General features: G+C 35.3%; 42 protein-coding genes. 23 read left to right on the top strand and 19 right to left on the bottom strand.

Annotation, left to right across the window (positions count from 1 at the left end):
- Positions 1-112: 112 nt before the first annotated feature.
- Together AACZ49_RS16875 and AACZ49_RS16870 are read right to left on the bottom strand one after the other, a co-directional pair.
- Positions 113-1,099 (bottom strand): SDR family oxidoreductase, encoded by a 987-nt coding sequence (locus AACZ49_RS16875; protein WP_339657254.1) that lies wholly within the window; start codon positions 1,097-1,099, stop codon positions 113-115.
- A gap of 54 nt (positions 1,100-1,153) precedes the next feature.
- The gene (locus tag AACZ49_RS16870; protein WP_339657252.1) at positions 1,154-1,534 is read right to left on the bottom strand and encodes a glyoxalase superfamily protein; all 381 of its coding nucleotides are present in this window, start codon (positions 1,532-1,534) and stop codon (positions 1,154-1,156) included.
- A 138-nt stretch (positions 1,535-1,672) separates the two neighbouring features.
- Here AACZ49_RS16870 and AACZ49_RS16865 point away from each other — a divergent pair, with 138 nt between their 5' ends.
- The 4 genes from AACZ49_RS16865 to AACZ49_RS16850 all read left to right on the top strand — a co-directional run bounded on the left by AACZ49_RS16865 (position 1,673) and on the right by AACZ49_RS16850 (position 6,084).
- Positions 1,673-3,700, top strand: coding sequence for a S9 family peptidase (locus tag AACZ49_RS16865; protein ID WP_339657250.1), 2,028 nt, complete (start codon positions 1,673-1,675; stop codon positions 3,698-3,700).
- An 8-nt stretch (positions 3,701-3,708) separates the two neighbouring features.
- On the top strand, positions 3,709-4,557 hold the full coding sequence (locus tag AACZ49_RS16860) for an endonuclease/exonuclease/phosphatase family protein (RefSeq protein WP_339657248.1): 849 nt from the start codon (positions 3,709-3,711) through the stop codon (positions 4,555-4,557).
- A 45-nt stretch (positions 4,558-4,602) separates the two neighbouring features.
- Complete coding sequence (locus AACZ49_RS16855) at positions 4,603-5,241, top strand: FMN-binding negative transcriptional regulator (protein ID WP_339657247.1); 639 nt, start codon at positions 4,603-4,605, stop codon at positions 5,239-5,241.
- Between the two features lie 348 nt (positions 5,242-5,589).
- Positions 5,590-6,084, top strand: a complete 495-nt coding sequence (locus AACZ49_RS16850) for a CIA30 family protein (protein WP_339657245.1) — start codon at positions 5,590-5,592, stop codon at positions 6,082-6,084.
- 50 nt (positions 6,085-6,134) lie between these two features.
- Here AACZ49_RS16850 and AACZ49_RS16845 read toward each other — a convergent pair whose 3' ends face one another.
- Positions 6,135-7,187 carry an NAD(P)-dependent alcohol dehydrogenase gene (locus AACZ49_RS16845; protein ID WP_339657258.1) on the bottom strand — a complete coding sequence of 351 codons (1,053 nt, stop codon included), beginning with the start codon at positions 7,185-7,187 and terminating at the stop codon, positions 6,135-6,137.
- 278 nt (positions 7,188-7,465) lie between these two features.
- Between AACZ49_RS16845 and AACZ49_RS16840 the strand changes: the two genes are divergently transcribed.
- From AACZ49_RS16840 to AACZ49_RS16810, 7 genes are all read left to right on the top strand, one after another.
- The gene (locus tag AACZ49_RS16840) at positions 7,466-7,960 is read left to right on the top strand and encodes a DoxX family membrane protein (protein WP_339657243.1); all 495 of its coding nucleotides are present in this window, start codon (positions 7,466-7,468) and stop codon (positions 7,958-7,960) included.
- A gap of 149 nt (positions 7,961-8,109) precedes the next feature.
- A complete protein-coding gene (locus AACZ49_RS16835) occupies positions 8,110-8,529 on the top strand; it encodes a DUF2141 domain-containing protein (protein WP_339657242.1) in 420 nt (139 codons plus the stop codon).
- A gap of 180 nt (positions 8,530-8,709) precedes the next feature.
- Entirely contained in the window at positions 8,710-10,680 is a 1,971-nt protein-coding gene (locus AACZ49_RS16830) for an adenylate/guanylate cyclase domain-containing protein (RefSeq protein WP_339657241.1), read from the top strand.
- 215 nt (positions 10,681-10,895) lie between these two features.
- Positions 10,896-11,501, top strand: coding sequence for an HD domain-containing protein (locus tag AACZ49_RS16825; RefSeq protein WP_339657240.1), 606 nt, complete (start codon positions 10,896-10,898; stop codon positions 11,499-11,501).
- 262 nt (positions 11,502-11,763) lie between these two features.
- A complete protein-coding gene (locus AACZ49_RS16820; protein ID WP_339657239.1) occupies positions 11,764-16,953 on the top strand; it encodes an MBG domain-containing protein in 5,190 nt (1,729 codons plus the stop codon).
- A 396-nt stretch (positions 16,954-17,349) separates the two neighbouring features.
- Positions 17,350-17,739 carry a Pycsar system effector family protein gene (locus AACZ49_RS16815; RefSeq protein ID WP_339657238.1) on the top strand — a complete coding sequence of 130 codons (390 nt, stop codon included), beginning with the start codon at positions 17,350-17,352 and terminating at the stop codon, positions 17,737-17,739.
- 139 nt (positions 17,740-17,878) lie between these two features.
- Positions 17,879-18,814 carry a LysR substrate-binding domain-containing protein gene (locus AACZ49_RS16810; RefSeq protein WP_339657237.1) on the top strand — a complete coding sequence of 312 codons (936 nt, stop codon included), beginning with the start codon at positions 17,879-17,881 and terminating at the stop codon, positions 18,812-18,814.
- Positions 18,815-19,064: 250 nt separating this feature from the next.
- Here the strand turns inward: AACZ49_RS16810 and AACZ49_RS16805 are convergent, their stop codons facing one another.
- Positions 19,065-19,235 (bottom strand): hypothetical protein, encoded by a 171-nt coding sequence (locus AACZ49_RS16805; RefSeq protein WP_339657236.1) that lies wholly within the window; start codon positions 19,233-19,235, stop codon positions 19,065-19,067.
- A gap of 76 nt (positions 19,236-19,311) precedes the next feature.
- Positions 19,312-19,509 carry a hypothetical protein gene (locus tag AACZ49_RS16800; protein WP_339657235.1) on the bottom strand — a complete coding sequence of 66 codons (198 nt, stop codon included), beginning with the start codon at positions 19,507-19,509 and terminating at the stop codon, positions 19,312-19,314.
- 139 nt (positions 19,510-19,648) lie between these two features.
- Between AACZ49_RS16800 and AACZ49_RS16795 the strand changes: the two genes are divergently transcribed.
- Positions 19,649-20,917 (top strand): D-alanyl-D-alanine carboxypeptidase, encoded by a 1,269-nt coding sequence (locus tag AACZ49_RS16795; RefSeq protein ID WP_339657234.1) that lies wholly within the window; start codon positions 19,649-19,651, stop codon positions 20,915-20,917.
- On the opposite strand, the gene AACZ49_RS16790 is transcribed toward AACZ49_RS16795, so the two are convergent.
- Together AACZ49_RS16790 and nudK are read right to left on the bottom strand one after the other, a co-directional pair.
- Positions 20,918-21,409, bottom strand: coding sequence for a peptide-methionine (S)-S-oxide reductase (locus AACZ49_RS16790; RefSeq protein WP_339657232.1), 492 nt, complete (start codon positions 21,407-21,409; stop codon positions 20,918-20,920). It abuts the gene before it with no gap.
- 32 nt (positions 21,410-21,441) lie between these two features.
- Positions 21,442-22,023 (bottom strand): GDP-mannose pyrophosphatase NudK, encoded by a 582-nt coding sequence (gene nudK, locus AACZ49_RS16785; protein WP_339657231.1) that lies wholly within the window; start codon positions 22,021-22,023, stop codon positions 21,442-21,444.
- 258 nt (positions 22,024-22,281) lie between these two features.
- On the opposite strand from nudK, the gene AACZ49_RS16780 reads away from it, so the two are divergent.
- Positions 22,282-24,009, top strand: coding sequence for an amidohydrolase (locus tag AACZ49_RS16780; RefSeq protein WP_339657230.1), 1,728 nt, complete (start codon positions 22,282-22,284; stop codon positions 24,007-24,009).
- Positions 24,010-24,016: 7 nt separating this feature from the next.
- On the opposite strand, the gene AACZ49_RS16775 is transcribed toward AACZ49_RS16780, so the two are convergent.
- Positions 24,017-24,613 (bottom strand): gluconate 2-dehydrogenase subunit 3 family protein, encoded by a 597-nt coding sequence (locus AACZ49_RS16775; protein ID WP_339657228.1) that lies wholly within the window; start codon positions 24,611-24,613, stop codon positions 24,017-24,019.
- A gap of 3 nt (positions 24,614-24,616) precedes the next feature.
- Positions 24,617-26,317 carry a GMC family oxidoreductase gene (locus tag AACZ49_RS16770; protein ID WP_339657227.1) on the bottom strand — a complete coding sequence of 567 codons (1,701 nt, stop codon included), beginning with the start codon at positions 26,315-26,317 and terminating at the stop codon, positions 24,617-24,619.
- A gap of 321 nt (positions 26,318-26,638) precedes the next feature.
- Between AACZ49_RS16770 and AACZ49_RS16765 the strand changes: the two genes are divergently transcribed.
- Entirely contained in the window at positions 26,639-28,216 is a 1,578-nt protein-coding gene (locus AACZ49_RS16765) for a M81 family metallopeptidase (RefSeq protein ID WP_339657256.1), read from the top strand.
- A gap of 3 nt (positions 28,217-28,219) precedes the next feature.
- On the opposite strand, the gene AACZ49_RS16760 is transcribed toward AACZ49_RS16765, so the two are convergent.
- From AACZ49_RS16760 to AACZ49_RS16750, 3 genes are all read right to left on the bottom strand, one after another.
- Positions 28,220-28,873 (bottom strand): DUF2461 domain-containing protein, encoded by a 654-nt coding sequence (locus tag AACZ49_RS16760; protein ID WP_339657226.1) that lies wholly within the window; start codon positions 28,871-28,873, stop codon positions 28,220-28,222.
- 103 nt (positions 28,874-28,976) lie between these two features.
- The gene (locus tag AACZ49_RS16755) at positions 28,977-29,774 is read right to left on the bottom strand and encodes a TIGR00266 family protein (protein WP_339657225.1); all 798 of its coding nucleotides are present in this window, start codon (positions 29,772-29,774) and stop codon (positions 28,977-28,979) included.
- Positions 29,775-29,939: 165 nt separating this feature from the next.
- The gene (locus tag AACZ49_RS16750) at positions 29,940-30,395 is read right to left on the bottom strand and encodes a DUF4442 domain-containing protein (RefSeq protein WP_339657224.1); all 456 of its coding nucleotides are present in this window, start codon (positions 30,393-30,395) and stop codon (positions 29,940-29,942) included.
- Between the two features lie 194 nt (positions 30,396-30,589).
- Between AACZ49_RS16750 and AACZ49_RS16745 the strand changes: the two genes are divergently transcribed.
- The 8 genes from AACZ49_RS16745 to AACZ49_RS16710 all read left to right on the top strand — a co-directional run bounded on the left by AACZ49_RS16745 (position 30,590) and on the right by AACZ49_RS16710 (position 37,353).
- A complete protein-coding gene (locus AACZ49_RS16745; RefSeq protein ID WP_339657222.1) occupies positions 30,590-31,072 on the top strand; it encodes a DUF4870 domain-containing protein in 483 nt (160 codons plus the stop codon).
- Positions 31,072-31,524, top strand: coding sequence for a nuclear transport factor 2 family protein (locus AACZ49_RS16740; RefSeq protein ID WP_339657220.1), 453 nt, complete (start codon positions 31,072-31,074; stop codon positions 31,522-31,524). Before AACZ49_RS16745 ends, AACZ49_RS16740 begins: the two co-directional genes overlap by 1 nt.
- Before the next feature lie 164 nt (positions 31,525-31,688).
- The gene (locus AACZ49_RS16735) at positions 31,689-32,024 is read left to right on the top strand and encodes a PadR family transcriptional regulator (protein ID WP_068484071.1); all 336 of its coding nucleotides are present in this window, start codon (positions 31,689-31,691) and stop codon (positions 32,022-32,024) included.
- A gap of 2 nt (positions 32,025-32,026) precedes the next feature.
- Positions 32,027-33,814: a PspC domain-containing protein gene (locus AACZ49_RS16730; protein WP_339657219.1), complete on the top strand. Its 1,788-nt coding sequence runs from the start codon at positions 32,027-32,029 to the stop codon at positions 33,812-33,814.
- Positions 33,815-33,911: 97 nt separating this feature from the next.
- The gene (locus tag AACZ49_RS16725; RefSeq protein WP_339657218.1) at positions 33,912-34,643 is read left to right on the top strand and encodes a head GIN domain-containing protein; all 732 of its coding nucleotides are present in this window, start codon (positions 33,912-33,914) and stop codon (positions 34,641-34,643) included.
- Between the two features lie 89 nt (positions 34,644-34,732).
- Positions 34,733-35,743 (top strand): dipeptide epimerase, encoded by a 1,011-nt coding sequence (locus tag AACZ49_RS16720; protein ID WP_339657217.1) that lies wholly within the window; start codon positions 34,733-34,735, stop codon positions 35,741-35,743.
- On the top strand, positions 35,743-36,786 hold the full coding sequence (locus tag AACZ49_RS16715) for an aminotransferase class I/II-fold pyridoxal phosphate-dependent enzyme (RefSeq protein ID WP_339657215.1): 1,044 nt from the start codon (positions 35,743-35,745) through the stop codon (positions 36,784-36,786). The genes AACZ49_RS16720 and AACZ49_RS16715 overlap by 1 nt, the downstream gene beginning before the upstream one ends.
- 120 nt (positions 36,787-36,906) lie before the next feature.
- On the top strand, positions 36,907-37,353 hold the full coding sequence (locus AACZ49_RS16710; RefSeq protein WP_339657213.1) for a hypothetical protein: 447 nt from the start codon (positions 36,907-36,909) through the stop codon (positions 37,351-37,353).
- An 82-nt stretch (positions 37,354-37,435) separates the two neighbouring features.
- On the opposite strand, the gene trxB is transcribed toward AACZ49_RS16710, so the two are convergent.
- Positions 37,436-38,407, bottom strand: coding sequence for a thioredoxin-disulfide reductase (trxB, locus tag AACZ49_RS16705; RefSeq protein WP_339657255.1), 972 nt, complete (start codon positions 38,405-38,407; stop codon positions 37,436-37,438).
- Positions 38,408-38,635: 228 nt separating this feature from the next.
- Between trxB and AACZ49_RS16700 the strand changes: the two genes are divergently transcribed.
- Positions 38,636-39,331: a LytTR family DNA-binding domain-containing protein gene (locus tag AACZ49_RS16700; RefSeq protein WP_339657211.1), complete on the top strand. Its 696-nt coding sequence runs from the start codon at positions 38,636-38,638 to the stop codon at positions 39,329-39,331.
- Positions 39,332-39,345: 14 nt separating this feature from the next.
- Here the strand turns inward: AACZ49_RS16700 and AACZ49_RS16695 are convergent, their stop codons facing one another.
- The 6 genes from AACZ49_RS16695 to AACZ49_RS16670 all read right to left on the bottom strand — a co-directional run bounded on the left by AACZ49_RS16695 (position 39,346) and on the right by AACZ49_RS16670 (position 49,032).
- Complete coding sequence (locus AACZ49_RS16695) at positions 39,346-40,479, bottom strand: formylglycine-generating enzyme family protein (RefSeq protein ID WP_339657210.1); 1,134 nt, start codon at positions 40,477-40,479, stop codon at positions 39,346-39,348.
- Positions 40,480-40,531: 52 nt separating this feature from the next.
- Positions 40,532-43,723, bottom strand: a complete 3,192-nt coding sequence (locus AACZ49_RS16690) for a glycoside hydrolase family 2 TIM barrel-domain containing protein (protein ID WP_339657208.1) — start codon at positions 43,721-43,723, stop codon at positions 40,532-40,534.
- 228 nt (positions 43,724-43,951) lie between these two features.
- Positions 43,952-45,514, bottom strand: a complete 1,563-nt coding sequence (locus tag AACZ49_RS16685; RefSeq protein WP_339657206.1) for an arylsulfatase — start codon at positions 45,512-45,514, stop codon at positions 43,952-43,954.
- Positions 45,515-45,617: 103 nt separating this feature from the next.
- Entirely contained in the window at positions 45,618-46,751 is a 1,134-nt protein-coding gene (locus AACZ49_RS16680; RefSeq protein WP_339657204.1) for an amidohydrolase, read from the bottom strand.
- A gap of 135 nt (positions 46,752-46,886) precedes the next feature.
- Positions 46,887-47,945, bottom strand: coding sequence for a fatty acid desaturase (locus tag AACZ49_RS16675; RefSeq protein WP_339657202.1), 1,059 nt, complete (start codon positions 47,943-47,945; stop codon positions 46,887-46,889).
- A complete protein-coding gene (locus AACZ49_RS16670; RefSeq protein WP_339657200.1) occupies positions 47,899-49,032 on the bottom strand; it encodes an acyl-CoA desaturase in 1,134 nt (377 codons plus the stop codon). The genes AACZ49_RS16675 and AACZ49_RS16670 overlap by 47 nt, the downstream gene beginning before the upstream one ends.
- Between the last annotated feature and the right edge of the window lie 828 nt (positions 49,033-49,860).

Genomic DNA, 49,860 nt, shown 5'->3' with positions numbered 1-49,860 from the left:
AACTAAAGTTAAGCAAAAACAGTATTTTTATCAAGGACTTGTGCAACAGGCACAAAGGCTAAAACTTATAGTAAACTTGATTAAAAAACTGCTTGTTTTAAATTCTTTAAAATTAATTTAGAGATTTATAAACCTTCAGCACATTCTCAATTTTCAACTCAGTTTCCTCGTCAATATTTTGGCGTTCGGGTTTTTCTTGTAGCCTTTTAATTGTTCTCTTAATTCCTTCTGAGAAAGGGATAGTTGCTTTAAAACCTGGTACAAAGGTTTTTATCTTGGTATTATCGAACAAAACACTTTCTGCTTTATCGGCTAAAAGTGTTCCGGTAAACGAAGGTTCAATTTTACAAATAAAGTCCGAAGCTATATGTACCACTTTAGCTTCTTTGCCTAAAGCATCTGCCAAAATCTTATAAATCATATTCCAGCTAAGCACCTCATCTGATGTAATATGAAAAGCATGCCCAATAGCAGGTGTATTGCCCAATAAGCCAACAAAGCCTTTAGCAAAATCATCGGAATGTGTAACCGTCCAAAGAGATGTACCATCGCCATGCACGATTATTTCTTTTCCATCTAAAATTCGCTGTGCAGTATTATATTTATTAAATCCACCAATGGCAATCGGTATTACAGTATCATACGTTAATGAAGGGCGAACAATCGTTATTGGAAAACCTTCTTCACGATAGGCTTTTTGCAAACGATCTTCACAGAGTATTTTTCCTTGAGAGTAATCCCATAAATTATTGCAAAGCGGAGTAGATTCGGTAATCACAGGATAACTCAACGGCGTCTGATAACACGAAGCTGAGCTAATAAAAATATATTGCTTGGTCTTTCCCCTAAACAGATCAATATCGCGCTCAATATCATCGGGTGTAAAGGCTATCCAGTTAACAACAACATCCCAGTCGTGCTCTCTAAGCTCAGCCAATTCTTCAGGTTTGTTGATATCCCCAATAATAGAATGTGCACCTTCAATATCAACTTTGGCTTTTCCCCTATTCAATACATACAAATCCATTCCCTTGGCTATTGCCAATCTACTACTAGGTGTACTAATGTTTCCTGTCCCTCCTATAAATAATACTTTCATTCTATATTTTAATTATTTAATTACCTTAATACCAATTAATTACAATAAACTACTTTAGACATCCCTATAAAATGTCAACCCATTTTTAAAAGGATCATAAAAGGCAAATTCTTTGGTTCCCCAGGCGGTTTCCCGCAACAAGGTATGCGGATTAAAAAATATCTTTTCTGCATATTCTTGATATATAGATTCTATATTTTGGGTAACGATACCCAGCATTGGGCGGTCAATTTCTACCTCCCATTCCTTGGCATCGTGCCATTGTAAATGTATTTCTACGGCATCTTTAATTACTCCCGCGTACTTGGTTTTTTTAGCATCATCTGCAAAGGCTATTCTAAAACCCAATCGGTTTACATAAAAATCCAAAGCTTCTACCACATCCCAAACGGGAAGCACCCGATGTATTTGATGTAGATACCCTTTTTGTTCCATATCGTGAAAATACGAAAAGCAATAAAATTTGAGTGTTAAGAATTGTTATATCCTAAAAACAATTAGTACCGGGCGAGGCAATAATTTTTATGGGTAATTAGTATCTTCATAGAATCATTTCAAACCAAATTCAACACTATGAAAATTATTATTAAAACGTTGTTTTTTCTATTGTTTTCGGTTTCTACCATTGCACAGGTTTCTTCGAACCTTGAGCTTACCGATATTTTTAACATGGAATATGTATCTGACCCTCAGATATCACCAGATGGAAGTAAAATCATCTATGTTCGGAATTTTAAAGACATTATGACCGACAAAAATTTATCGAACCTTTGGATAGTAAATTATGATGGTTCACAAAACAGGCCATTGACCACCGGTAACCAAAACGACTACTACCCACGTTGGTCTCATAGTGGTGAAAAAATCATCTTTAAATCGAACAAAGAAGATGAAAAAATGAAGTTGTATTTAATGTGGATCGATACTAAGGAAATTGCTCCGTTAACAAATACACCAAAAGCACCGGGCGCCGTAAGCTGGTCTACTGACGATCGCTATTTGGCATTTACCATGTTCGTACCAGAAGTAGAAGAGTCGATTGTTAAGCTACCCACCAAACCTGAAGGGGCAAAATGGAATACTCCTCCTACTTACATCGACAAATTGAATTATAGAGGTGACGGACAAGGCTATATTAAAGGCGGTCATGACCAAATTTTTACACTTTCTATTGATGGTGGTACTCCAAAACAATTGACTTCTACAAAATTTGACCACGGAGCTCCTGTTTGGGCTAAAAACGATAGAACATTATACTTCTCAGCTAATTTTAATCCTGATGAGGCTTTTGAACCAGCAAATAGCGAAGTGTATGCCCTGAATATTTCAACAGCTGAAGTTTCACCGTTAACTACTAGATATGGTCCTGATGCTTCGCCAGGGGTTTCTCCAGACGGTAAAATGATTGCCTACTCAGGATATGACGATACTTTACAAGGATATCAGATTACAGAACTATATGTTATGAATACCGATGGTAGTAATTCTAAATTATTATCAGGTAGTTTCGATAGGGACATTTCCAATGCCCATTGGGCCAATGACGGAAAAGGACTTTATTTTCAATATGATGACAAAGGCGCAACCAAAATAGGCCATATCAGCTTAGACGGTAAAGTGACTACACTTGTTGAAAGTCTTGGCGGATTATCGTTAGGCAGACCTTATAATGCAGGTGATTTTACAGTTTCAAAAAACTCAAGGTTTGCATATACTTTGGGCAACACACAACACCCGTCTGATTTAGGCGTAGCAGATAAAAAAGGTTCTAAGCGTTTAACCTTTGTAAATGATGACCTTTTCTCGTTTAGAGATTTGGGTAAAACCGAAGAAATTTGGTGGAAATCCTCATTTGACCAAAAAGATATTCAAGGTTGGGTGGTTACCCCTCCTAATTTTGACCCAACTAAAAAATATCCGTTCATTCTAGAAATTCACGGTGGGCCATTTACAAGTTACGGTTCTGTATATAGTGCTGAAATTCAAGCTTACGCAGCATCAGGTTATGTAGTATTATATAGTAACCCCAGAGGTAGCACCAGCTACGGAGCGGAATTCGGGAATTTAATTCACCATGACTACCCAAACCATGATTATGAGGACTTAATGAGCGGTGTGGATGCCGTTATTGAAAAAGGTTTTATAGATACAGATAATCTTTTTGTAACCGGTGGTAGTGGCGGCGGAGTGCTTACTGCTTGGATTGTTGGAAAAACCGATAGATTTAAAGCTGCCGTAGTTGCAAAACCAGTAATTAACTGGACGAGCTTTGTCCTATATGCAGATGGCGCCGCATTTTTCTCTAAATATTGGTTCGGTAAAAAACCATGGGAAGACCCAGAAAACTATTTTAGACGCTCTCCACTTATGTATGTCGCCAATGTGACTACACCGACTATGCTATTGACCGGTGAAGAAGATTATAGAACTCCTATTGGGGAATCGGAACAATTTTATACCGCTTTAAAATTGGAAGGCGTAGAAACAGCTATGGTTCGCATACCCGGTGCAGGACATGGCATTGCGAATAGACCTAGTAATTTGATCGCTAAAATTGCCTCGGTTTTGGCGTGGTTCGATAAGTATAAGACCAAAAAATAAACAAGATTATGAGATTTTTCAAACTAGTAGGTATTGTAATAGTATTCCTTATAGCCAACAAAGGTTTTGGTCAAGACCTATCGGTAATGACCTATAATATTAAATGGGACAATACCAACGATACCGTTAACAATTGGAAAGATAGAAAATCTGCTATGGTTAGTTTACTAAAACATTACCAACCCAGTATTATCGGTATGCAAGAAGTAGTAAACGGGCAGTTGAATTATTTGGTTGCGAATTTGCCAAATTTTGCTTCAATTGGTGTAGGCCGTGAAGATGGAAAAGAAAAAGGTGAGTACTCCCCTATTCTTTATGACACTAAGCTATTAAAGCTACTTAAGAGTTCAACATTTTGGTTATCCGATACTCCCGATAAAATTTCTGTGGGTTGGGATGCAGCATTGGAACGTATCTGTACCTATGCCCTTTTTAAAGACCTTAAAACAAATAAACAATTTTGGGTTTTCAATACTCATTTTGACCACATAGGTGTTGTGGCCCGTGAAAAATCTACATTACTAATTGTTTCTAAAATCAAAGAATTAAATACAGAAAATCTGCCTGTTGTACTTATGGGCGATTTAAATTTAAGTCCCGAAGAAACTCCTATTCAATATTTAAGTCAAGAATTAATTGATGGTCAGCTAATTACTCAAAAAACTTTTTACGGTCCAACGGGAACCTTTAATGGTTTTGACCAAGACCGGATATTAAAAAACCGTATCGACTACATTTTTGTAGACAGTTTTTATGTTCTAGAGTATATACATATTGATGATCGCATGGAAAACAATAAACATATTTCTGACCATTTGCCGGTATTGGCTAAAATCAATATTGAAAATAAATTTTGAAACAATTAAACTAACAAATTAAATAAAGCATAAAAATTAAGCGACATGTTTATACCAGAACACTACAAAAACAACGACATACATGAAATACATAGCTTTTTAAAAAACAATAGTTTTGGTATATTAATCAATACAATAGTGGGAAAACCTTGGGGTACGCATATACCCTTAGAACTTGGGGAAAATATAAAAGGTAAAGATGTATTGGTTGGCCATATTGCCAAAGCGAATCTTCAAAGTAAAAATTTAAATGATGGTGACGAAGTCTTATGCATTTTTAATGGTCCGCATAGTTATATTTCCTCATCATGGTATCAAAAGGAGGAGGTTCCTACATGGAACTATGTTGCTGTTCATGTTTATGGAACGGTTAAAATTCAAACTGCCGAAGAATTAATGAAATCATTACACGAATTGGTTGATAAATATGAGCAAAACTCAGAACATCCTATTTCCATTAATGATATGTCTAAAAAGACCATGAGACAGATTACTGGTATAATTGGTTTTGAAATTATGATTAACGACATTCAAGCAGTTAACAAACTGTCTCAAGGTAGAAGTCATGACCATCCAAAAATAATTTCAGAATTAGAAAAACAAGGTTCAGCAGAAAAAGCGATTGCAAAAGAGATGAAAAAACTAAAAAAAATAAAAATTGACAGTAATTCTTATAAAAATTAGCATCGACCATCTGCATTCTAGTTTCATAATTAAATTCTAAAAAAGAACTCAAAAAATTATAAATCAAATAATTAGACAATACATTTAGGTTTTAGATGAACGGTAAAACCTACCTAAGTTTCTAACGTAAATAAGGTAACTTATAAACTCGATAAAGATGGTTTATATACTATTCTGTTTAAACATAGCCTTTGTTAGCGTTCTACTGGCAATTTCATATTTCGCTTATAAAAATTTACATAAAGAAATAAAGTAGATCAAGTCAAAATAATATCGTTTAAGATATCTTTTGATGAAAACAATCATTTAATTTTATCTTTTAAATATTACTACATTCCATAAAATACTATGACTGAAGCTAAAAGCATTTGTAACTTTTCTAAGTCTACTAAGATTGAAGAATGGCAAATTGTCAACGATGAAGTTATGGGAGGAATGTCAATGAGTATAATCCAAATAAACCCAGAAGGTAATGGAGTTTTTAGTGGCCATGTTTCATTAGATAATAATGGAGGATTTTGTTTAGTTCGGCACGATTTAGAGCGTATTAAAGTGGAGGGCTATTCTTCCTTTGAAATTCGAATGAAAGGTGATGGCAAAAAATATCAATTTCGATGTAAATCAAGTGACCAACAAAGACATTCGTATATATACCCGTTTATTTCTGTAAAAGATTGGAAAATAATGACGATTCCGTTTAAAAAAATGGAACCTTATTTTAGAGGCGACTCTTTAAAGATGCCAAATTATCATGGCGATTTTCTTGCACAAATAGCCATTTTAATAGGAAACAATAAAGAGGAGGATTTTAAACTTGAACTTGACTATATTAATATAAAATAAAAAAAGGAGCTCTTTAAAAATGGCTCTTTTTTTTATTCTAAAAGTTATTTTTAACTGTCTTTCAAAGATTTCATATCAATTACAAATCTATATTTCACATCAGATTTTTGAAGTCTGTCATAGGCTTCATTAATATTTTGAATATCTATCATTTCAATATCAGATACTATATTATGCTTACCACAGAAATCTAACATTTCTTGAGTTTCTTTAATACCACCAATTAATGAACCTGCAATACTCTTTCTGCCCATAATTAAACTTCCACCATGCAATGGGTCCAAAGGTTCAACCGCACCTACGATCACCATTGTTGAATCCCTTTTTAACAATGCCGCATAAGGATTCATATCATGACCAACAGGAATCGTGTTTAAAAGAAAATCGAAAGAATTAGCGTGCTTTTTCATCTGTTCTAGATCCTTCGATATTAAAACTTCGTCTGCACCCAATTTTTTAGCATCCTTACTTTTAGATGGAGATGTGGTAATCATAACCGTATATGCTCCCATGGCATGTGAAAATTTTATTCCCATATGGCCTAAGCCACCTAAGCCAATAACACCCACTTTATCGCCTTTTTTCACTCCCCAATGTGCTAATGGTGAATATGTAGTAATTCCTGCACATAATAACGGTGCTGCAGCCTTGGCATCTAAATTCTCAGGAACTTTTAATACAAATTCCTTATTTACGGTAATACTTTCAGAATATCCACCGAACGTATGTCCACCAGAATAATTGTCCTTGCTATTATAGGTAAATGTTGCTCCTTTTTCACAAAACTGCTCCAAATCATCTTTACATGCACTACAGGTTCGACACGAACCAACCAAACAACCAACACCTACTAAATCCCCTACTTTAAATTTCGACACCCCTTTTCCGACCTCTAAAACTCTTCCAATAATTTCATGCCCTGGTACAACAGGATATACAGAATTTTTCCAATCATTTTTTACTTGATGCAAATCGCTATGGCACACACCACAATAAAGTATATCAATTTTTACATCATCTTCTAAAGTTGCTCTACGTTCTATTTCGTATGGTTTTAAATCAGCATCCTTTGAATTTGCTGCGTATGCTTTAATTTTTTTCATAGATTTTTTCATAGATTTTTTCATAGATTTTCTCCTTTTAACTACATTAAAATTACAATAAAGAATAGCCTTGTTTTACTATTTTACTCCTTTAACCCAAATTTAACGAAGTCGAAAAGTATGTATCTATTAGAGCAAATAATAAACTTTAATAAGTTCATTTATCATAAAAATTTAATAACTGAATGTATTCTGAATATCAGAATTTGATTAAACATGATATTTATCATCTTCCAATATTTTTAAAAATTTTAAATTTATGATTACACAAAAAAACAATGAACCAAATTCTTCTACCTTTTAAAAAGCTAATAATTCCTTTTAGGGTAGATGAGTTAATGCCCAATATTTTAATTTTAATACCTAGAGTACTCACAGGCTATCTACTTTCTTTTGTATTTGCAGTAAATAAATTTGGCACACCTTGGACACCAAAATCGATGGAACTTCAATTATTCGAAGTCTCAGATTGGTTTGTTAAATTAGTAGAACAGTTTGGAACACCATTTTCTCTAATGCCAGAATTGTTTGCCTGGTCTGCCGGTTTTACTGAGGCTTTAGGCGGTATTCTTTTGATTTTAGGATTAAACACTAGAATTACCGCATTTTTTATAACTATTACGATGTTCATTACAATAGCTTTTAGACCCTGGGATGGATCATGGAATATTATACCCACATTCATCTTTTTCTGCATAGGTATCTTTTGTATGGGATTTGGCTCTGGCAAATTTGGCTTAGATTATCTTTTCACTAGAAGAAAACCATTTTAGTATTAATATATCATTGTTCTTTCCAATCAATTATTACTTTGCAAGAACACATTTCGGAAGCACATTTCAACAATTAAGCAACTACCTTTTAAAAACTAAGCAGATAAAAAGCATTTTTGAGGTAATCACTTATTTTGAAAACTTTTGAAATGAAAAAATTACTCTTTACAATTAGTGTATTTGTAATAGTTTTTACCGTAAAAGATCAAGAACACAAAGGTGTTACTTTAACCATAATCGTTGAAAATGTGTTCAATAATAATGGGCATACCTTAAGTGCGTTACACAATGAAAAATCATTTTTAAAAAGTTATGGACTTATTATAAACCGGGACAAAGTTGAAAAAGGAAAATTAATTCCAATATTCGAAAATGTGCAACCTTGGGAATACGCTGTTTCCGTATTACATGATGCCAATGGCAACCAACAAATGGATTTTGAAGCTAACGGTATGCCAACTGAAAATTATGCACTTAGCAATAATCCTAATCTTATGGGACCACCAAGGTTTGAAGATGTGAAGTTCATTGTTGGCCATGAAGATTTGGCGCTGAATATTAGATTTTAAAGCTCATTGGTGTAAATTTAAATTCTTGTGAAGCATATAAATTATTCAACTGATATAGGGATAAACTGCTACTATCTTTTTTTGATATATTTTTTATTCACGGCTTAAAATCAAGAGATTATATTTACTTTTAATTAAAAATATCCTTTTCATTGAATTTTAAAGGCTTATCTAATAAATATGGGATTAAGGAAATTTTACATTTTTAGCCTTTTGTCATTGTTCTTCTGCACGGTGGAAATAATTGCACAAGACCTGCAAATAGATAGTCTTAAATCTATAATAAAAGAGAACAAAAAGGATACCACGAACGTGAATGCCTTGTTGGATATTTCAAACATCCTTTCCAAATCGGACACTTTAGAATCAAAAAATTATGCCCTAAAGGCAATTGACCTGGCGGAAGAATTGGATTACAAAAAAGGGCAAGCTTATGGGTATAAAAATTTAGGCTTGCTACTATATGCCAAAGGTGAACTAAATAAAGAATTGGTTGATTATTGGAAAAAATCCTTAGAACTCTTTCAAGATATAGGTTTTAAAAATGGCATAAGCAACCTTCAAAATAATTTGGGCAGTGTGTATCAAACCAAGGGGGATGATCCTACTGCATTAGGGTATTTTTTAAAATCCGTTCGACTGGCGGAAGAAATAAAAGACTCCTTACGTATCAGCACGGCCTATCTTAATATTGGCAGTGTGTACTCCAATGAAAAAGCAACCTACGCGCAAGCTCTGGAAGCCTATAATAAAGCCAAAAAAATATTCGAGGAAATCAATTATAGGGATGGTGTGGCTTATGCAGCGATAAATATTGCGGAAATATACCTTAATACCAATAATCCAGAGGCAGCGCTTCAGGTTCTGGATGAATCCATGATTCTTTTTGATGAAAATGACGCTGATTTGGCCAACAGTATAATCATGGTAGGAAAAGCATATGAAGATATGGGTGAACTAAAAATTGCCGAAAAAAAATATTTGGCTGCAATTACATTGGCTAAAACCAATGATGCCAAAATAGAGGCTTCTAAAGCATATATTCGTTTAGGGGATATGTATAGAACAATAGACGAGCCTTCTAAAGCCCTTGAACAGTACGAGAATGCTCTGGAATTAACCAAAACGACAAAGGTTTTTCGGGATAAAAAAGATATTTATGAGGGTTTGGCTAAGGTCTACGCTCATCTTGGTGATTATCAAAATGCATATAACTATCAAAATCAATTTTCTGCAATCAGTGACACGATTAGAAACGATGACTACGAACATACAATCGGAAATTTAAGGTTTCAGTTTGATATTGAGAACAAGGAAAAGGAAATTGAATTATTGAACGTAGAAAACAAAGTAAAGGAAGTGGGTTTGGAAAGAGCTGCAATTTCCAAAAAATACTTTTTGGCGGTTAGCACATTATTGTTCGCCATAGCCATGGGTATTCTATTTCAATATTTTTATATAAAGAAATCCAATAAAAAATTAGCTTTAGAACGTAATAGGGCGGAACAGATTCTTTTAAACATTCTTCCTAAGGAAACAGCGGAGGAACTCAAAAAAAATGGGAAGGTACGCGCGAAGGAATTTAAGCAGATTACCGTGCTTTTTACAGATTTCAAAAGCTTTTCGGTAGTTGCAGAAAAAATTCCAGCCGAAGCCCTGGTACGAAGTGTAGATTTCTACTTTAGAAAATTTGATGAAATTATACAAAAGAATGGGCTTGAAAAAATTAAAACTATCGGAGATGCCTATATGTGTGCCGGAGGTTTACCTACCGAAAACGAAACCAATGCCGTAGATGCTTTCAATGCTGCACAAGAAATATTATCTTTTGTGGAAGAAACCTTAGCTCATCCACCAGAGGGTATTCATCCTTTTGAAATTCGTATCGGCCTTAATACTGGGGGTGTAGTAGCTGGAGTGGTCGGCACCAAAAAGTTTCAATATGATATATGGGGAAGTACCGTAAATGTAGCTGCTCGAATGGAAGCGAGTTCAATCCCAGGTAAAATTAATGTTTCAGAAAACACCTATAATTTATTAAAGGATAAAATAGATTTCACCTATAGGGGAATTATAACCGTTAAGAATTCACAAAAACTGAAAATGTATTTCGTAGGAAAAGAGGTGACTGAAAATGTAATTGTTAGTTAAAGACCAGAAACTAGCCTTTAACTATAAAAAAATGTTTAAAATTGTAGAATATAAATAAGGGTTTTTCTTACTAAAAGAAATAATGTAAGTTGAAAATTTGGGAAAAGGATAGAACTATATTGACTGCTTATTTTTCAAATCATTATCTATTACAATATTTTAAGTAATTTTTTGTTTAATTAATTGAATATAAATTTTTCATTTTACAGTAGCCGATGAAATTGCACAACGAAAAGGCATATCCTAAACTTTGTCTGCTACTACTGTCCACTTTGGAGAAAAGTCTACCAAATCATTTAACCTATCATACCTTGGAACATACGATTGATGTAGCCAATGTTTGTGATGCATATATTAAGTATTATAATATAGAGGAAAATGATGCTAAACTTATTCGTGTTGCGGCCATAGGTCATGACTTTGGTTATATCATCTCACCTATTGAGCACGAAGAAAGAAGTATTAAAAACCTATCCCATATTTTGAGGGATGTGTTAACCCCAGAAGAAATAGAAGTAGTGAATGGTATGATTCGTGCCACCAAAGTTCCCCAGGTTCCTACCACTTTTATGGAGAAAATAGTTGCCGACGCCGATTTGGATTATTTGGGAAGAGCTGACTATGATTTGCTTAGTGGTGGTCTATACAAAGAGTTCCAATATTATGATACTGTAAATAATCAGAAGGATTGGTTAGACCTTCAAATAAAATTTCTTGAAAATCACAAATTCCATACTCCTTTTGCCCAAGAGTTTAGGAAACCATTGAAACTTCAAAAATTAAAAGAATTAAAAGAAAAACGTCAAGCTTTAGTAAGCTAACCAACTCATTAACAATCAGCTATTGGTGGGTTTTTCTTACGTATTCTCCAATTTAAAATTTTGGCGAAATACCTTTTTCATCGACGAACTACTTTTAAGGTCATTTTTTAAGGCAATATCACTTTATTTCCTGCATTTTAATACTTGATATAGTACTTTTTATTATATTTAATAGATTCCTCATTTCAATAAAGCGAATAAATACGTAGTAACGATAGCTAGGTATTTGCTTAATTTATTTACCACATCAAAACTATTGAATATGAGAACTTTGTCACCTTCTACTTCGTTTAGTACCAATGCACTACTCAATAAACTAGCAAGACCTTTAAATTTATTTTACCTCCTGTTTCTTTGCTCAACAGGTATTGTACTTGGTCAAGATTATGAGACTACAGGATTATCAGATAATTGGGAAGACCCAACCGCTTGGACATGTATAGGTGGTGGCTGTAACAAAAATCCATATCCAAACAATAACATTTCAAATACTACAATAACTATAAAGCACAATATTAATTACTACTCCAATAACCCAATAAAGCTTGGTAGAAATGGTAATTTATTGGTCATAAACAATGCTGTTTTGATTACCGCAAGTAATATTAACGTTGATGTGGAAGGCTTATTATCTGCCAATCAAGGACAAATTATCATTGGACCGGGCGTACTTAATAATTCTGGACGTATTGAATTGATCAATGCCATACTTACCAAGGATGGGAATGTAGTAAACGATTCTGAAATGGCACTTTCAAATGCCTGTGTAAACCTAACGGATGGTAATTTTGTAAATAATAATATCTTAACTGGGTCTGGTGGTATTAAAACTTTAAATGGTAATATTAACAACTTTGGAACTTGGGCTATTGATATTATTTATTTTTATAGTCGTAATGGAAGTGGATTACTAGGTGCTTTAAGCACTATAGACGAAGTGGATGAAAGGTGTGAATGTGCCCTAATCAATTGTGATATTTTACCCGGATACCCCCCTAATTCAAAGGTAAATAAGCTTATTGGTTCTGCCTTGACCTCCTTATCCAACAATTATGACCCCAATGAACCAGTAAATGAATTTATTTATACCTTAAATGCAGAAGGAGATGTACTTATAGAAATTGTAATTCAATCTGGTCAATATAGTGGTGTTGTTTCCCTTTTAGGTACCTTCAATATATTTCCAGGAGATTTTATTTCAGATGTTTATGACCCCGACGATGATGAACGAGTTATTACCGTTTTTTTTCCGATTTTACGGTTACCGGATTTAAACCCTCATACAAATCTAATCAATCAAGTATATGAAGTTTCCCGACCTTTACCAAATACCGGATTGATTCCTAGTCAAGGAGATACTGCACAAAATTCTAAAATCGCTCGATTGGGTTGGAACCTATCCGGAAAAGATGTTAAAATAGGAGTCATTTCCGACAGTTATGATCGTATTAGCGGTGTTCAAAGTTCTTTGGGAGCTGCTGTAGTTCGTGATATTGACAATGGAGATCTACCCAGTGGAGCAAATTCTGTAACAGTATTACAAGATTATCCGTTGGGTGCCGCTAGCGATGAAGGAAGGGCAATGCTACAGATTCTTCACGACGTAGCTCCCGAGGCTGAATTATATTTTACCACTGGCTTTGTTTCCGAAGGTAATATGGCTGCCGGAATAGCCGAATTGGTAGACGCAGGTTGTGATATAATCGTTGACGACCTTACCTACATGAAAGGCCCTTTTTACCGTGATGGTATAGTAGCGGATGCCGTTAATGAAGCTACTTCTCTGGGAGTCTCTTATTTTTCTTCGGCAGGTAACTTTGGAAATAGATCTTACGAAGCCAATTTCAGCGCTTCTGCGTCGCCAAATGGAATACGCCACGATTTTGGTGGCGGTAATTCTTTACAGCAATTGCAATTGGAACCCGGTCAATATATCATTGCCTTACAATGGGACGATGATTTTTACTCCTTGGGTTCATTGACAGGTGCCCAAAACGATTTTGATATTTATTTGGCAAACGACAATGGCAGTATACTCTACGGATTCAATAGAAACAATCTTGGTGCGGACCCGGTTGAGATTATGCCATTTGTAGTCGTAAACCCTACAACCACCAATTTGGTCATTGAAAGGGCCTCAGGTATTGGCACGCCTGTACCGTTCAAATACGTGGTATTTAGGACGGGTAACGATGGTAATTTTGCAGCCGTCCCTGAAGCGAACGCATCAACCGTGGTAGGCCATGCCAATTCAGAAGGTGCTATAACCGTAGGCGCTGTTCGTTATGACAATTCGCCTGCCTATGGCGGTAGCCTTTTAGCACAACAATCTTCCTCAAGAGGCGGAACCTTCACCAGTGGCATAAAAAGAAACAAACCTGATATTATGGCACCTACAGGTGGTGATACGTCCGTTGATTTAGGTGCACCCGATTATGACAATAATTCATTTCCCAATTTCTTCGGTACTTCTGCTTCTGCGCCACATGCCGCAGGATTGGCCGCATTGGTCATCGAAGCAAAAAGTAAATTTATCGATCCGTCGAATACCAATCCTGATTTAGCTATACGAAAACTTATAACAGATAACAGTATCGATATGGGAGCTGCCGGATTTGATTTTACCAACGGATTCGGATTTGTATCGGCAGATAATACCATTGGTGCTTTTTCAAATCCGTTGCCAAATCTCATCAGATTCAATTTAGAAAATTTGGATACGGAAAATTCGAGCCCTGGTGACATTCCTTTTGATTTGATATTGGAAGGAGATTATTTTAATGAAAGTTCAGTCGTGATTTTTAGAGGGGAGGAATTAGAGACTACCTTTATAGACTCAAGTACTTTAATTGCTACCATACCTGAATTTATTGGAAATCCTCCTATATATGTTTTCACCCCTTCAGGACCCCTTACCAATGGATCGGATGGTGGCGACTCAGAAACCTTAACGTTTGAAGATATTCCGATTACCGATGTCATCATAAAAGGAGATTCCTTTGAAAGGCGTTATGGTGAATCAAATCCTGAATTGACGTTTACAACATTTGTTGGTGAAACTGAAACTCCCCTAGCCCCTAATCTTTTGGAATTGCTTTTACCTTCCGTAACGATAAATACCCAAGCTGTACCAGGTTCCAACACGGGTCTATATGCTGTAAACATAGAATTGTCGGAAATAAACGTGGGCCTTGAGGAACTGTATAGTTTTACGGTAGAACCTGGAGTTTTAAATATCGTTCCCATGCCGGTGACCATTCAACCACAAGCCTTGGAACCTATTATATATGGGGATGCCTTACCAGAAGTAACCTTTGAATACTTTTATGGCGACCAAGGCGAGGCAAATGTGGTCGTTGATAACCAAGTTGCAGCAACCTTTGCCGTTAACCATGTAAATGCCCTTTCACTCGTCAACGGACTATCCTTAGTTAACGGACTATCCTTGGTCAATGGGGTTTCCTTAGTAAACGGGGAACCAACCATTAATGGATTATCGCTTGTAAATAAAACATTCTTTGTGTCTGAAAGTACAATGGATCAATCCAACACAATCATTGAAAATGGCTTATCCTTGGTCAATGGAACCGGACAGGAAAAGTTAGTGAATTTTGGAGCGGATCTCTTTGCCCCCACCTCTATTGAAAACAATGGTCTATCCTCTATTACTAATGGACTTTCACTGGTGAACGGACTTTCTTTGGTGAATGGTCTTTCCTTAGTGAATGGATTATCATTGGTGAACGGACTTTCCTTGGTCAATGGATTGTCTTTGGTCAATGGATTGTCTTTGGTCAATGGTTTATCCTTGGTCAATGGTTTATCCTTGGTTAATGGGCAACCTTTACCCAATTCAGATTCTGATAAAATTTTAAACGCCTTCGATAACATTCTTGTCATTGTAAATGTAAATGATGCAACTAGCGAAGAAAACATAGACCCTATAGATATTAAACCTATAAATGTCATTACTGGCTTGGATGCCGGAACGCAATACATTATTCCAGGTGGATTCATAGATAGTAATTTTGAAATCAATTATCGTCCAACTCCTATTGAAATACTACCCGCAGAACTTTCGGTTACTACTGGGGATGCTTCCATTACCTACGGAGATGAAATTCCAGAATTTTCCGGAACACTAAACGGCCTTCAATTAGGGGATACAGCTACTGAGGTCTTTCCCGATGGACTTATTTATTCCGTAGACTGTAGTACTTGTAGTGTTACGGAGGGGCCCTATGTAATTAACGCAGCATCGGAAACAAATAGTACTAATTATAACATCACTTACATAAATACCGGTCTTTTGACTGTAATTCCTTTTAATGTTACCATTAGCGCAAACGACGCTACCATACTCTATGGTCAACTAGAACCCCTATTCACTGCATCTGTATTTCCTGAAATACTTCCTTATGAAGAAACGATACAAAATGTGCTTGGTGATTTTACATATACCCCCAACACCGGTTGTACGGATGCTGAGATAATTGAGATAATTTCATCGTCACCCAATACCAATTACAACATAACCCTTGAAAATGGCGCACTTGCAATTTCTGCGACTGAGCTTGATATTAGTATTGGAACTCGTATTATAAACGAGGGTGATTCCATTCCTACTAACTTTGATACAACGACTACCGGATTAGTTTGTGATGACCAAGCACCGGTGTTTACTGCATTTGTTGTAAGAAATCAAAATGGTACTGTCGTTAGTGGGGTTCTTGCACCAGGTGAATATTCGGTATCGGCTGATATTTCTAATTTGCAGGGCTACGAAAACTATGATGTTAATGTACAACCCGGAACGTTATTTGTTTCCCCAATAGTGGGTTGTAATGAACGTATTAAGGCATCTGATATTTGCAAATCACCAGCTACGCTTATCAATTATCCTCAAATCACGACTAAATTGCGTTTTGAGTATACGAACTCTTTAAGCGTACCTGTATTTATCAGCAATGGTCAAAACAACATTTTGAAAGGTAACGCCTTTTTTGTTGGAGACTTACCTGAGGTCTTTCTACCTGGAGTGCATACATTTGAAATTTATACGGATGGCCGAAGATTACAATGGGAAGTCATTAGTAATGGCTGTAGCAGCCCATCAAAATCGGCCAACGGTTCTAATGCAAACCCCTGCGAGGCAACAACCCTGTTAGTGGACATGTCCTCTTTTAGCAATGATGACATTGAGTCCCAACCGACATCGACTGTGTATCCAAACCCGGTTTCCAATTATGTGACTTTACAGCTAAAAGAAAGCATTGAAGCCACTCAACTTGGTGTATTCAATGAAACAGGTCAACTTTTACTTTCAAGGAATATATCTCCCGTGGAAGGTGAAAATATCCAAATAGACCTTACTTCGTTTGAAAAAGGGATTTTATTTTTCCGCTTAGAAAACGAAGGTGAAGCCAGCTACATAAAAGTATTGAAGAATTAGTCATTTCTTTAAAAAAAATATAGGCCCAAGTTGGACCTATATTTTTAAAGTCATTTTTGAGTATTACATAAAAGTTAGTACCTTAACTCTTTCCTATGGTACGGGATTTTGTCTTTCAATCCATTAACACTATCCAAACAAATAAAACTTTACAAGTATTCGGCATATGACTAAAAAAGAAGCTACCAAAACACATAAATCAGGTAAAAATCATATTTCTAAAAAATATGCAGAATATTTTAATTAATAAAAGGTGAAAGTTCGCACACCGAAGAACTTGTAGATTATTGTTAGGGAAGTATCAATTATGTTTTTAGCCTTATAAGGGCTTCTGAAATAAAGGCGGGTCTTATTATTTCATTCTATGGTATATTACTGAATATAATCTATAGTAATATGGTAACGGTTTTACAGAAAGACAATAACTCATGGTTGCTATATGCACTAATTGTTTCTTGGGTTATATGTACCATTATTTCCTTCTACTATAGTATTCGTTGTTTTATTCCAAAAATCGAAGATAAATACGACCGAAATATTTTCTTTTTTGGAGATATCATTTCAAAGTTTGGAACCATTAGGGAGTTTTCACAGACTTTTTATAATATAAGTTTAACCGAAGAAGAACACTTTGACCATTTAGGCCAACAGATTTTCATTTACTCTAAAATATCCGCTTATAAATTTAAATGTATCAACTACGCCATTCGCTTTTTGGCCAAAAGGCTGGCAATACTTTTTTTAGCAATTATTTGTTATTTGGTTACTGAGTTAATATTGAAATAAGTTAAACACTTATTTTATTAATTCAACCGTATTTCAATTTAAAACCATGAGAAATAAATATAGCTCACCTAGTAAACGATATCAATGCTATAGGTTTAAAGAATCGTTTTTAGTAATTTTATAGCTTCAAACTACACACATGACTATTACTCAATTACAATACGTACTTGCGGTTGCAGAATACAAGAATTTCACCCTTGCGGCTGAAAAAAGTTTTGTAACACAACCTACATTGAGTATGCAGGTTCAAAAACTTGAAGATGAACTTGACATTCTATTATTTGACCGTAGCAAAAAACCTATTACTATTACAGAAGTTGGAAAAAAAATAGTTGCACAAGCTAAAAACATAGTCAATGAAGCGGCCAGAATCAAGGACATTGTAGAACAAGAAAAAGGTTACATAGGTGGCGATTATGTGTTAGGCATAATACCGACGATTATGCCTACACTTTTACCAATGTTTCTTAAAACCTTTATACAGAAATATCCGAAAGTAAATCTTATAATTAAAGAACAGAATACTGAAAATCTTATTCAAAATATACAGGACGGTCATTTAGATGCAGCCATTGCTGCAACACCACTAGAGGTTGATTTTATTAAAGAACGACCCTTATATTATGAACCATTTGTAGGTTATGTTCCAAAAGAACATCGCTTAGGAAATAGTACCCAAATTACCCCTGAAGATTTAGATATTGAGGATATTTTACTTCTACAAGACGGACACTGTTTTAGAGAAGGTGTTTTGAATTTATGCAAGACCCCTAAAGTAGGTGGTGATCATTTTAGTTTACAAAGTGGAAGTTTTGAAACTCTTATTAACCTATCTAATGAAGGATTGGGAATGACCCTTCTACCCTATTTGAATACCATAGAACTTGATGACACCAAAAAAAAGAACCTAAAATATTTTAAGGATCCATCACCTGCAAGGGAAGTAAGCTTAATCTATCATAAAAAGGAACTTAAGGTTCAGATAACCGAAGCGCTCAAAGATGTGATTACTAGTGTTGTTCGTGGCGCGATAGCTTTTCAAGATGTAAAAATAATAAGTCCGTTGAACAAATAAAATTTTATTGTTTCATAAACCAGTATAAACAGCCCTCAATACTTATGGAAGGATAAGATGGCGATAGTGTCAAAATATTGTGTTCATTTTTGAAATCAGTGCTGTATCCTAAGGTATCTTTCTTCTCATCAGTCATGAAATACAAATAAAGTTCATTTTCTTTTATTTGATAATCACCTCATTGGTTTGTCTCTTTATTGAAATCGGTTGTATTATAACTACCGTCATTATCAAAAATATATCGAAATCCTTAATTTATATCTTGCCATTCGGTTGACCCACCTGGGCTTATATATGTTTCTTTCATTAACCATTCACCAAGGATACTGGTATCGTCGATTGGTAAATTATTGGTTTTATTCTCACTCTCAAAACCTAGTAAGAATATTAGAAAAATGGAAAGAGAAAATTTGATGACCATCTTTTTATTTATATTAAGATGCCAAAATTATCTAATGGTTGCTTACTAAAAAGAGCCACTAATAAGTGGCTCTTTTTTATGCTTTTAAATAAATTAAACTTTGCTGTAATTCTGGTTTATCTGTTATAAAATTTTCTAACCAAACTTTTAATTCTTCTACCTCATCTGGTAGTAATGTCAAGAGGGCTTTTTTTAACTCCTTGCAAAAAAGAAGGGTATCAAAACTCACTTTTTTAAGTACTGTTTTACTATACTCAAGCATTGAATTTGCCATGAACTATATTGATTAAGTGGTTGTTCGATAAAGGTAAGCAGAAATGCAGATTGAATATTGTATACAAAAAGTTAAAATAATCCCATTCATGTTAAAATTAAGAATTGTACAAAGACTATAGTTTTGTACTTTAGAAGTCATGAAAAAAATAGTTTTAATAATTGCTATTTTCATAGCACTCTATGCTTGTAGTTCAAAGAAATCCATTATTTCAAAACAACTGACTAGTAACCTCTCTTCATCTTTTTATAAAAATCAATTTACCGGAGTTTTGGTAATGGATGCTAAAACAAAAGACACTATTTACAATCAAGACAGCCATAAATACTTTATACCTGCCAGTAATACAAAAATTTTCACGCTTTTTGCCGCCTTAAAAACTTTACCGAAAAAAGCACCGACACTACGATATTTAAATATTAATGACACCCTTTATTTTGAAGGAACTGGAGACCCTTCTTTTTTACATCCCTATTTAAAAGATTCTACGGCATTCCATTTTCTAAAAAACAAAAGTAACCTTGTGTTTGTTTCTGGGAACTTTCAAGATGAAAAATATGGTACAGGTTGGGCTTGGGACGATTATCAATGGTATTATTCTCCCGAACGAAATGCCTTACCTATCAATGGAAATGTGGTACTATCCTATAAAAATACTAAACTGGTGGTATCCCCTGCTTATTTTAAAGACAGTGTTATAGAAATTTTACATAAAAACAATAGAAATGAATCTTCAAATATTTTCTATTATCCACCTCAATCTACAGACACCATAGAAACCCCTTTTATTTCAAGTCTACAAACCACAACTTCTATCTTAGAGCAAGCATTGGGTAAAAAAATTTCAACAACTGTACTTATGCCTTTAAGAAACAAAAAGACCCTATACGGTATTGAAATGGATTCGATCTATAAAAGAATGATGCATGAGAGCGACAATTTTATTGCTGAACAGCTTTTGTTTATGGCAGCTTCTGAATTAAAAGATACATTGAACAGTAACTTAATTAGAACACATATCTTGGAAAATGAGTTGCAAGATCTAGCACAACTTCCTAGATGGGTCGATGGGTCTGGACTATCGCGTTATAATCTTTTTACTCCACAAAATATGGTGAATGTGCTAGATAAGCTCTATACAATGCTTCCACAAGAACGCCTATTCTCTATTTTTCCTACAGGTGGTTTATCCGGTACCTTAAAAAATAGATTTTCCGGAGAAGAAAAGCCATACATCTATGCTAAGTCTGGCAGTTTAAGTAATAATTATTGTTTAAGTGGGTACCTGCTAACCAAATCTGGTAAGACACTAATTTTTAGTTTTATGAATAATCATTTTAGAGAATCACTATCAGATGAAAGATCACGCCTTGAACAAATGTTACAAACTTTACGAGACAACTATTAACTACGGGACTTTTGTTGAAACGTGTTTTGCGTATTTCTCTTTAAGCAGTTGAATCTTAGGTGAAATATGTGTCTTACAAAACGGTTTTTCTGTATCGTTGAAATAATAATTAATAAATTTTTCTTTGGATGATTTAAACTGACCAAAGGTAAGAATAGACGTAATTATAAGGGTACTGAACTCTTTTTGAAGTTCGGTAATGATTGATTTTAAGAAATCTTCATCTTGCATCTTAAAATAATATACTGCAGAACGATATTTGTGACGCATAGAATGGTTTTGACTACTTTGATGCGTGTCTAAATGAATAGCCACCAAATCTTTCAACTCAATTAAATTTGAATTGTAATGAACAATAACGGCTTCTGACAAATTATCAATATCTCCTTCTGGTGCTATGAAACCCTGATCTACTTCCACTACACCTTTAAGCGCCATAAAAACTGCTTCGGTACACCAATGGCAGCCACCGCCAAATCCAATTTTACGCATATTTCGCATACCCTTCTGTCGAACAAAATAACTTAAACTAACGCATTCAATTTTGCATATTGTAGCAACATAATGGTTTTTGAATCATTAATATCACCTGTAGTAATCATATCCATAGCCTTTTCGAAATCCAGTTCTAAAACCTCAATATTCTCCGTTTCATTTTCGGCACCACCACCTTCGCTTACTTTCATGCTTTCATCATACTCACCAACGAATAAATAGAGTATCTCGGTTACAGAGCCAGGTGACATATAGGTTTGCATCACTTTTTTAACGTTACTGATTTTATACCCTGTTTCTTCCTCGGTTTCTTTACGTACGCAATCTGCAGGATCATCACCATCTAAAAGTCCGGCACAAACTTCAATCATCATACCATCATCATTACCATTTACATAAGTCGGCATTCTAAATTGTTTGGTCAGAACTACACTACCCTTTTTGGTATTATAAAGCAGAATGGCTGCACCATTACCACGGTCATACGCCTCTCTTTGTTGGGTTTCCCAAGAACCATCTGGTCTCTGGTATTCAAAGGTGTATTTATTAAGCGTGTACCAGTTATCGGATAAAATTTCTCTCATAATATTTTTTACTTTTTTGTTGGGCATCTGTAATTTCATTTATTTTAAAACTACTCTTTTATTAGAAAGTGCTAGCTAAATCGTAATCAACACGTATTAACCGATCTTAATACGATGTCATTGTAATATATGTTGCTCTAGGCCGTGCTTTTCAACAAACCAAGATACAAACTACCAAAATTATAGGTCCTACAAAGTTAACGCCGCTGATAAATAATTGAATAATAACAACTTAATTAACAATTCAACTTTAAAATCGTAACTTAAATTTTCAAAACCAAACCAATGAAATTATCAAATTTATTTTTTTGTAGCTCAGTAATAAGTATCCTAATATGTACTGCATGCTCTGGTCCAAAAAAAGACGTCGCAACATTACTCATATATGGGGGCCCCATTTACACTGTTGATTCGGTTCAAACATTAGTGGAAGCCGTAGTTACGAAAGATAGTATTATACTTTTTGCCGGAAAACTTGAAGAAGCCGAAAAATACAAAAACGAACAAACCCAAATCATCGATTTAGAAGGTAAAACTATGAGCCCTGGTTTAATAGAAGGGCATGGCCACTTTATGGGATTGGGCAATGCTGAACTAGAAATTGATTTGCTCAATACAACAAGCTATCAAGAACTTATAGATATCGTTGCAGAAGCAGTAAAAAAGGCGGAACCAGGTGAATGGATAATTGGAGGAGGCTGGCACCAAAGCAAATGGGATTCATTACCAGTAGATGCTGTAAATGGATTTCAAACACATGACTTGTTAAGTGCCGTAACACCAAATAACCCTGTATATCTATTTCATGCTAGTGGTCATGCAGGTTTTGCAAATGCCAAGGCAATGGAAATTGCCGGTTTACAAGTATTATCAAAAGAAGGAATTGATAAATTTGAGATTGAAGGCGGAGAGGTTATACGAGATAAGACAGGACAACCTACAGGTATTTTCAATGAACGCGCACAAAATTTAATCTATGAACACATTCCACAAGACTCACCTGAAAAAAAAGCCAAAGCTTTTGACCTGGCTGTAGCGGCTTGCCATAGAAATGGTATAACAAGCTTTCATGATGCTGGTATTGGAAGCCAAACCTTAAAATTTTATGAAAATGCTAAGGCAGCGAAAAAAATGAACGTACGTATATACGCTATGCTTCGAGGTGGTGATAAAGACTTATTAAATGAATGGTATAAAAAAGGACCTTTTATTGACCCAGACAATCGCTTGACCATCCGATCTATAAAATTAAGCTGCGATGGTGCCTTAGGGTCTCGTGGTGCGTGGTTGTTAGATTCCTATACCGACCGACCAGGACATTTCGGACATGAAACCTTACCCATGGAAATGGTTCAAGAAACTGCCTTAAATGGTTTGAGAAACGGTTTTCAAGTTTGCTCACATGCCATTGGTGATCGTGCCAATAAAGAAATTTTAGACCGTTACGAAGCTGCCTTTGTAGAATTACCGAATTTGAAAACGGATCACAGGTTTCGAATAGAACATGCTCAACATTTACACCCTGATGATATACCTCGTTTTGCAGAACTAGGTGTAATACCAGCAATGCAAGCTGTACACTTATCTTCGGATAGACCTTGGGCTATTGATCGTTTAGGTGAAAAACGAATTAAAGAAGGTGCATATATGTGGCAAGACCTTTTAAAAAGCGGCATACCTATTATCAACGGTACCGACGTTCCCGTAGAGCCCCTAAATCCGATTGCGAGTTTGTATGCCAGTGTAAGCCGTAAAACTCTAAAGGGTACTCCAGAAGGTGGTTATGAACCTGAACAAAAAATGACCAGGGAACAAGCTTTAAAATCTTACACCCTAGATGCTGCTTATGGGGCTTTCGAAGAAAACATTAAAGGCTCTATTACTGCTGGGAAATTAGCCGACTTTACTATTTATAATCAAGATATTATGACTATACCCGAAGAAGAATTCTTAAAAACAGAAATCGCCATGACCATTTTTAATGGCAATGTTGTTTATAAGAAAAGTGAATAAGTTAAGTTTATCCCAAACTCCACTTATTTCCAACTTCAGATAGCGGTTTACAAGGTTCGTATTTGCCTGGTATTGGGTCGTAACTAAGTATGTTTTCACCTATTTCCTCTGAAGTAAAATAGGCCCAAATAGCCATAGATTTCATTGACCTGTAAAAACCGATGGTTTCTTGAGGACCTACTCCCGTACCCCAAACTCCCGAACCAAATTTGCCCGAACTCTTTTCGGCCTCGTTCAACACCTCAGTTTTATGGGCTTCGCTTAAATTATAGAAAACATCTCTATATCTTGATTTACAATTTTCATTAAAAGCTGCTATTTCAGCTCTCATGCTATCTTGCCCTTCTTTATCGTAAGTTTTAGCAATTACCTTATCGATGAAGATATCAGATTTTACATCCAATCCTCCTGGTGTATCTGTTCTTGGTAAAATTATGTCAATCAAAGCAGCAATTGTTTTGGCCTCTGCCTCGGTAAAGAACAAAGGTTCCCAATCTAATCTATTCTCCGATTTACAAGATTCAAATAACGAAAGCATGGAAGGCATCAAAATCGTTGCTCCTGCAAAAAGTCCTGTTTTTCGTAACGCTTTTCTTCTGTCCATAGCTTAGATATTTATTTTTTTTAATTCAGATACCGCATGGTTTGCTGCTCTTGCCGTTAATGCCATATAGGTCAATGAAGGATTCACACAAGATGATGATGTCATACAAGCACCATCGGTTACAAATACATTCTTAGCAGCATGCACCTGATTAAATTCATTCAATACAGATGTTTTAGGATCACGACCCATTCGTGCGGTACCCATTTCATGAACACCATATCCTGGTGGATGCTCATTATCAAAGCCCAAAACATCTTTAACACCGGCTTTTGTTAGCATTTCTACAGCATCTTCCTGTATTTGTTTGTTCAATGCTTTCTCATTGGCTTTAAACTCTGCATCAATGGTTAATGTTGGTTGTCCCCATTTATCCAGTACATTCGAATTCAACGAAATTTTATTATCGTGGTAAGGTAAACATTCCGCAAATCCTGTGATAAACATTTCCCATCCACCAGGCTTTAAAATACTATCCTTATAATCTGCACCGAAGGCTTCAATATTAGCAGGATTTCCACCTCTGTAAGCACCACCTTGATAACCGAAACCACGTAAGAATTTATCTGATTTACTTTTCTCATCAATATTTACATATCTAGGAATGTAAATTCCGTTTGGTCTTCTTCCTTTATAATATTTATCCTCAAAGCCGTCAACTTTACCTATCGCTCCCACTCTATATGTGTGATCCATAAGGTTATGTCCTAACTCACCACTATCATTACCTAATCCGTTTTCAAATCGGTTAGATTTAGAATTCATTAAAATTTGTGTCGTACTTAAAGTAGAGGCGTTTACAAAAATAATTTTAGCTGAATATTCTATAGCTTCGCTTGTTTCTGAGTCTATTATTCGAACTCCTGTAACTCTTTCTTTTGTTTCATCATAAATCAACGATTGCACTATAGAATAAGGACGTATGGTTAGATTTCCAGTAGCATTTGCCGGAGGCAAGGTTACCGCATTACTACTAAAGTATGCTCCGTAAGGGCATCCCCTACTACATCTATTTCTATTTTGGCATTGGCCTCTACCATTATGTGGTTGGGTTAAGTGAGCTACCCTGCCAATAATCATATTTCTACCTGCAAACTGTTCTTCAATTCTACTTTTTACATGTTTTTCAACACAGTTCAATTCCATTGGCGGTAAAAAATGACTGTCTGGTAATTGTGGTAATCCTAATGCTTCACCACTTATACCTGCAAATTTCTCTACATAGGTATACCAAGGTTCAATGTCTTTATACCGAATAGGCCAATCTACTCCATGACCATCTTTTGCATTTGCTTCAAAATCTAAATCGCTCCACCGGTAGGTTTGTTTACCCCATAAAAGCGATTTACCTCCCATTTGGTGCCCACGTAACCATAAAAATGGCTTCTCTTCGGTATATGGATTTGCAGCATCATCTGCCCAAAAATGCTCTGTATCTGTACCAATCCATCCAGAACGAATTGCTTTATAATGTTTTTCCTTTTGGTCAGGCGTTAAACCACCTCTGAGGTCCATATCCCAAGGATCTAGATTCATGGTAGGATAATCTACTACATGCTCTACAATTGGTCCGCGTTCTAACACTAAAGTTTTTAATCCCTTTTCACAAAGCTCCTTCGCTGCCCATCCGCCACTAATTCCGGATCCAATCACTATGGAATCATAGGTCATGTCCTTTTTAGCATCAATATTAAAATTTGCCATTATACCTGTTGAGTTGATTTCATTACCTAAGTTAGGTATTTATATAGATTTAACAATAGTTGGAAAAGAAATCAATTGTTTTACCAAATTATGATAATGAAAAAAAAAATGAAGTAGATTATTGTAAATGATACACTATTAGCATGCTACTTTATATTTAATTCATAAAAGTATATCTAATTAGTTCTCGAAAACCTTTTCGTAAAAGTAATGTAGTAATCTTGTTCTGTTTACACATTGATAGCTTATAAGGTACTTTCTAGCTAAAAATATTGTACTACACCAATACTTTTTTTACCTTTTCATACAAAAACTAAATACATTTCAAATTTGAAACAATATTACTTTTACGCCATATTGATTATTCTATTCACGTCATCGTGCAAAGAAGACATAGTGTCTAATACCAAGAAGCAATTACCTAGAATTGCCATTGCGGGCTTAGGTATTGAAAGTAGTACTTTCTCTCCCGCTCTTTCTACGGAAGAAGCCTTTCATGCTAAAATTGGGGATTCGGTATTTACTCGATATCCATTTCTACAAGTAGATTCCGTAAATAGAAATAGAGCAGAATGGATACCTACCTTAGTAGGTAAATCGCTTCCTGGAGGAACAGTCACAAGAGAAGCGTATGAATCTCTTGTTTCTAAAAGTTTAAAAATGTTAGAAGAAAACAAACCTTATGATGGACTTTTCTTCGATATTCATGGTGCAATGAGTGTTGTTGGACTAGATGATCCCGAGGGTGATTTAATTGAACGTATACGAGCAGTTATTGGTACTGATGTACTTATTTCTACCTCTATGGATTTACATGGGAATGTTTCGGAACGATTGGCTAAACATACCGATTTAATTACTTGTTACCGTATGGCACCGCATGAAGATGCCATAGAATCCAAAAAGAGAGCAGTTACCAATTTAATTGAACGCTTAGAAAACGGAAAAAGAAAACCGGCTTATAAAGCATGGATACCTGTCCCTATTTTATTGCCAGGCGAAAAAACAAGTACTCGAATTGAACCTGGTAAAAGTCTCTACGCAAAAGTACCTAAGGTTGCCAATCAAGAAGGGATTATCGATGCTGCTATCTGGATTGGATATGCATGGGCCGACGAACCAAGAAACCATGCCGTTGTTATGGTCACTGGCGATGATAAGGAACAAGTTGAAAAAGGTGCCAAGAAATTGGCACAAAACTTTTGGGACGTTCGAAAGCAATTTGAATTTGTTGCCCCGACTACTACCTTAGATGAGTGTTTAAAATTAGCCTTGGACAGTGATAAAAAACCTTATTTGATAAGTGATATGGGTGACAACCCTACAGCAGGTGGTGCTGGTGATGTCACTTGGACGTTAAAAGAATTACTTGCAAGACCTGAATTTAAATCTGAAAAAGGAAAATCATTGATCTATGCCTCAATACCTGGCCCAGAATTTGTTGCTAAAGCCCTTGAAATAGGAGTTGGTGGAAAAATTAAAGCGGAAGCAGGCGCGGCCGTCGATAATAGATTTGCAGAACCATTGATGCTAGATGGAACCATTACCGCTATTAAAGAAGGTGATGTTAATGCCGAGGTAGAAGTTGTTGTTAAGGTAGGTAATATTGATGTTATTGTTACCAAGAAAAGAAAACCATATCACCATTTGAGTGACTTTACAAACCTAGAATTAAACCCTAAAGAGACGAATATAGTTGTTGTTAAAATTGGCTATTTAGTACCCGAACTATACGATATGCGGGGCGATTGGACTATGGCGCTTACCCCAGGAGGTGTTGATCAAGACTTGAATCGTTTAGGATACAAAAGAATCAATAGACCTATGTTTCCTTTAGATGTAGATATGGAAAACCCTGATTTATCGGTACGATGGATACCGTCTTCGGATTCTAATTAATAATTATACCGTAATAGCCTTATTCAAATAACGCCTAAAGGGTAGCATTTCTTTGTACACTTCAATTAATTTTTCATCGAAATTTTCTTTGAAAGTAAGTTTTGTTGAAAAGGTTGTTTCAACTCCGAAAGTTTTATTTCGAAGCAATTCTATATGCTTGTGGTCATTAGCAAACCCTTTAGGAGAATTGGTCAATTTTACATCTTCATATAGTCCGCCAAACAGATTTTGGAAGGACTTTTTATTTAGAATTTTCTGAAGCTCTTCACCATCGAAGTCGATAGCCTCGCGAACGCTTCGTAAAACATTGGGTTCTGGTCGCCAGAGTCCACCTGCGAAAATGCAACTATCAATTCCTAGCTCAAAATAGAAATCTGCTGACTTTGGTTTCTTATCAAACCCGGCTCCAAAATGATCTTTATACACAGGTTTGTTAGGATGAAACATGAGATTATTATTAATACGGTTAATTCCCTTTTTACCGGGTGTATCATAATATTCATCATCTATGGATAATAGTCTATTATTCATACTATTTAACCAATCTATATATTCATCGCGAACCTGTTTATACCATTTGCGATTGGCATCCATCCATTCTTTAGAATTGTTTTTTTGAAGTTCTTTAAGGAAGGCTATTTGGTTTTTGAAGTTCATATTTATCAAGTTCAAACCCAAGTGTAAAGCTCAAATTCAACTATTTATTTTTGAATTTGAGCTTTACACTTGAACTCGCTTTTAAGTTATTTTTTAAAATTTTCTAAAATCGATTATCTCCTCCAACAATATCTCCTAAAGTACCCAGTATACTGCCTTCGCCTTTATCTTTTCCTCCTCTTGGTATTGAGGCTAACACACGGCCAGCCAAACGACTAAAGGGCAATGATTGAATATATACGGTACCTGGGCCACGTAAGGTTGCAAAGAACAAACCTTCTCCACCGAATACGGTATTTCTAATACCTCCTACAAATTCAATGTCGTAATCTACATCTTTGGTAAACCCTACAATACAGCCGGTATCTACTTTTAAGACTTCACCAGGACCCAATGTCTTTTTCGCCAAAGTACCACCTGCATGAATAAAGGTCATGCCATCACCTTCTAATTTTTGCATGATGAATCCCTCACCACCAAATAAGCCACGACCCAATTTCCTTGAAAATTCAATACCTACGGAAACACCCTTAGCAGCACATAAAAAGGCATCCTTCTGACAAATAAAACGTCCACCCATCTCAGACAAATCAATAGGAAGAATTTTACCAGGGTAAGGGGAAGCAAAACTCACTTTTTTCTTCCCCTGACCAATATTTAAAAATGCGGTCATAAACAAACTTTCACCAGTTAGCATACGTTTACCAGCAGAAAATATTTTACCTAAAACACTATTATCTTGATTGCTACCATCACCAAAAATGGTATTCATTTTAACATCGGTATCCATCATCATAAAGCTACCTGCTTCGGCAACGACTGCCTCTTGTGGGTCTAGCTCTATTTCTACATATTGCATTTCTTCTCCAAAAATCTCGTAATCTATTTCGTGTGCGTTCATTTTTATTTTTTATTGATCGATGTTTATTAGTAATATGGAGTATATGAATTGTTACATTTAATTAAAATATTTTCTGAAAAAATCGTTCACTTTAAAACACATTAGAAGTATATGTTGATAAATTCAATTGCACTATTTATTTATTTATAAAATACAATCTTTAAACTACTTTTTCAGCCTTACCGTCCACTCAAAATCAAAGGTACTTACCACTACTCCATCTTCATTTACACCTACAGATTTCATCCAAATGGTTTGTCCTTCTCCGGTAGCAATAGTATTATCTAAAGCTTCTTTAATAAATTTCCCATCTTCACAGGTAAACGTAATTTTACCGGTGGCTTTTTTCGAGAAATTAGCTTTGTTATTGGCCACCAACATCGAAATTTTCTTACCCGTTGCCTCTATTTGATCTATCATCATAGCGCCTGTTGCCAATTCTGCCGCCATACCCTGAACTGCCCAAAACATGGAATTAAACGGATTCTGATTGATCCATCTATGCCGTACTGTCACGACAGCCTTATTTTTATCCAATGTTTTTAAACGCACTCCGCACCACCATGCTGCAGGTAGTTTAAAAAAAGAGAACATATTGAATTTACTAGCGGTTACAGCCATATTATCTTTAATTTTTGATAAAAATAGCTATTATTTACAGCATACTAAAATGTTAAAATATTGTTAAATATTAGTACTATGTGTTACATAGTACCTTTTTTTAGACATATATTTGCATAGGAAGTTAATAGGTTATCAACGTAATTAGCTTTTACATAGTAATAAAATCAATCATCATCAATATCGAACCAATCATGACAGAATCTGTAACAAAGCACGAAAGAAACCTCTCAGCACTTATACATGCGAGTACGTTTTCAAAATTCTTTATCCCATTTGGGAATTTCATAATTCCTCTTGTATTATGGACAGCAAACAAGAAAGAATATGAATTTGTAGATCACAATGGTAAACAGGCCTTAAACTTTCAAATTAGCCTTCTACTCTACTCTATTCTAGTAGGTATGATCAGTATACCTTTTTTCTTAGGTGGGTTAATTCCTAACATTTTCGACTTTGATCACTTTGGTTTTTCCAACCTTCAGAATTTCAATTTTGTTGACTTCCATTTTAATAGTGATGATTTCTTTGGTCCTTGGATGATACCCGTCGCATTACTTGGCCTTGCCCAATCAGCATTATTCATCGTTAATATAGTCTACACCATTTTAGCGACTATTAAGACAAATGAAGGCGAACATTTCGAATATCCATTAACTATTAAATTCATTAAATAATGAGCCTATTTAAAATAGTAATAATTATAACTCTTGTGTTAGTATCAAATATACTTAAGGGTCAAGAGACAGAAAACGAAGAACTTTACGATACCATAATCGAATTAGATAAAACTTATTTCACGGCGTATAATGAGTGCGATATGAAAACACAAAGTGAATTATACGATGAAGATATTGAGTTTTATCATGATATGGGAGGGTTAGCAACTGACAAAGTTGAGCTTTTAAAAAGTATAGAGAAAAATATTTGTGGTAAAGTAACACGAACCTTAATTGAAGAGAGCGTAGAGGTTCATCCTATAAAAGATTTTGGTGCTGTTCAAATAGGCATGCACAAATTTTATAATAATCAAGAACCTAATGCCATATCGAAGCCATCAAAATTTATTGTTATTTGGAAAAAGACAGACAGTAAATGGCTAATGAGCAGGGTAATCAGTTTACATTAAAAGCAGGGTATTCATCAAACCCTTAAGAGTTTATTAATCAATCAAAAAATCAATCAGGATGTTTATTCATCGAACAAAAAACGAACAGTTAACCTATGCAGACAACAGACACCATGGAGCAAACCCCTCCACAAAGGGGACTGCATAAAAAGCAAAAAGACATTATGAATGTAGAAAACACAAAAGCGCAAATGCGAAAAGGGGTTTTGGAGTATTGCATCCTGTCCATCTTAAACGGACATGATAAATATGCTTCTGAAATCTTGGAGACGCTAAAGGATGCAAAAATGCTAGTAGTTGAAGGTACTATATACCCACTACTAACACGGTTAAAGAATGCAGGTCTTCTAAACTACCGTTGGGAAGAATCGACTTCTGGACCACCAAGAAAATACTATACCTTAACCGAGACCGGTAAGCTTTTTCTTAAAGAATTAGACACCACTTGGGATGAATTGAGAAAAGCCACCAACCTGGTAACCAACACAAAAAACAGCTAATCATGAACAAGACAGTAAATATAAACTTAGCAAACATGCTCTTCCATATAGATGAAGAGGCATATAATAAAATGGGCAAATACTTAGAATCGGTTAAACGATCATTTGCCAATACACCAGGTAGTGATGAAATTATTGCCGATATAGAAGCTCGAATTGCCGAACTTTTTCATGACAAATTAGAAAATGAAAGACAGGTAATTACTCAAAAAGAGGTTGATGAAGTCATCACCATTATGGGGCAACCCGAAGATTATATGGTTGATGAGGACATCTTTGAAGATGAGCCAAAAGCAAAATCTTCTACTAGGAAGGATAGCGTCAAAAAACTATATAGAGATACGGAGAAAAAATACGTAGCAGGAGTTTCTTCTGGTTTAGCGCACTACTTCGGTATTGATTCTTTATGGATTCGTTTACTGTGGATTTTCTTAACCATTTTCACTTGGGGTGGTTTCATATTCATTTACGGATTATTATGGATTCTAATCCCAGAAGCGAAGACTACGGCCCAAAAATTAGATATGAGCGGTGAAACGGTTAATATTAGTAATATTGAGCGTAAAGTAAAAGAGGGTTTTGATGACGTTGCGGATCGTGTAAAAAGTGTTGACTACGAAAAAGTAGGCAATACCGTCAAAAAAGGAGGTAAAACCATATTCGACACCTTTGGAGATATTGTCATGTTTCTTTTCAAAATATTTGGCAAATTCATTGGTATTCTATTGGTAATTATTGGAGCATCTACTTTAATAGGATTGTTCGTTGGTCTGTTCACCGTTGGTATACTAGACGTTATACATGTACCTGGCATCGATTTCTATAATGTAGTTAACTCTACAGACCTGCCAATTTGGGTAGTTTCGTTATTAGCCTTTTTCGCAGTAGGTATTCCGTTTTTCTTCTTAATGTACTTAGGATTAAAAATATTGGTCAACAACTTGAAGTCTATCGGTAATATTGCAAAATTCTCACTTTTGGGTCTTTGGTTGATTTCTGTAATTCTATTAATCGTCTTCGGTATACGAGAGGCTGCCTCTCATGCCTATACAGGTAGTACTTCTGTAGAAAATGAAATTACCGGTATAATAGCTTCAGATACCTTACAGATTAGACTTGTTGCGACCGATGAATATGATTATGAAAAAGATATGCATATGGGTGACACCTTTATATCTTATGATGAAGATGGAAATAAGGTTTTGGTATCTGATGATGTTAGATTCCGTATTCGTAAATCACAAGACTCTTTAGTTCGTATTCAAGTACGTAGAGAAGCTGATGGACCATCGAACAGAGAAGCAAAAGTTATAGCTGAACAGATTATTTATGAGTATGATGTCAAAGGCAACACTATTTCTTTGAACGATTATTTAACCACACAAGGACCGAAATTTAAAGATCAAGAAGTCCGTGTCAATATATTTCTTCCGGTAGGTACTATTCTTACTTATGAGCAAGCGAGTAGTAGAAATTGGATTACTACCATGACTACCGATAAGGAAGTTGATAATCTTGAAGGGTATACTTGGAAAATGGCCAACAATGGTGAACTACAGTGCTTAGATTGCCCCGAATCTATGAATAGGGCTGATGACGATGATAGCGAAAATCGCATAAAAATCAATGGAAAAGGTATTGATATTAACATTAACGGTAATGGGGAAAAGGGTAAAATTAAAATCAATGAAAACGGTATTGATATCGATGTCAATGATAATGGTGAGTCCTTTAAAATGAAGTTAGACGAGAACGGCGTAAAAATCGACGCTAACGATAGTATCAACTAATTACAGTTCATATACCAAAATCTACAATTGAGTAATTATTAATCGTAGAAAAATTATAAAACAATCATTTTTACATCAATCTAAAAAACAAACAATCATGACAACACTAGTTAGAATTACAATCGCACTTGTTCTCGCCCTTTTGCTTACCTCTTGTGGCTTTGACATTAACTTCGGAGATTTTGGCTCAGGTGAAAAAGGAAACGGCGTAGTCGTTGAAGAAACTCGAGAAATTACCGAGGAGTTTACAGAAGTATCAGCCTCTGAAGGCATCGATGTTTTTGTAACCCAAGGTTCTGATTTTGATATATCGGTCGAAGCAGATGAAAATATCATGGATTTGATCGGTACCGATATTAGAAACGGTAAATTAAAAATTCATGCTATAGAGAACATCGGTAGGGCTACAAAAAAAGTGTTTGTAACCATGCCCAAAGTTTCTAGTCTAATCGCTTCTAGTGGTTCTCATCTAACTACAGAAAATATGATACAGGCCGAAAAACTACAAGTAGATGCCAGTAGCGGAGCAATTATAGATGCTAATGTTACCGTTACCAATATGGAAATTGATGCAAGTAGCGGCGCAAACATATCACTCGCAGGTACTGCTAAAGAAGTTTACGTAGATGGCAGTAGTGGTGCCAATATCAAAGCAAACGAACTTCAGACCTTAGCTTGTAATGCAGATGCGAGTAGTGGTGCAAATATTAGCATTGATGTTACCGAAAATCTAACCGCTGAAGCTTCTAGTGGTGGCAATATATCGTACAAAGGCAACCCATCGGTACAAAAGAACAAATCGGTTTCAGGTAGTGTGCACAAATATTAAAACACATCAATCAACTCAACTTTAAAAACCCACTGAATTATTAGTGGGTTTTCATTTTTTAGTCAAAGCCTATTATGTATATTAGTACTATGCAAGTACACTTAAAGAAATACGTATTACCATTGAAGCACACCTTTAGTATCTCAAGAGAATCGCATGATTTTCAAGATACTATGATAGCTTCCTTAACGTTGAATGGTCAAACTGGTTTCGGTGAAGCAACTTCGAATCCATATTACAAAATTACCATCGAAAGTATGATGGATGAAATTGGGGCCATCACACAAGAAATAGAAAAGTTTGAATTTACCACGCCAGAAGTTTTTCATGCCTTTTTGATGAATAAAGGCTTATCGAACTTTGCTATTTGTGCTTTAGATTTAGCTGCTCACGACCTTTACGGAAAACTATTAGGAAAGCCATTATATGAAATTTGGGGTACAAGTATAGAAAATTACCCTATTACCAATTACACCATAGGTATTGCCGCAGTTGATGTTATGTTGGCCAAAATGCAAGAAATGCCATGGCCCATTTACAAAATAAAGTTAGGTACCGCCGATGATGTGGCCATTGTTCGAGAGCTTAGAAAGCATACCAATGCTATTTTTAGAATAGATGCCAATTGCGCATGGACCGCCCAAGAAACTATTTTTAATGCCCCTCTTTTAAAAGAACTAGGTGTTGAGTTTTTAGAGCAACCATTAAAAGCTGATGATTGGTCTGGTATGGAAGAAGTTATGCATCATAGTGTTCTACCGGTGATGGCCGATGAAAGTTGCATTATCGAAAGTGATGTTGAAAAATGCGCGCTGCATTTTAGTGGTATCAATATTAAACTTACCAAATGTGGTGGACTCACCCCTGCCCTACGCATGATTAAAAAAGCGAAGGATTTAGGCCTTAAGGTTATGGTAGGCTGCATGACAGAATCTTCCGTCGGTATTTCCGCAATTGCACAGTTAATTCCACAATTGGATTATGTGGATATGGATGGTGCGCTACTTTTAAAAAGTGATATTGCAACAGGAGTACATATTGATCCTAGCGGAAAAGTCATATTTCCCAAACTTGCCGGTACCGGTGTACAATTATTATAATGATTACCGTTGATGAATTTCCTGGTAGAGCAATTACAATAGATGGCAAAGACTTTCTGTACTTTGGTGGTACCGCATATTTAGGTTTACAGACCGATTCTGAATTCCAATCCTTATTCATTGACAACATTAAAAAGTATGGCACTTCATACAGTGCATCACGAAAATCCAATATTCGAATTTCTATTTTTGATAAGGCTGAATCATACTTATCAAATATGGTAGGCAGTGAAAGCTGTATTACCATGTCATCAGGCTATTTGGCTGGGCAATTGGTCTGTGATTATTTTGATAATGAAGATTATAAATTATATTATGCACCTAATACCCACTCTGCCTTATTTAGAGGACAACAAGAAGTGTATGAGAGCTGGCAGCAACTTGAAACTGATATTCTAAATGACCAAGAAAAAAAACAGATCCTATTTTTAGATAGTATTGATTTTAATGGCAGTAATTACCCCGATTATAAAGCACTTCAGAAATTACCATTAGAAAATATAATTCTTGTTATAGACGATTCTCATGGTATTGGTATCACTGGTGAAAATGGTGGTGGTAGCTTTTCTAACTTGCAATCGTTAAAACCAAAAGAACTTTTAGTCACTTGCTCATTAGGAAAAGGATTTGGCGTACAGGCAGGTGCCATATTTGGTCGACGGTCGATAATTGAAAGTCTTAAAGAAACTCAGTTTTTTGGTGGCTCAAGTCCTGCTATCCCAGCTGCTTTAGCCACATTAATAGACGCTCAATCTATTTATTCAGAGAAAAGAGACCTATTACTTCGCAATACAGCCTTATTCTTGAAAAATTTAGCTAACCCATTCTTCTTTTCAGCTTCTGCAGGTCACCCTACATTTAGTTTTAAAAATGAACAAATGGCAACCTTTCTAGAAGAAAATGGTATCCTAGTCACCAATTTTCACTACCCAACGGAAGATGATGAATTAATGAGTCGTATTGTTCTAAATTCTTCCCATCAAAAAGCGGATATTCTCAAACTTTGCAAAATACTCAACAATTCATTAATCTATAATATCTAATAAACACAAATTATTGTTGTCACATTCGTAATATTTTAATTAAAATTTTAACATACTGTAAATTTAATTCGTATCTTTTTAGTAGATAATTAATTTAATTATAAACTAAAATATATCACCATGAAAAAAATTATAGGATTGGTTTTATTGATGCTTGTCTTGGTTTCTGCCGCCTCGACTAATTCAATCAACGAGAATTATATGCATACCATTCAAGGCACATGGGAATTGGAAAGTTTCTACAATTATGATGGACAAAAAATTATAGATACTGTGCCGACTACCGAAGGTTATAGACAAGTGAAAATGTATTATAATGGAAAAATTATGTGGAGTCGTTATGTACCTGTTGACAAAATAGGCCGTTTCGGATACGGAACCTATAAAATTACAGATGATAGGCTTATAGAAACTATTGAATATGGTGATAATGAAATGATAATGGCCATGGACACCATGCGAATTTTCACTTTCGAACTTGAGCTAGGCGATGATAAGTTCAGTCAAATAAGCTTAGATGAAGAGGGAAATAGAACTTTCTCAGAAAACTACAAAAGAATCGATTAACTTAAATTCAATTATATTTAAAAAACGCCGTTTCAATGAAACGGCGTTTTTTTATATAACTAATTTTAATCCATAGATTATACTAATCTGCTATCGACTCCTCTACAGTGTCTATAGTAGCCAAATAACGTTCAGCATCTAAAGCAGCCATACAGCCAGTACCAGCTGCAGTTATTGCTTGCCTGTACTCTTTATCTTGTGCGTCACCGCTAGCAAACACCCCTGGCAAATTCGTTTTGGTAGATTTTCCCTTAGTAATCAGATAGCCTGTTTCATCCATATCTAACTGACCTTTAAAAATATCAGTATTCGGTTTATGCCCAATGGCAATAAATAAACCAGTAATAGCGATATCTTTTTTTACACCTGTTTGATTGTTTACTACTCGTAAACCTTCTACAACTTGTTCTCCAAGAACTTCGTCAACTTCCGTATTATATAAAACCTCAACATTCTTTAAGCTATTAACTCTATGTTGCATTGCTTTTGACGCTCTCATTTCGTCCTTTCGCACCAACATGGTTACTTTATTACAAATATTAGCTAGGTAAGATGCTTCCTCTGCAGCTGTATCGCCTGCACCGACTATCGCAACATCTTGACCTCTATAGAAAAAACCATCACAAACAGCACAAGCAGAAACACCTCCTCCACGTAAACGTTGCTCACTAGGGATATTTAAATATTTAGCAGTAGCACCAGTAGAAATAATAATAGTTTCAGCCTCTATTTGTTTTTCCCCATCGGCAACTACCTTATGAATACCCCCAACCTCTTTTGAGAATTCAACTGAAGTTATCATACCTATTCTAACTTCAGTACCAAAACGCTCAGCTTGCTGTTGTAACTGAATCATCATGGTAGGACCATCGATACCTTCTGGATAGCCTGGAAAATTATCTACTTCTGTGGTAGTTGTCAATTGCCCTCCAGGTTCCATACCGGTATACATGACAGGTTTCAAATCTGCACGTGCAGCATAAATCGCTGCTGTATAACCTGCGGGACCAGATCCTATAATTAATGTTTTTACGCGTTCTATTTTATCAGACATAATATCAAGTGGTTCAATTATTGTTCTCAAATACAAAAGTAGGTTTTTGAGCAAAAAACTTGCAATTAAGTTATCAAAAGTTTTAATCTAATCATTAGATAATAACATACCTAATCTATAATTTTAATCAGTATTTCTTAATTATAATATTATCATAAAATATGTAAAAATTGAACCTTTGCTATTTACAACACGTAAGCAATATAGAACCAATGAAGTTATTGATAGATGAAAAAAATAAAATGTGCCATAGTTGAAGATTCAAATGTACAACGCACTTTCTTGGAACAGGTCATAAATAAAACTTCAAACCTAGAACTTTTATATTCATTTACCAGTAGTACCGAGGCCTTAGAAAAAATTAATTCATCTCATATTGATTTATTATTTCTAGACATTGAGATGCCCGTTATGAATGGATTTGAGTTTTTAGCAGGGTTGAAAACAATACCTCAAGTAATTATTACCAGTCAAAATCCTAAGTATGCCTTAGAAGCATTCGATTATAATGCAATTGATTTTCTATTAAAACCTTACAGTAAAACAAGATTTGAATTTGCAGTTAAGAAAGCTATCAAAAAAATTAAAACAACCACCAATAGCAAAACTGAAAATAAATTGGTCGTTAAGCATAATTTGAAACAGATTGAGCTTAATATTCTTAATATTCAATGGGTAGAGGCACTTGGTGATTATGTAAAAGTTATTACCCCAAAACGAAATTATGTAATTCTATCTACATTAACCACTTTTCATAAAAAGCTCGGTGACGATAAATTTCTAAGAGTACACAAATCGTATATCGTTAACTTAAGCTTGGTTGAACGATACAATCACGAATTCATTGAAATAAAGAATAAAAAAATACCAATTAGTCGTACAAAAGGCATTGAGCTAGACCGACTTCTAAAATGTGTGGAGTAATACCGATTACTCAATTATTTAGTTAGCATATCTAAGCTAGCTACTGTTCTAAAACCTGTATGCTCTAAGGAAGAATCCATACTTGAACCCATACGGGCAGAAACTCGATAACTAGCACAGTAAGTATCACTGCATAAAAATGAACCTCCTTTAATAACTTTCTCTTTGGCAAGTGGATTATTAGGTGTAAACGGACTATTTGCCCCGGTCGGATTGATTAAGACCGCATTTTGACCTTTCATCTTTTTATAGTAATTGGCATTGTACCAATCACTGGTCCATTCCCATACATTACCAGCCATATCATAAAGACCATAGGCGTTCGCAGGATATGATTTTACAGGTGCACGTAATTCAAAACCATCAGCCCTACTGTTATTAACCGGAAAATCACCTTCCCAAGTATTTGCCTTCTTACTCAAAACACTTGCGTCATCGCCCCAATTATAAATTGTACCATACGAACCTGCTCTTGACGCCAGTTCCCATTCAGCCTCTGTCGGTAAGCGCCTATTGGCCCATTCACAATATGCCAATGCATCATCATAAGCAATTTGAACAACAGGATAATTATCTTTCCCTTTAATAGAGCTTTTTGGTCCGTTTGGGTGTTGCCAATTTGCTCCGATGGTCCAGTTCCACCATTGAGAAAAGTCATAAAGGTTAGCAACTGGTGATTTTGATTTTTTAAAAGTCAATGAACCAGGTTGCAAAATAGAATCATGTGGTTTTTGCGTATCTGGTGGCACTTGCTTTTTAAGTTCTTCCCAATCTATTCCTCTTTCCGCTATGGTAATATAGCCAGTGGCTTTTACAAATTCTGCAAATTGCTTATTGGTCACTTCCGTAGCATCCATAAAAAAACCATCTACCGAAACATCTATAGCTGGCTTTTCATGATCCATAGCCATTTTATCTCCATCAACAGCACCTTGTTTAAATGTGGCACCAGTTACCCACACCATGCCTTTTGGTGCAATTAATCCATCGGGGTTGTTAACTAGAACAGTATGCATTTCAACTTCCGAAGTTATATTCTCTTTTACCGCAATTGATTCCAGATGTTTCTTTTCCTTAGTTTCTGACTTACAATTGATCAGCGTTATGAAAAGTATACCCAATCCTATAATGTTGATTCTATTCTTCATACTTTAATTTAACGTCGAATTCTTTTTATAAATCGATACTCTCAATAACGAATTATCGTATTGGACTAATTATATATTGAAAAGAAAGGTTTTCTGGTTTAATCTGATATTCTTCATGTGGAAGTAATCCCCAGCTGTTATCACCACCTACACCCATTTGACTGTGGTCTATATTGATATTTATCAAGTCTCTCTTCGGTATATCGAAAGTATGTTGTTGATTCTTCTTTATACCCTCATCAAAATCAGAATTTAATTGATGATGTGCACTAAAAGCAAACAGTTTTGGAGAACTAATTCTAATTCCTTTTCCTGCAGTATTGGCAAATGAAACTGTTCTTATATCTGTTCTATTTCCGTTTTCTTGAGGACGGATATATTCGAAATATAAATCGGAAACACTTGCGTCATACAACCCAACCAATGCAGAAGTTTTACGATCTTGATAATTCTCGTGTTCTCCCCTACCATACCATGCTACCTGATCATAGCTATTATCGATGATTAGGTTATTTCCAAATCTTGGTAAAATGGGTAGGCTATCATGGATACCCATTAATTGTGTATTTACCAAAATATCACCTTTATTGTTAATGGTATAAGTTATGTTCACCTTACCATTAACTGCTGGCAAATCATAATTTGCCAGCAGTTTAAGATCTTTACTTATTTTAAAAGGATTCGCAGAAAGCTTTACCGCATCTATAATCTTCTTACCCGCATTAGAATTCACCTCTAAGTTGATTATGTTTTGAGTTTCTGTGGCTTGCTTCCATTTTTGTAAACGTTTTGGCATATTATAGCCATAATCATTATCTGTTGGAGCGCGCCAGAAATTTACACTTGGTCCTTTTTCTAATAAATTTCCTTGCCCATAATCTATAGACATTAGCGTACCATCGGCACTATTAAAACCAATTTCAAAACCTTTTCCCTTTACAACAATAATAGCATCAGCTTTGGTTACTTCAAGTCCGTCTATAGTATCTTCAAAAACCGACGGTTTATAATCTGTTAATTGAAACTGCTCATAGGCCAACAAGAAATGTTCTGGTATAAGTACACCTTCTTTTTTCGTGGTCATGTAAACGTTTAAGTGATATTCAGAACTTGAATTAAGTAGTTCTGGTAAATCTATCTGAATTTCTTTGGTTGCATATGGCGCGATATCTACATCTGCGATTTTGCCTTTTTCTACTACTATTCCGTTTTCTAATAACCTCCAAGAAAAGGCATACTCTGATAAATTCGTGAAATCGTACATGTTCTTTAAACTAATCTTACCCGATTTCGGATTATTAGATCTGAACTTCACATTTTGATATACTTTTTTCACTTCAAATAAAGATGGGTGTGCAGAACGATCCGGGTTTACCAATCCGTTTAAGCAGAAATTGTTATCATTCTGTAATTCCGCTCCTCCTAAATCACCCCCAAAGGCATAGAATTCTACTCCGTTCTTATTTGTTGCTTTTAATCCTTGATCTACCCAATCCCAAATAAAGCCGCCTTGCAACACGTCATACTTTTCAATAACATCCCAATAATCTTGTAAATTACCTACACTATTACCCATTGCATGGGCATACTCACATTGAATTAAAGGTCTTTTAGGGTCATTTTTGGCATACTCGATAGTTTGCTTTATTGTTGCATACATTGGAGCTTGTATGTCTGTATTTGAGAAGTTGGTTGCGCCTTCATACTGTATTGGTCGGGTAATATCATGGGCCTTTAACCAATCATACGTATCAAAAAGGTTTTGTCCATTACCTGCTTCGTTACCCAGAGACCATATAACAATTGAGGTATAATTTTTATCGCGCTCGAACATGCGTATGGTTCTATCTAAATGCATGGCATTCCATTCTGGTCGATATGCTGGGTGAATTTTTATTGCTTCTTCATCGCCATCTAAACCTTGGTTAGTAGTTCCCATACCATGAATTTCAATGTTTGCTTCATCAACTATATAAAAACCATATTTATCCGCCATTCTATAGAAAAACTCATTTTTTGGGTAATGGCTGCATCGAATCGCATTGATATTGTTGCGCTTCATTACCTCCATATCTTTTAGCGTAACCTCTTCACTAATTACATGACCGGAAACTTCATCATGATCATGTAGGTTTACTCCTTTTATAAGAACCGGTTGGCCATTCACTAAAAATTGATTGTTCTTGATTTCAATTTTTCTGAATCCAATTTTAGAACCTATAGCTTCTGTTACATTGCCTTTCTTGTCTTTTAATGCGAAGAGCAATGAATACAAATTCGGTTTTTCGGCATTCCAGGTTTTTACTTGAGGTAGTTCTTGAGAAATTTTAACCGAAGTGGTACCCTCATTTACATCTATTGTTCTATTTATAGAATAAAGGATTTTATCACCATCGAGCAAAGTGACTTCTATTTGATATCCTTTTAATTTTTTGCCGGTATTTGATAATTTTAAATCTAGGTCGAATTTACCATTGGTGTAGGTATCATCTAAATCTGCCACAACCGTGTAATCTTTAATGGTTGCTGAATTAGTAGCGTATAAATAAACATCACGGTCAATACCGCTTAAACGCCAAAAATCTTGGTCTTCCATATAACTGGCATCCGACCAGCGTAATACTTGTACTGCCAAAGAATTAGCACCTTCTTTAAGGTATTTAGAAATATTGAATTCTGCAGGTGTTTTACTGCCTTCACTATAGCCAACCATTTGCCCATTTACATACACATACATGGCTCCGCTAACACCACCAAAATGCAAAAACACTTCTTTGCCATCCCAGCTTTTTGGTGTTTCAAAACTACGCTTATAGCTACCTACAGAATTGATATCATGCGGAATAAAAGGTGGATTCTTTGGAAAAGGGTACACCACATTCGTATAGATTGGCGTACCATACCCTTTTAATTCCCAGTTCGAAGGAACGGTAATTTTATCCCAGCCCGTAGTATCAAAATCAGTATTAAAAAAGGTAGTAGGTCTTTCTGCTACACTGGCTACATACTTAAAATCCCACTCACCATTTAACGATTGATAAAAAGAGGAATTCTCCCAACTATCATTCTCCAATGCCATTTTTTCATTTTCATAACGGTATAGGGCTGCTGTTGGTGCTTCTCTATTAATCTGAAAAATTTCAGGATTCTCCCATTCCGGATTTTCCCATTTTGGCGCTTGGGCAAAGCAAAATGCTGTCAAGAAAAAGGCACCCAGTATGCAAATTTTAATTCTATTTTTCATGTTGAAACTGTTCTTTTTTAGTAATCTTAAAAAATACAGAAATCATTATATAGTTAATGATTTCTGTATTTAATTGAAATTAATATTCAGAATTCTCATTTTAGCAACTAAAATTATAGCTCCCCAACGATAATCCTATCCTTGCAAAATACAATTAAACTAGCGAAAGAGAAAAGGAAATAATATGGATGATTACTTATTTTGAGCGTATAATATGGCATCCATCGTTTAATTGCTTAAGAGTCCTTTTTCTAAAAGGGGAATTTGAAAACGCGCTGTTGCCGGTTTCGTATGTTCATTTTCAAAAATATCGGCCGCTTTTTTTAAAACATCGGGATGCATTGCCGCTATATTTTGCTTTTCTAAAACATCGTCCTTTAAATTATAAAGTTCCAAGGTTGGTTTTTCCTTATCATTTAGGTGTTGTCTTATAACTTTCCACTCGCCCATTCTTATGGCTACTTGCCCTCCATATTCAGGAAACTCCCAATATATGAATTTATGCGTTTCCTGCTTTTCCTCACCTAATAAGGTTGGTAAAATGCTAATACCATCGGTTTGCTCTGGTAATGATATTTCAACAATATCTGCAAAAGTAGCCAGCATATCATAATGTGCCGATGGTAGGTCGCTCGTAGTACCTGCTTTTATCTTATTGGGCCAAGTAAAGAACGTCGGCGCCCGAATTCCACCTTCATACACAAAGCCTTTTCCTCTGCCATATTTTCCATCAAATGGTTTAGCACTATCAAAGAAATCGGGGTCGGCACCACCAGCATAACTTGGACCATTATCTGAAGTAAAAACAATTAAGGTATTATCATAAATACCTTCGTCTTTTAACTGCTTAACCAACTTACCTACATTCTCATCGAAATAGGAAACCATGGCGGCATATGCTGCATGTGGATTCTGATGTGAAAAATATCCATTGCCTTCACCTGATAAATAAGGCTCTTCTGGACCGAATTTTTCAATGTAATAATCTACCCAACGTTGTGGCGCTTGCAATGCCACATGTGGAATAGGAGTTGCCCAATACAAGAAAAATGGATTGTCTTTATTCTCGGCCACAAAACCAGTCAACTCTTTGAACATTAAATCTGGCGCATAGTCCGTCAACGTATAATCTTTATAGCTTTCTGGGTCATTCTGGTCTGCACCTTTAGGAAATGGTGAACTTGGTGCAATAGTGTCATTGGCTAAATGAACCCTGTTTCTGTTTTTGTATAAGTGCAAAGGATAATAGGTATGTGCCTGTCGTTGACAGTTAAAGCCGTAGAAAAAATCAAAACCCATTTCATTGGGAATCGAATGTGTATGTGGTGCTCCTAATCCCCATTTACCCACTAGTGCTGTTTTATATCCGTCATCTTTAAGATAATTGGCAATGGTTTTTGTGCCTTTTGGTACTGGCCGTTGACCTTCTAAAGTAGAATCTTTTGCCATCGCTATATAATTCCAAACATCACCGCGGTCATTCCACTCATCATTGCCGCGTATAAATGCTTTACCAGAATGTTTTCCTGTTAAAAACATATAACGTGCCGGTGCACATACGGGCGCACTAGAATAATGCTGCGTAAAAATCATTCCCTCTTTGGCAAGGGCATCTATATTGGGAGTTTCTATTTTCTCTTGCCCAAAAACTCCTATTTCAGCATAACCCAAATCATCGGCCAATATATAAATGATATTTGGTTTTTGAACTTCGGGTTCAATTGCCTTCTTTTCTTCTTGACAAGATAAAAGTTGAATGGCTATTAGCGATAAGAGAAATAGATTTTTCATGGTAGTTTGGTTGGAAATTTTCTTCTTAAAGATACCTTTTTTACATATTTTGATGGCATGCCTATGCCTATAAAAATGCCATACTCAAAGTTGAAGAATCGTTTCAATTTACTAAAATTTCTGTAATTAGGCCCTTAAACATTGCTATTCCGGTATCTATCAATTCATCTGGAAAATCATAATCAGCATGATGCAAAGACGGATGCTGTTCACCAGCACCTAATCCGAAAATGACACTCTTATAGTGCTGAGAAAACCATCCGAAATCTTCACCAAACCGAAGTGGGGAATGTATCTTTTTTAAGTCGAATCCTTTTTGAGCGGCAACCTTTTCAACCAATTCAGTACAGAATGCATTGTTTTCTGAAGCAGGAAAAAACTCAAACCAATCAATGTTATGGCTCAATTGATACTTTTTAGCCACTACATCAACTGAATCTTTAATTTTATCCTCTAACCCACTCATTAACAAACCACTCCACGTTCTAATTGTATAATGAATTTCAGCACTTTCAGGAGAAATACCATAATTCTTTTTGCCTATATCAATACAAATGGGAGTTAGCAAAGCAAAATCATCACTTTCAAAATCGGGATTAGCAAATGTAGCTAGTAACTGAATCAACTCCGCCGATGCTAGTACCGGATTCACTCCATTTTCTGGTTCAGAAGCATGAGCTTTTTTTCCTTTCAATCGAATACATAGACTTTGCACCGTAGCTGTAAAATAACCAGGTTTAACTAGTACGGAATGCATTTTCTGACCTGGTAAATTATGTAGTGCAAAAACATAATCTGGCGCAAGGTTTGTAAACCTAATATCCCCTAACATTTTAGCTGCCCCTTTCCCTGTTTCTTCAGCAGGTTGAAAAAGTAATACTACTTTTCCATTTTTAATTTCAGCCTCTTCCAACCACTCAGATAAACCAGCCACAATGGCCATGTGCCCATCATGCCCGCATTTATGGGAAACACCCTTATTTTTAGATTGATATGAAAATGTATTTTCTTCCAAAATTGGTAACGCATCCAGTTCACAACGTATGGCAACGGTTGGTCCGTCATCTCCAAACTCATAGATTACCGCAATTCCCTCCCCACCGATATTTTCAATGATATCGGTAGGATGATAATCCTTTACAAATTCAACAATACGTTTTGCAGTGGCATGCTCCTCACCAGAAAGTTCAGGGTATTTGTGTAGTTTTTTACGTAGATCAATCAAGCTTTCGTTCATAGTAACAATATACTTTCATTATGATGAACCTTTGAATACAATTGCTATTTTATTAGTCAAATGCCGTAAACTATTATTTAACTTTAGAGAACTGGACTAGCGCCTTACAAAGTAAACAGCCTTTTAAACATGTATTTAATTCTGAACCCCTCTTTTTTTTAATAGTTTTAAATGGGAAATAACTCCGCCTAGATAGGTTGTTTGATTAGGGATAATATTGTTTTTCAATAGAGTATCATACAAGATTCTGTTTAGTTTTGGATAATGATAATGACTGATATGGGGAAATAAGTGATGTGCAACATGGTTGTTTACTCCACCAAAAATAAAGTTCGCTACATTACTAAAAGGATAAAAATCATTCGAACTTTTTATTTGATTCATAAACCATGACATATTTATCAATCCCTCTGAATTAGCTTTAGGATAGTTTGCACCAGATACATGATGCGTGATAAAAAAAGTGAAAAGCGTATACAAAGATTGCACCATGTGCATTACTAAAAATGCTGTCAATACCACCCAAATAGATTGAAGAGAATACAACATTGGAAAGATTAATAAATAGAAAAGGTAAAACGATTTTAGTGTAATAAATGTTACCAAGTATCTTATTCGTTGCTTTTTGCTTTTGGGTGCAAATTGTTTCAAAACAATGAAGTCTTTCATAAATACCCAATAAAAGGAATACGACATGTAAGCAAATGGAGCATATAAGTATTGGTATTTATGATACCATTTACGACTGCCTTGTGGTAATACTCGAATTAATCCGGTAATAGCTAGGTCTGTATCAAAATTCGCAACATTTGGAGCAATGTGATGAGAGTTAATATGTCTTTTTTTCCATGCCTCAGGGTGAGCCCCCACCAATGTATAGATAAACTCAAAAAACAAATTATCCCAAAAGGGGTGTTTAAAAATTGAATGATGACTCAGGTCATGCGCAAAATTGAAACAAAGTAAAACAGCTATAAAACCAAATAAAACGAAATTTAAAATGAACGCAATAGGATTACTTATTGTATAGATTAAAATGTAGCTAGTTATAGCCAAACTAAAATAGAATAAACCTTTAAGCACAAAATACCTGTTGGCTTTTCGTTTGTCCATTGGAAGTTTCTCTTGAATTTGATTGTAAATCGATTTATACAAATCTGCGTGTGCAGTTACATAAAGATGCTTTGCTCTCATAAGTAAGGGGAATAATTGATTGTTGACGCCCCATTTTATAAAGGAATCTGTAATAAGACCTTAATGCTTGTCCATAAGACATATTCATGTAATTAACCCCATGTTTTTGAGCTGTTTCAATAAAAATGGGTAATATTTTAAGGTAATGAACATGGCTAATGTTGGGCAAAATATGATGCATAGCGTGAGCATTAAATCCGCCTAAGGTCCAATTTAAAAAAGTGCTCTTGGCATTATAGTCAACCGAGGTTCTCATTTGTAAAGTTGGCCAGCTAATTGGTAGTTTCCCTTCTTTATCCGGGGTTGGGTGTTCAACATAATCAGACAAATGAGAAACGCCTAACACACTTGTGAAAATAATAGAGACCATAAAATGATTTAGAACAAAAGCCAAAAGAACATTGTAAATACCAAAAGGCAGTAAATAGGCAGGGATTATAATCATATAGCCGATATAAAGCAGTTTAAACAAAATAAGTTTCATAACCTCTATAAAAGGCATATCAACCTTAATTGTTCTGCTAGATTTTCTAAAAAGCATTAAAAACTCACGAACAAAGAACCAGTTAATAGAATACAATAAACTTAATATTGGTGCATAGAGGTATTGATATTTATGAAATGTTTTTAGTGGTTGTGTAGAAGTCATTCTAAGCACAGGGTTATTGAGTACATCAATATCGCTTCCTTCTATATTTGTATACAAGTGATGGGACTCATTGTGGTTCTTTCCCCATACATATGCGTTATTACCTTGAAGGTTAAAGCTAAGCGAAAATAAAAATTTGTTCCAAAATTTGCTTTTTACCGCAACTCCATGAGCTGCATCATGAGAAATATTAAACGCTGTTAAAAGTATTGAAAGCCCCATGAGCAAATAGAAAGAATAAAACGAAATTGTTGATATACTGGTAATCATAAGTGCATAAAACAAGATGTCAAGAGTGAAATACATGGATATTTTAAATAGCATAATTTTATTCCCTGTTTTCCGAATATTCTTAATCGAAAAGTACTGCTCAATTCTCTCGTTAAGTTCTTTATAAAAGTCAGAACCTTTGTCTTTTGTAAATTTTAATTTCTTCATTGTTAAGATTCTTTCAAATTGTTTTCAACCGTTTTGCTATGGTTCGTTGAGGTGATTCGTCTAAAGTACAATCCAGCCGAACCTAAAGATAACTTTTTGAGCGTGATTTCCGTTTAGGAGATCTGCAAGCAATGAATTTTAGTCTTTGTTGAACTAGTTTATTCATTTTAGCAACTCCACTTTCTTTTTAGATCTTTATTTGGTTAGCTAGAAATAAACAAGCTAATATGATAGATATGTTTATACCTGCTCTTACTATCCACGGAAATTTTGAGTAATCAATTTTCGCATAGTCAATTAAAATAACAACACCAACCATACATAAAAACCATGGAGTTAGGAGTAGGTTAAATTTCCATTTTAATAACATGATAGCAAGGTCATGGATAAATCCACAGACGACAAAAGTGATTATTAGGGATAATGCTTGAGGTAAAATGAGTTTAAGCGGTTTGAATATATATTTCCCCAAATAGAATCCCCAGATTGGATTCCAGAATTGCCAAAATATCAAAAATTTCCTGCTCCCAAAGAACGACTCAACATATTTCGAAGTGATTCACTGTTACCCAAAGGCACGCCATTTCTTCTTTTTACATATTCAGATAAATTCAAATTAACAGTTTATATATTCTAGGTTTTAATTAATTACGACGGTCTTGGCTATGGTTTCTTTGCGGAATGGTTCGGCAGAACTATTCCGCCATAAACCAAAATTAGCAAATACGCAGGAATTTCCGAGAGGAAATTCCGCCGCAATGAACTATAGGCGTTGTGCTTGTTGCACAAGTTATGAAAAAAAGCCTCCCAAAGATCTTGCGGATCCAC

The organism is uncultured Maribacter sp., assembly GCF_963975365.1.
Taxonomy (GTDB): Bacteria; Bacteroidota; Bacteroidia; order Flavobacteriales; family Flavobacteriaceae; genus Maribacter.
Note: the sequence above shows the minus strand (reverse complement) of the source record. Positions and strands in the feature narration are given on the sequence as shown.

Coding starts and splice junctions, on each gene's coding strand:
- AACZ49_RS16755 (WP_339657225.1), bottom strand. CDS start 29,774: ATGAACGCACACGAAATAGATTACGAGATTTTTGGAGAAGAAATGCAA.
- AACZ49_RS16850 (WP_339657245.1), top strand. CDS start 5,590: ATGACTGAAGCTAAAAGCATTTGTAACTTTTCTAAGTCTACTAAGATT.
- AACZ49_RS16710 (WP_339657213.1), top strand. CDS start 36,907: ATGAAAAAAATTATAGGATTGGTTTTATTGATGCTTGTCTTGGTTTCT.
- AACZ49_RS16760 (WP_339657226.1), bottom strand. CDS start 28,873: ATGAACTTCAAAAACCAAATAGCCTTCCTTAAAGAACTTCAAAAAAAC.
- AACZ49_RS16695 (WP_339657210.1), bottom strand. CDS start 40,479: ATGAAGAATAGAATCAACATTATAGGATTGGGTATACTTTTCATAACG.
- AACZ49_RS16860 (WP_339657248.1), top strand. CDS start 3,709: ATGAGATTTTTCAAACTAGTAGGTATTGTAATAGTATTCCTTATAGCC.
- AACZ49_RS16875 (WP_339657254.1), bottom strand. CDS start 1,099: ATGAAAGTATTATTTATAGGAGGGACAGGAAACATTAGTACACCTAGT.
- AACZ49_RS16750 (WP_339657224.1), bottom strand. CDS start 30,395: ATGGCTGTAACCGCTAGTAAATTCAATATGTTCTCTTTTTTTAAACTA.
- AACZ49_RS16670 (WP_339657200.1), bottom strand. CDS start 49,032: ATGAAGAAATTAAAATTTACAAAAGACAAAGGTTCTGACTTTTATAAA.
- AACZ49_RS16690 (WP_339657208.1), bottom strand. CDS start 43,723: ATGAAAAATAGAATTAAAATTTGCATACTGGGTGCCTTTTTCTTGACA.
- AACZ49_RS16865 (WP_339657250.1), top strand. CDS start 1,673: ATGAAAATTATTATTAAAACGTTGTTTTTTCTATTGTTTTCGGTTTCT.
- AACZ49_RS16770 (WP_339657227.1), bottom strand. CDS start 26,317: ATGGCAAATTTTAATATTGATGCTAAAAAGGACATGACCTATGATTCC.
- AACZ49_RS16835 (WP_339657242.1), top strand. CDS start 8,110: ATGAAAAAATTACTCTTTACAATTAGTGTATTTGTAATAGTTTTTACC.
- AACZ49_RS16870 (WP_339657252.1), bottom strand. CDS start 1,534: ATGGAACAAAAAGGGTATCTACATCAAATACATCGGGTGCTTCCCGTT.
- AACZ49_RS16825 (WP_339657240.1), top strand. CDS start 10,896: ATGAAATTGCACAACGAAAAGGCATATCCTAAACTTTGTCTGCTACTA.
- AACZ49_RS16730 (WP_339657219.1), top strand. CDS start 32,027: ATGAACAAGACAGTAAATATAAACTTAGCAAACATGCTCTTCCATATA.
- AACZ49_RS16735 (WP_068484071.1), top strand. CDS start 31,689: ATGAATGTAGAAAACACAAAAGCGCAAATGCGAAAAGGGGTTTTGGAG.
- AACZ49_RS16715 (WP_339657215.1), top strand. CDS start 35,743: ATGATTACCGTTGATGAATTTCCTGGTAGAGCAATTACAATAGATGGC.
- AACZ49_RS16680 (WP_339657204.1), bottom strand. CDS start 46,751: ATGAACGAAAGCTTGATTGATCTACGTAAAAAACTACACAAATACCCT.
- AACZ49_RS16840 (WP_339657243.1), top strand. CDS start 7,466: ATGAACCAAATTCTTCTACCTTTTAAAAAGCTAATAATTCCTTTTAGG.
- AACZ49_RS16845 (WP_339657258.1), bottom strand. CDS start 7,187: ATGAAAAAAATTAAAGCATACGCAGCAAATTCAAAGGATGCTGATTTA.
- AACZ49_RS16745 (WP_339657222.1), top strand. CDS start 30,590: ATGACAGAATCTGTAACAAAGCACGAAAGAAACCTCTCAGCACTTATA.
- nudK (WP_339657231.1), bottom strand. CDS start 22,023: ATGCCCAACAAAAAAGTAAAAAATATTATGAGAGAAATTTTATCCGAT.
- AACZ49_RS16780 (WP_339657230.1), top strand. CDS start 22,282: ATGAAATTATCAAATTTATTTTTTTGTAGCTCAGTAATAAGTATCCTA.
- AACZ49_RS16810 (WP_339657237.1), top strand. CDS start 17,879: ATGACTATTACTCAATTACAATACGTACTTGCGGTTGCAGAATACAAG.
- AACZ49_RS16855 (WP_339657247.1), top strand. CDS start 4,603: ATGTTTATACCAGAACACTACAAAAACAACGACATACATGAAATACAT.
- AACZ49_RS16725 (WP_339657218.1), top strand. CDS start 33,912: ATGACAACACTAGTTAGAATTACAATCGCACTTGTTCTCGCCCTTTTG.
- trxB (WP_339657255.1), bottom strand. CDS start 38,407: ATGTCTGATAAAATAGAACGCGTAAAAACATTAATTATAGGATCTGGT.
- AACZ49_RS16775 (WP_339657228.1), bottom strand. CDS start 24,613: ATGGACAGAAGAAAAGCGTTACGAAAAACAGGACTTTTTGCAGGAGCA.
- AACZ49_RS16685 (WP_339657206.1), bottom strand. CDS start 45,514: ATGAAAAATCTATTTCTCTTATCGCTAATAGCCATTCAACTTTTATCT.
- AACZ49_RS16815 (WP_339657238.1), top strand. CDS start 17,350: ATGGTAACGGTTTTACAGAAAGACAATAACTCATGGTTGCTATATGCA.
- AACZ49_RS16820 (WP_339657239.1), top strand. CDS start 11,764: ATGAGAACTTTGTCACCTTCTACTTCGTTTAGTACCAATGCACTACTC.
- AACZ49_RS16675 (WP_339657202.1), bottom strand. CDS start 47,945: ATGAGAGCAAAGCATCTTTATGTAACTGCACACGCAGATTTGTATAAA.
- AACZ49_RS16720 (WP_339657217.1), top strand. CDS start 34,733: ATGCAAGTACACTTAAAGAAATACGTATTACCATTGAAGCACACCTTT.
- AACZ49_RS16700 (WP_339657211.1), top strand. CDS start 38,636: ATGAAAAAAATAAAATGTGCCATAGTTGAAGATTCAAATGTACAACGC.
- AACZ49_RS16740 (WP_339657220.1), top strand. CDS start 31,072: ATGAGCCTATTTAAAATAGTAATAATTATAACTCTTGTGTTAGTATCA.
- AACZ49_RS16790 (WP_339657232.1), bottom strand. CDS start 21,409: ATGCGTAAAATTGGATTTGGCGGTGGCTGCCATTGGTGTACCGAAGCA.
- AACZ49_RS16805 (WP_339657236.1), bottom strand. CDS start 19,235: ATGGTCATCAAATTTTCTCTTTCCATTTTTCTAATATTCTTACTAGGT.
- AACZ49_RS16795 (WP_339657234.1), top strand. CDS start 19,649: ATGAAAAAAATAGTTTTAATAATTGCTATTTTCATAGCACTCTATGCT.
- AACZ49_RS16800 (WP_339657235.1), bottom strand. CDS start 19,509: ATGGCAAATTCAATGCTTGAGTATAGTAAAACAGTACTTAAAAAAGTG.
- AACZ49_RS16830 (WP_339657241.1), top strand. CDS start 8,710: ATGGGATTAAGGAAATTTTACATTTTTAGCCTTTTGTCATTGTTCTTC.